This window comes from Streptomyces sp. NPDC085900, assembly GCF_044540925.1.
Lineage (GTDB): Bacteria > Actinomycetota > Actinomycetes > Streptomycetales > Streptomycetaceae > Streptomyces > Streptomyces gilvifuscus.
The window spans coordinates 168,147-225,817 of record NZ_JBITSP010000012.1; the positions used below are offsets into that span (position 1 = coordinate 168,147).

Genomic DNA, 57,671 nt, shown 5'->3' on the forward strand with positions numbered 1-57,671 from the left:
GCGCACGGACGCGTCCGGTTGGTCCAGGAGCTCCTCCAGCAGGCCGGGCGGCAGGGTGCAGTCGTCGCGTGCGGCCGCGAGCACCGCGTGGGCCAGGCGGGAGGCGTCGGCCTCGCGGCGCAGCAGCAGGCCGCGGGCGCCTGCGGCGAGGGCGTGCAGGACGTCCCCGGAGGCGAGGAGGCCCGCCACCAGGACGACGGCGGGGCGGTGCGTCTGGGTGCGGGTGGCGCGCACCATGTCGAGCTCGGCCGGACCGAGCCGGTCCACGGTGAGGACGGCGACCCGCGCGTCGGCGGGCTCGCACACGGTCAGTTCGGGCCGGACGAGCAGGGTCGCGCGGATGCCTGCCTCCAGCACCGGGTCGAGTGCGACCACACTGACAGGTACGGGTGCTCCCATCTGCTGCTCCTTGGAAGGTCGTGCGCCCGGCCCTGAGGCTGCGCGGGCAATCTGGCGTGGGGACGTGCCCACACCGTGCCGTGCGTCCGGGGGCCCGGACATCGGTAGCCGGACCCCACATTTGCGCACCGGCCCTCCCCCGCACCCCGGGGGACGCGGGGCGGGCGGTCAGAACCCGGCCGCTCAGCCGGCCCCGCAGCGCGTGGCGCGGGCGCACCGGGCCCCGGTACGGGGAGCCATGGGGGACTCACCCCCCACTCGGCACCCGCCCACCCCGGTCGGGCCGCCCGCACCCCCTGCCCACCCGTACCGCGCCCCCGCCGGAGCACGTCTGCCACCTGCGGTTTCCCCAGCGCGGCCCCCATACCCCCACCGGTGGGGAGCGGGTGGGGAGAATATGGGGGACGGTTACCCATGCGGGGGCCGCAGGGGGTCTGCGACCTTCTTCTCGTGACCGACACCGCCAGCCTCCCGACTCCCCGGAGCGCCGAACTGCCCGCCACCTGGTGGGCCCCGGCGCTGACCCTCACGGAGCGGCTCGCCGCGCCCGGGCTTCCCGGAGCGGCCGCCGCGACCGCCGCCCACGGGCAGCTGCCCTGGGCCGTCGGGGACGCGGAGGGCTTCGCCCTGCGGCTGGACCGCCTGGGCGTGGACGGCGCCGCGGCGGCAGCGCTGGCCGCGGAGCCCGCCGACCACCTGGCCCGGCGGACCGCCAAGCCCGACTGGGCGTCCTTCGCGGAGGAGGTGCTGGCCGCAGCACCCGACGATCTCGCCGAGGTCGAGGGCGGCGGCGAGGGTCCGGACGCTTTCGCTCCCGTCGTCGGGCCGCTGGTCGCCACGGCCACCGCCCGGCTCGCCGACCTGACGGGCGGCGTCCCGGATGCCGAAGCCATCGTGTGGCGGGACGGATTCACCCAGCGCCTGACGCGCCAGCTGGTCCGGCAGGCCGCCCGCACCCTGGTCCAGGAACTGCACGCCGCACGGCGCGCCGGGCGGCTGGCGGGAACCGGTCCGCGCGAGCGGTTCGTCTCCTTCACGGCGGCCGCCGGCACCCGCCGCGGACTGGCGGACCTGTTCGCCGCCTACCCGGTGCTGGCCCGGATGCTCACCCGGACCGCGATGGACGCGACGCAGGCCGCCGCCGAGCTGGTCACCCGCTTCCAGACCGACCGCTCGGCCCTGGCCGCCACACTCCTGGACGGCCGTGCCCCGGGCAGCCTCGTCCGCGTCGATCTCGGCCAGGGCGACGCCCACCAGGGAAACCGGTCCGTGGCGATCCTGCACTTCGCCGACGGCAGCCGGCTCGTCCACAAACCCCGCCCGCTGGACCAGCACGCCCTCCTCGACGACCTGGTCGCCTGGCTCAACGCCAAGGTGCCCGGACTGCGGCTGCGCACCCCGCGCACGCTGCGCCGCGACACCTACGGCTGGCTGGAGTTCATCGAGCACCGCTGGTGCACCTCGGTCACCGAGACCGACGCCTTCTACCGCCGCCAAGGCGCTCTGCTGGCCCTGCTCTACGCGGTGGACGGCGCCGACATGCACTACGAGAACGTCATCGCCCACGGCGACCAGCCGGTCCTGGTGGACGCCGAGACGCTGCTCCACACCGGTCTCGGGCAGGCCCTGACGGCGGGGGCCGACCCGGCCGCGGACGCCCTGGCCGCCTCGGTCCACCGCACCTGTCTGCTCCCCCACCTCCTCATCGGTGAGCACGGCGCCCTGGACATCTCCGCACTCGGCCGGGACACCGACGGCACCTTCCCCAGCGAGGGCCTGCGCTGGGAGGACAGCGGACTGGACACCATGCGGGCGGTACGCGGTCCGCAGCCCAGCCCCGCCGCCCAGAACCACCCGCTGCCGCACGGCACCTCCCTGGCGGGCGCCGACCACACGGCAGCCCTGCTGGGAGGGTTCCGCACCGCCTACGCGGCGATCGCGGCACACCGCGGCGAACTGCTCGACGCCGACGGCCCCCTGGACCGCTGGGCGCGGCGCCCGGCCCGGCTGATCGCCCGCGCGACCCGGCTGTACGCCACGCTGCTGGAGGAGTCGACCCACCCCGCGCTGCTGGGCAACGCGCTGGCCCGGGAAGGGGTGTTCGCGGTGCTGTGGACGGAGTCCGCGCACGACACCGCGCGCATGCGCCTCGCCGAGCACGAGACCGCGGCCCTGTGGCGCGGCGACATCCCCTTCTTCACCCACTGCCCCACCGACACCGCGGTCCACGGCGACGACGGCACCCGCCTGACGGACGTGCTGCCGGTGGCCGCCGCGACGGCGGTGCGCGACAAGCTCGGCCGGATGGACGAGGTCGACTGCCACGACCAGGAATGGATCATCTCGGCCACCCTCGCGGTGCGCGGCGCGCGTTCGCCGCTGGACCGACCGCGCTCGGAACTGGCCCCGGCCCCCGTGCCGCCGGTGGCGCCGGAGCCGTCCCGTCTGCTGGCCGCCGCGTGCGGGATCGCCGACGAGATCACCGCCCGCGCGGTGCGGGACGGCTCGCGTGCCAACTGGATCGGCCTGGAACGGGTGTCGGGAGACCACTGGGCGGTCCTGCCGATGGGGGCGGGCCTGGCGCAGGGCTACTGCGGGGTCGCGCTGTTCCTCGCCCACACCGAGGCGCTCACCGGCTCCGGGCGCTACGGCGCGGCAGCCCATGAGGCGATCCGTGCGCTCCCCTCCCTGCTCAAGGCGCTCGCCGAGGACCCGGAACTGAGCAAGGCTGCCGGACCCGGCGCCTACGACGGGCTCGGCGGGATCGTGTACGCCCTCGTCCGCCTGGCGCGGCTCCTCGACACGGACCTGCTCGCCTGCCTGCCCGACGCGCTGACCGCACTCGGCCACGCCGCCGCGGCGTGTCCCGACCCCGGGCTGGCCCAGGGCCGAGCCGGCGCACTGGCCGCCGCGCTCGCCACGTACGAGGCGACCGCTGACGCGGGAGCACTGCGGCTGGCCGACCGGATCGCGGACCTGCTGCTGACGGCACCGGCGCACGGCCTCCTTCCTGCCACCGCCGGTCTCGCCGACGGTACCGCGGGAATCGGGTGGGCGCTGCGGCGCTGGGCCCAGCACCGGCCCGAGCGTGCCGCCGGCGTGGAAGCGGCAGCCGGCGCCCTGCTCGACGCCACCCCGCACACCGGCGGCGAAGCCGACCTCTCCTGGTCGAACGGACTGGCCGGAAGGGCAGCCGCCGGACTCCGCGACGCCACCACCCGCCTCGCGGACGCCCCCACCGGCACCGATCTCAGCCTCACCCAGGGCGCCCTCGGCCGGCTGGAGGCCCTGTCCGTCCTCGCCGACCAGGGCGACACCACGGCCCGCTCGGCCCTGCGACGGCACAGCGGGCATGTCCTCGCCCTGGTCGAGGCCCACGGCCACCGCTGCGCCACCCCCGACCACGTTCCCTCACCGGCCCTGATGACCGGCCTGGCCGGCATCGGCTACGGACTGCTCCGCCTGGCCGACTCCGCCACCGTCCCCTCGGTGCTGCTCCTGCACCACCCCGACAACTGACCCATCCGCACCCGCGCTCGTCAGCACAACGGCTCCTGCCACCTCCCACCCCGTGCGCCCCGCACGGGACACCAGAAGGGACCACCGTCATGGACAAGCACCTCATCGCCGCCGACGCCGCCGAGTTCACCGCCACCGACTCCGCCGAGACCGCGCACGCCGAGCAGGACGCCGCGGGCGGCATCACCCTCTCCGGCCGGAACCGCGCCTGCGCCCGCGCCCGCGTGCTGGCCGGCATGGTCCTCACCAGCGGCATCGTCATCACGCTGAGCACCCTGGACACCTCGGTCTCCGCCCCCAACTGACCGGCGTCCAGCTGCCGTTCCGCGTGATGGCGCGGGCCCGCCACGGCGGGCCCGCGCCGCCGCGTCCGCCCCGCACCGGCGCCGCGGGCCTCAGGCTCCGGGCCCTGCCACGAGCACGCACCGAGACGATCGCGCACCGGCTGCTGTCTGCCCCTGTCCCATTCCGCCGATTATCATCAGCGTTCATGCGTTCCCATACGCCTTCCCTGGTCGGGCGGGACCCTCAACTCACCCAGCTCGAACGCGCCATGGCCGACGCGAGGCAGGGCATGGGCAGCGTCGTCTTCCTGGTCGGCGAGGCCGGAGTCGGCAAGTCGCGCCTCGCGGCGGAGGCCGTGGGCGGGGCCCTCGGCTCCGGGATGCGCGTGCTCCGCGGCCGCAGCAGCACCACCGGCCCCGCGGTGCCGTTCCGCCCCCTCACCGAGGCGCTGATGTCGCTGTTCCGCGGCGGCGCCCCCCTGGACGACCTCGCGCTCGGACCGTACCGCCCGGTCCTGGGCCGTCTCATCCCCGACTGGGACACCGGGGAACGCGACAGCAGCTCCATGGTCATCCTCGGTGAAGCCGTGCTGCGCCTGCTCATCGCCGCCGGTCGCGGCACGGGGCAGTTGCTGCTCCTGGAGGATCTGCACGACGCCGACCCCGAGACCCTCGGCGTGCTGGAGTACCTGGTCGACAACCTCGCGTACACGCCCGTGCTGCTGGTGGCCACGGTGCGCACCGACATCAGCGACGCCCTCGACCTCGCCCAGTCCGCGCGGCGCCGCGGCGCCGCCACCGTGATCGAACTGGCGCCGCTGTCCCAGCCGCAGGTGCAGCAGGTGATCGCCGCCCAGCTCGGCGCGGACAGCCCCGCCGACGTGCCGCCCGAAGTGCTCAGCCGGCTCTGGGAGGACAGCTCGGGCAGCCCCTATCTCGTCGAGGAACTCCTCCAGTCGATGATCAGCTCGGGCACCCTGGTGCAGGGTCCCGGGGGCTGGCGCGCCGTCGGCGACCTGCGCCGTGACGTTTCCTCAACACTGGCCCGCGGCATCCTGCGCCGCATCGACCGGCTCGGCACCCAGGGCCTGACCCTGCTGTCCGCCGCCGCGGTCCTGGGCCGCCGCTTCCCCCTCTCCGTCCTGCAGCACATGACCGGCGTCGACGACCGCACGCTGCTCGGCCACCTCCACGCCGGCGTCGCCGCCCGGCTGGTCGTACCCGACGAACCCGCCCCCGACTGGTACTCCTTCCGCCACTCCCCCACCCTCGAAGCCCTGTTCACCCAGCTGACACCGGGCCGGCGAGCGGAGCTGGCACGGCGCGGCGCGCAGGCCGTGGAGGAACTCCACCCGGCCCTGGAAGGCGACTGGTGCGCCCTGGCCGCCGGACTGCGCTGCGAGGCCGGCGACCGGGTCGAGGCCGGGCTGCTGTACGCCGACGCGGGCGGGCGCGCGCTGACTGCGGGCGCGCTGAACTCCGCGGTGACCCTGCTCAGCCGTGCCGAGTCCCTCCTCGCCGACGCCGACGATCCACAGGCCCGGGCCTCGGTCCTGGAGAACCTGCTGCCCGCCCTCGCCGAAGCCGGCGACTTCGCGCGCGCCTTCGACCTCGTGGACGACCTGCACGCCCTCGGCGGAGCCGGCCTCAGCGCCCAGCGTCTGGCAACGCTGCACGCACGGCTGGCGAAGGTGGCCCACACGGCGGGCCGGTGGAGCGACGGCAACCGGCAGATCGCCCGTGCCCGCGAAGTCCTGGCCGCCGCCCCCGACGAAGCCGCCGCGGCGGCCGTGGACGTCACGGCGGCCTACCTCGCCCTGGACACCCCCGGACCGGACCGCACCCAGCACGCCGAGAAACTGGCGCGCTCCGCCGCCGACGCCGCCGAGCGCCACCAACTGCCCGTCGTCGCCTGCCAGGCCTGGGAACTTCTCGCCACCGTGGCCCGCGAACGCGACCCGCAGGAGTCGGCGGTCATGCTCGCCCAGGCCCAGTCCGCCGCCGAACGCCACCGGCTGCCGGTGCAGCGCATGTACGCGGCCACCCGCATGGGCGGCAACGCCTGGCTCGCCGAGGGCGACACCGCGGGACTGCTGGCGGCCCGTCAGGAGGCGCTGCGGCTGGGCTCGGTGAACATCGTGCACACCGTCGACGGCATCCTCGTCCTCGACGCCGTGCTGCGCGGCGAGGACAGCGCCGCACGCTCGGCCGCCGGGGAGTGCCTGGCCGTCGTGCGCCGCCTGCGCCTGGCCCCGGCCGTGCGCTACGTGCTGATGGCGCAGGCCACGCTGGAGGCCCATCGCGGGGACCGGCCGGCGATGGAGGCGGCCCTGGCGGCGTTCACCGAGTGGGACGGCGCCGGTTCCCAGGAGGAACCGCTCTGCCTGGGGCTGGCGCGGGCCTTCTGCGCCCTGCTGGAGGAGAACCGGGGCCTGGCGCGTACGGAGTTGGCGGCGGTCGAGGCGCTGGAGGCGGACAACCCCTCCACCTACCACCTGAGCGGCACCCACGGCCTGCTGCTCCTGCTGGACGTGCTGGACGGTCACGCCGACCGGGCCCGGCACGCGGAGATCAAGGCGACCGCCATGGCCCGCATGCGCTGGAACCGGCAGTTCGTCGACCTCGCCGAGGCCGTCCTGCTGGGCCGGGAGGGCGCCGGTGCGGACGCGGCGGGCGCTGTGGACCGGGCCCTGGCCGTGGCCGAGCCGTATCCGCTGGCCCAGCATCTGGGACTGCGGCTGATCGCGGACGCCGCGCACCAGGACGACTGGGGGGATCCGGTGGGCTGGCTGCGGCGCGCCGAACACCACTTCCACGAACGCGACATCGCCGCCGTCACCGGCGCCTGCCGGGCGGGGCTGCGCCGCCTGGGCGCCCCGGTGCACCAGCACCGCAGCGGCACCAGCGGCATTCCGGAGGAGTTGCGCACCCAGGGGGTGACCGTCCGGGAGTTCGACGTGTTCCGGCTGCTCGCGGAGCGCCTGAGCAACAAGGACATAGCCGACCGGCTGTTCATCTCGCCCCGGACCGCGGAGAAGCACATCGCCAGTCTCATCACCAAGACGGGAGCGGCCAACCGCGCGGATCTGTGCGCGCGATCGGCCGCTCTGCGCTCCGGCTGAACGGTGCGGTAGGGGGTCAGCGCATCTCCCGCACCGCCCGCGAACCGAGCACCGCGAGCCCGGTGCCGGCCAGCACCACGGCCACGACACCGAACAGGGCCAGGTGGCTCGTCCGGGCCAGCGCGCCGCACAGGATCAGCGACAGCGGGGCGGCGGCGTAGCCGAGGACCATGTCGACGGAGACCACCCGGGTCAAGACGTCCTGCGGGATGTTGCGCTGGATCCAGCTCAGCCCGAACACGCCCTGGTAGCCGATTGCGAACCCCATGGCCAGGACGGTCGCGATCACGACCGGGGTGCTCTGCGCCAGGCCGAGTACGGCCATTCCCGCGCCCAGCCAGCCGGCGAGGGCGGCCACCAGCAGGCCGACGCGGGGCCGTCCGCCCACGGCGCCGCCGACGAGGGTGCCGAGCACCGCTCCCCCGGCCAGGGCGCCGTTGAGGACGCCGAGGGTGGCCGAGCCACCGCGCAGCACCTGGTCGGCGAGGGTGGCGAAGCCGACCGTGAAGGGGCCCGCGTAACAGAAGTTGACCGCCGTGTCGAGGGCGACGATGGTGCGCAGACGCGGGTCGCGCAGGGTGAAGGTGACGCCCTCCCGGATCCGCGCCCCGAGGGACGGCCCGGCCGCGGCAGGGCCGCTCTTGGAGGAGGCGGACCGCGGGCGGGTGCGGATGCGGGCCACGCACAGACCGCACAGGGCGAAGCAGACCGCGTCGACGACGAAGGCGACCGGCGCCTGCGTCAGCGCGATCACGACACCGCCGACGGCGGGGCCCACGATCGCCGCCGTGCGCGCGCCGGCGCCCAGCAGGGCGTTGGCCGGGGCGAGCAGGTCCTCCTCGACCACCGACGGCAGGATGGAGACACGGGCGGGCTGGAAGAACGCGTCGACGGCACCGAAGGCGGCCGCCGCCGCGCACAGGATCCACACCGTCAGGTGCCCGGTGAGTCCGGCGGCGCCGACCGCGCCCATCAGCACGGCGCGGGTCCAGCTGGAGGCCACCATCAGGGTGCGGGTGGACCAGGTGTCCCCGAGGGTGCCGCCCACCAGGGTGAGCAGGGCGCGGGGCACGGCCTGGAAGGCCAGGACGTAGCCGAGGGTGAGGGTGGACCCGGTCAGGCTCAGGGTGATCCAGGAGAAGGCGACGACGCTGAAACCGTCGCCGAGCAAGGAGAGCGCCTGCCCCGTCCACAGCAGGCGGAAGGAACGGTGCCGGGCGGGCGCCCACAGCAGCGGGCGGTCCGCGGCGAGGGTGGTGGCCATGGGGGTGCCTCCTTCGAGGGGACGTGTGCGGTCCGGTCAGTAGTGGACGGGCAGGGCGGTGAGGCTGCGGTTGAGCAAGGACGGCTGCCAGGTGAGTCGATGGGGGTCGGCCAGTGTCAGGCCGGGCCGCTCGCACACCAGCGTGCGCACCGCGCAGACGGCGACCAGGCGCGCGAGCGCGGCACCGATGCAGAAGTGGGCGCCGAAACCGAACCCGAGGTGGGTCGCTCCGCTGCGGGTGACGTCGAAGCGGCCCGGGTCGGAAAAGCGGGCGGGGTCGCGGTTGGCGGCGGCGGTCACCAGGAAGATCCGGTCGCCGGCGCGCAGGGTCCGCCCGCCGAGTTCGAGGTCCTGGGCGGCGGTGCGGATCGACATCTTCGACGGCCCGTCCAGGCGCAGCGTCTCCTCCACCGCGCCCTGCGCCAGCTCCGGTTCGGCACGCACCGCGGCCAACTGATCGGGGCGGGTGTGCAGGGCCAGGATCGTGTTGGCGATGAGGTTGCTGGTGGTCTCCCCGCCGGCGAACGCCATCTGGGTCAGCATCCCGACGAACTCCTCCTCGCTGACCGAGTCGCCCACCCGGCCCTCCGCCAGCACCTGGCTGATCAGGTCGTCGCCGGGCTCCGCGCGCCGCCGGGCGACCAGGGCACCGAGGTAGTCCTCCAGGCTGACCAGGGCCTGCAGCGAGGCGCGGTACTCGCTCTCCTCCTGGGCGGTGCCGAGCACCAGGTCGGCCACGCGGGTGTTCCAGTACCAGAAGGAGGGTCCGTCGGTGGGCGGGATGCCGAGCCAGCGGGCGAAGACCAGGGCCGGCAGCGGCTTGGCGAGGTCGGCCATGAGGTCGCCGGTGCCGCCGGGGGCGGCCTTGCGGACGAGCACGGCCCGGGTCACCTTCTCGGTGAAGGCGCTGTAGCGGGCGACGGCTCGGGCGGCGAACGCCTCCTGGAAGACCTGCCGCAGCCGCCGGTGCTGGGGCGGGTCGTTGAAGACCATCCAGCGCGACAGGATGCCGAAGGCGCGCTCGGCGTCCTCACGGGCTCCCTGCGGAACGGCGTCCATCAGGGGCCGGACCCGGTCCGCCGAGACGGCGCGGTCCCGCAGGCAGCGCATGACCTCGTCGTAGCCGGTGACGAGCCAGGCGTGGTGCAGCGGGCTCCACTGCACCGGGGCGCTCTCGCGCAGGGCGTCGAGGTGTGGGTAGGGGTCGGCGACCAGGTCGGGGGCGAGCAGGTAGCGCTCGGTGGGGGCCGGGGCGTGCGTGGTCATCGGGACTCTCCCCTCTCCAGGGCGGCGAGCAGGTCCGCGATGCCGCTGACCTGGGGCTCGGCCATCATCGACAGGTGGTCGCCGTCGCTGATGTGCAGCGTCAGCCCGCCCTGCGCGGTCGCACGCCAGCGCTCGACGTAGGTGTCGTAGTCGACGTCGAGTCCGGGCATCGTGACGCCGCGGGGCAGGCCGGCGGCCTCGCTGCCGACCACCAGGTGGATGTGGCCGGGGTAGGGCCGTACCGCGTAGTCGGCCAGCGCGGCGAGCAGCGAGTGCCAGACCTCGATGGGGGCGTTCTCGACGAGGGCCGCCTCTGCGGGGCTCATTCCGGCGCCCAGGAGGGTCGCGGTGAGCTCGGCGGTGGCCTGGTCGCGCTGCGGGGAGGCGGGCAGTTCGCACAGCCGGTCGCGCAGGCGCAGGGCTTCGCGCAGGTCCCGGGTGACGCCTTCGAGGCGGGCGCGGGCGGCCGGGTTGGGCAGGTAGGGCTCGATGAGGACGAGCGGGGCGACCGGGTGCCCGGCCTGGTGGAGCTGGGTGGCCATCTCCAGGGCGATGTTGGCGCCCATCGACCAGCCGAGCAGGGCGTGCGGGCCCGCGACGCCGCGGTCGGTGATCTCGGCGGCGTAGTTGGCGGCGATGCCGGTCACGGTGCTGGGGTCGACGCCGCCGAGCAGGCCGCGGGCCTGGAAGGCGTGGACGGGCCGGCCGGGCGGCAGGGCGCGGGCCAGGGGCACGAACCAGGCGGCGCTGCCGCCGGTGGGGTGCACGCACCACAGGGGTTCTCCCTCACCCTCGCGCAACCGCACCTCGGAGGTGACGGTCTCGGGCAGTCCGGCGCCCACCGCGCGGGTGGCGTGGGCGGCGAGGCGGGCGAGGGTGGGGTGTTCGATCAGGTCGCCCACCGTCACCGGCAGCCCGCGTCCGGCGGCCAGCAGCGAGACCCGAACGGTGGACAGGGAGCTGCCGCCGATGCGGAAGAAGTCGTCGTGGACGCCGATGCGGGACAGGCCCAGCACCTCGCGCCAGATCTCGGCGAGGATCCGCTCGGCCGGGGTGGCGGGGGCGACGTACTCGGTGTCGTCCTGGTCGAGTTCGGCCGGCGGCAGCGGCAGCGCCCGCTTGTCGATCTTTCCGCTGCGGTTGACGGGCATCTCGTCGAGGACGACGAACCGGGAGGGCAGCATGTAGGCCGGGAGGCTGGTGCGCAGGGCGCCGCGCAGTTCCTCCGGGGTGTGCGGGCCGGTGCCGGCGGTGACGAGGTAGGCGACCAGGGCGGGTTCGCCGCCGGGCAGGTCGGTGCGGTGCAGGACGACGGCCTGGCGGATGCCGGGTACCTGACGCAGGGCGTGCTCGATCTCACCGAGTTCGATACGGAAGCCGCGCAGTTTCACCTGGGCGTCACGGCGGCCGAGCCACTCCACGGTGCCGTCGGGCCGGTAGGCGCCGAGGTCGCCGGTGCGGCACAGCCGTTCACCGGGCTCGCCGTAGGGGTCGGGGATGTAGGTGGCGGCGGTCAGGGCGGGCCGGCCGAGGTAGCCGCGGCCGACGGCCAGTCCGCCGAGGTGGATCTCGCCGGGGACGCCGACCGGGACGGGCTGGAGGTCGTCGTCGAGGACGTGGATGCGGGTGTTGCGGATCGGGGTGCCGACGGGCGGGCGGCCCTGGCCGGGCGCGAGGTCGGCGGCGACGGACCACACCGAGGTCTCGGTGAGGCCGTAGACGTTCTGGAAGCGGCGGCCCGGCGACCAGCGGTCGGCGAGTTCGGCGGGGCAGGCCTCGCCAGCCACCTGGAGCACCCGCAGGTCGGGGAAGGTGTCCTCGCCCAGGACGGCCAGCGCGCTGGGCGGCAGCATGCCGCCGGTGATCCGGGCCTCGCGCAGGGTGCGGGCCAGGTCGGGTCCGGGACGCAGGTCCTCCTTGGACGCGGTGACCAGGCAGCCGCCGTTGGCGAGGGACCAGGTCAGTTCCAGGATGGAGGCGTCGAAGCCGAACGACGCGAACTGCAGGATCCGGTCGGCCGGGGTGGGGTTCACCAGGTCGCGCTGGCCTTCGAGCATGTTGGACAGGCCGCGGTGGGCGATGGCGACTCCCTTGGGGACGCCGGTGGAGCCGGAGGTGTAGATCAGGTAGGCGAGGGTGTCGGCGTCGGGTGCGCGGCCGGGCACCGGTCCCACCGGCTCGGCGGGCACGTCCAGGTGGAGGGTCGGGCCGTCGAAGGGGACCGCGCCGTCCAGTGCCCGGTGCGTCAGCAGTACCCGCATGCCGCTGTCCTCGGCCATGAACGCCAGCCGCTCGGTGGGGTGCTGGGGGTCCAGCGGCACGAAGGCGCCGCCGGAGCGCAGCACGCCGAGGGCGGCGCGCACCCAGTCCGGTCCCCGGTCGACACAGATGCCGACCACGCTCTCCGGGCCGACGCCGAGCAGCCGCAGCCGGCGGGCCACCTGCTCGGCCTGCTCGTGGAGGTCGGCGTAGGTCAGCGGCTGCCCGCGGTGTTCGACGGCGACCGCGTGCGGGGTGCGGGCGGCCTGCTCGGCGACGTGCTCGTGGAACAGCAGCGGGGAGGAGGGCAGGTCCGGGCCCGCGGCCCAGCCCAGGACGCTCTGGCGTCCCGCTCCGATGGCGGCGGGCGGGCTCACCCGGCCGTGCGGGTCGGCGGTCATCGCCTCCAACTGGGCCACGAACACATCGGCGACCTGTTCGGCGGTGGCGGGGGCGACGTACGCCGGGTCGGCGTCCAGGGTGAAGGCGTTGACGCTCGCGTTCACCAGCAGCGGGAACATGGTGCGGGCGATCTCCAGGGAGTCGTCCCATGAGTCGTGCGCCAGCCGGTGGAAGTTGACGTAGTTGAAGACGGTGTCGGTCAGGTTCGGTTCGGTGGGGCGCAATCGGGCGATGCGGACCAGCGGCACCCGGCGGTGCGGAAGCATCTCCTGCTCGGCGCCGAACACGTCCCGCAGGTAGGCCAGCCAGTCGCCGCGCGGGCGGGCCACTCCGAACGGCACGGTGTTGAGGAACAGTCCGCGCATCCGGTCGGCGCCGGGCACCTCGGGGCGGCCGTTGGTGACCAGACCGACGCTGTGTCCCTGGACGCTGTCATCGCGGTCGGCGAACAGACTCATGGTGTGGTGGAAGGCGGCGAGCAGCACGGTGCGGCGGGGCACGCCCGCGTCCTTGGCGAGGCGGCCGATGCGTTCGGCGAGGTGGGCGTAGGAGCGTCGCACCTCGTGCACCGCCGGGCCGTCCGCCGCGGCGGCCTCGGTGCGGCGGCGCAGCGTGACCGGGCGCAGTGCGGCGAGCCGGTCGTGCCAGTAGGCCAGGGACTCCTCGCTGTCGAGCGCGGCCCGCTCCAGGGCGACGTACTCGGCGAAGGCCGGCACGCTCGGCGGGCGGGGTGCGGTGCGCCGGGTGACCGCTTCACGGTGCAGCGCCAGCAGATCGGCGACGAGGGAGGTCAGGCTCCAGCCGTCGAGGACGACGTGGCAGTCGGTCAGGACCAGGCGCAGGTCGTGGTCGGTGACGTGGTGCAGGTGGATGCGGACGAGGGGGGCGGAGTCAAGGTCGAAGCGGCGCGCGAACTCGCCGTCCACGAAGCGGCGCAGCCGCTCCCGCTGCTCCTCGCGGGGCAGGTGGCGCAGGTCGGTGTAGCCGACCGGCAGGTGGGCGGTGCGGTGGACGAGTTGGAGGGGTTCGCGGTAGGTGACGAGGTCGACGGAGGTGCGCAGGATCGGGTGCGCAGCCACGACGGCGTCGACGGCGGCCTGGAACGCGGCGGCGTCGAAGCCCTCGGGAACGGTGATCTTGAGGTCGGTGACGTTGTGGTAGGCGCCGCGCCGGGGGTCGGCGAGCATCTCGTGCAACATGCCGGCCTGCAGCATGGTCAGGGGGTAGGCGTCGGCCAGGCCCTCGGGCAGCCGGGCCGCGTCGGCGGGGTCGATCAGGGAGAAGGGGGCGACCGGTTCGGGGGCGTCGGTGGCGTCGCTGACCAGTTCGGCGAGGTCGGCGAGGGTGCGGGCGCGGAAGACGTCGGCGACGCTGAAGCCGAGTCCGGCGAGTCGGCCGACGCCGACCAGGCGCAGGGCGAGGATGGAGTCGCCGCCCAGGTCGAAGAAGTTGTCGTCACGGCTGACCCGTTCGACGCTCAGGACCTGGCAGAACACCTCCGCCAGAGCGCACTCTGCGGCCCCCCGTGGGGCGGCGTAGGCGGAGGCTCCGACCGAGGTGGGGCGCACGGCGATCAGCGCGGCGCGGTCCACCTTGCCGTTGGCGGTCAGAGGCAGCCGGTCGTGCCGTACGAACAGGGCCGGGACCATGTACTCGGGCAGGGTCAGCCGCAGCCCTTCACGCAGGGCGGCGGCGTCCAGGGGGCGGCCCTCGGGGGTGACGACGTGGGCGACCAGGCGGGCCGCGCCCCCGTCGCGGCGGGCCACGACCGCGGTGTCGGCGACGCCGGGCAGAGCGCGCAGGGCGGTCTCGATCTCGCCGGGCTCGATGCGGTAGCCGCGGATCTTGACCTGGTGGTCGGCGCGTCCGACGTAGGCGAGCTGTCCGTCGGGCAGGACGCGCACGAGGTCGCCGGTGCGGTACATGCGGGCGCCGGGGGCGGCGAAGGGGTCGTCGAGGAAGCGCTCGGCGGTCAGCTCGGGCCGGTTGCGGTAGCCGCGGGCCACTCCCCCGCCGGACACGTACAGTTCACCGACGGTGCCGTGCGGTACGAGGCGTCCCCAGGCGTCCAGGACGTAGCCGTGGGCCCCGGTGAGGGGGCGCCCGACGGGTGAACGGACGGTGCCGTGGACGTCGTCCTCGGTGATGGTGCGGATCGTCACGTGCACGGTGGTCTCGGTGATCCCGTACATGTTCACCAGCGCCGGGCGGGGCCCGGGAGCGGAGAACCAGTCGCGGTAGTCGCGCACGTCGAAGGCGTCGCCGCCGAAGACGACGGTGCGCAGGGCCAGGGTGGAGAAGTCGGCCCCGGCCTCCCGGAGGTGGGCGCGCAGGCCCTTGAAGGCGGCCGGGGTCTGGTTGAGGACGGTGACGCCCTCCTCGCGCAGGATCCGGTGCACGGCGGCCGGGTCACGCACCTCGTCGGCGGTGAGGACGGTGACGCGCCCCCCGGTGGCCAGCGGTGCCCACAGCTCCCACACGGAGAAGTCGAAGGCGGGCGAGTGCATCAAGGTCCACACGTCGCCGGGACCGAAGTCGAAGTGGCGGTCGGCGGCGCCGAGCAGCCAGGCCAGGTTGCCGTGCGTGATCTCGACGCCCTTGGGGCGGCCGGTGGAGCCCGAGGTGTAGATGACGTAGGCGAGGTCCTCGTGTGCGGGGACACGGTCCGGTGTCAGGGCGGTGTCCTGCTCCGGGACGTCGTCCTGGTCCTCGTCGGCCGCGTCCAGTTCCAGGAGCCGGGCCGGGAGGCCCGCGACGGCGTCGCGGGTGGCGGAGTCGGTGACGATCAGTTCGATGCCTGAGTCGGTCACGGTGAACTCGCGGCGTGCCTTGGGGTGGGTGGGGTCCAGCGGAAGGTAGGCGGCTCCGGCACGCCAGACGGCCAGGAGAGCGACGGCCAACTCGGGGGTGCGGTCGAGGCAGACGCCGACGAGGGAGCCGTCGGCGACGCCCGCGGCGCGCAGGCGGCGCGCCAGCGCGGTTGCCGCCAGGTCGAGTTGCGCGTAGGTCAGGCTGCGTCCCGAGCCGGTGACGGCGACCGCCTGCGGCGTCCGGGCGATGTGGTCGCGGACCCGGTCGGCGGCGGTGCGCGGCGCGGAGGCGGGCGTCCCGGTGGTGCGGGCGGGGCCGTCCGGGCCGAGCAGGTGGGCGCGTTCGGCGCCGCTGAGCGGGTCGACGGTGCTCAGCGGGGCGTCGGGGCTGGTACGGAAGGCCTCCAGGAAGGCCACGGTGTGCCGGGCGAGCGCGGCGACGGACTCCTCGGCGAAGAGGTCGGGCCGGTAGACGAAGGCGAGTTCGGTACGGCCGCCGCCGTCGCGCAGGTCGAGAGTGAGGTCGAACTTGGCGGTGGTGAGCCCGATCCGGTAGGGCGTGCCGTTGGCCTCACCGAGCGTGAGGGTGCCCGGACCGGTCTCGGTGTGCGTGTACAGCACCTGCACCAGCGGGTTGCGGGCCAGGTCGCGCTCGGGGCTGAGGGCTTCGACGACTTTCTCGAAGGGCAGCGACTGGTGCGAGAACGCCTCCAGGACCCGGTTCCGGGTACGTCGCAGCAGCGCGGTCGGGGTCGGGTCGTCGGAGAGGTCACCGCGCAGCACCAGGGTGTTGACGAAGAACCCGACGAGCTGTTCGGTCTCGGCGCGCTCGCGGTTGGCGACGACGGTACCGACGGCGATGTCCTGCTGCCCGCTGTGGAAGGCGAGCGCCGCCTGGAAGGCGGCGAGCACGGTCATGTACGGCGTCGTCCCGGCCTTGCGGCCGAGGGTGGCGAGGGCGTCGGTGAGGGCGGGCGGGAGGGTGACGGCATGGACGGCGCCCTGGCTGGAGGGGGTGTCGGGTCGGGGGTGGTCGGTGGGCAGATCCAGCGGGGCGAGGCCGGCGAGCCGGTCGGTCCAGTAGGCGAGGGCGCTGCTGTCGTCGGCGGCGCGCTGCCAGATCGCGTAGTCGGCGTAGTCCAGGGGCAGTTCGGGCAGGTCGGCACGGTGCCCCTGGCACCTGGCCCGGTACAGCTCGGCCAGGTCGCGCACGAGGACGTCCAGGGACCACCCGTCGGAGACGATGTGGTGCATGGCCAGGACCACGACGTGGTCGTCATCGGACGCGCGCACGAGGGTGGCCCGGAAGGCGGGTTCGCGGGCGAGGTCGAAGGGGCGCAGGGCGGCGGCGTGGACGGCGGCGTCCAGTCGGCTGGTGGCGTCGACCTGGCCGGTGGGGTTCGGACGGCGGGCGGTGTCCTCGCCCGTCGGGGCGGCGTCGACGACGTCGAGGACGGCGTCACCGGCCGGCAGGACCCGCTGGTACGGGACGCCCTCGTGCTCGGGGAAGACGACACGCAGCTGTTCGTGGCGTGCGAAGAGGTCGGCGACGGCGGCACGCAGGGCCGGCACGTCCAAGGAGCCGCTGAGCCGCCAGGCGGCGGGCAGCAGATAGGTCGGGGCTCCGGGGTCGAGCCGGTCCAGGAAGTACAGACGCTGCTGGGCGGCGGACAGCGGCGTCCGCTCGGGGCGGGGCCGGACGCGGACGGGGCCGTCGTCGCGGGCGGCCGACCGGCCGCGCAGCCGCTGTTCCAGCAGTCGCCGGGCGGCCGGGGAGAGGCCGCCGCTCGCGGGCAGGGGGCCGGGGCGCACGTCGGACGTGGTCATGAGGCACTCCGAATCTCAAGGTCTGTGGCGGGGCGAGCGGCAGGGCGCGGGCCGCCGGGAGGGGGATCGCGGACACGAGGGGTGCCCGCCGGGAACGGTCCGCGGGGGGGCGCAGCCCGGGGGGCGGAGAGCAGCCGACGGCCCTCGCCGACTGCCGACTCGGCGCTCCGTCGGCACCCGGCGGCCGGCCGCCGGTCCGCGTCGGTCAGAGGTCCGCGGTCAGGGACAGATCGATCTCGTCGTCGCTCATCTGGGAGATCAACTCCAGCAGCCGGCGTTCCACCTCGGCGGCGAGCCGCTCCACCGTGGGGTGTTCGAACAGGTCCCGGACCTGGAAGGGGCAGTCGAAGGCGATCCGGAGCCGGGAGGCGATCGACACCGCGCGCAGGGAGTGGCCGCCCAGCGCGAAGAAGTCGTCGTGGACGCCGACCCGGGGCAGGTCGAGGACCTCGCACCAGATCTGGGCGACGACCGTCTCGGCCGGGGTGCGCGGCGGCACCAGGGTGTGCGCCTCCCGCACCTCGGGGTCGGGCAGCGCCGCGGTGTCCAGCTTGCCCTGGACGGTCAGGGGCAGGGCGTCGAGCAGGACGAACGCCGACGGGACGAGGTAGTGGGGCAGCTGGGCCCGGCAGTGGGTGGCCAGCGACTCCTCGGACAGGCCGTCGCCCGCGACATAGCCGACCAGCGCGGGCTCGCCGTGCAGCGTGCGGACGAGGACGGCGGCGCCGCGCACCCCCGGATGGGCGCGCAGGACCGCTTCGGCCTCGCCGGGTTCGACGCGGAAACCGCGGATCTTGACCTGGTCGTCGTTGCGGCCGAGGAACTCCAGTGCGCCGGAGGGCAGTCGGCGTACGACGTCGCCGGTGCGGTAGAGGCGGGCGCCGGGTTCGCCGTACGGGTCGGGCACGAACCGCTCGGCCGTCAGGGCCGGCCGGCGCAAGTAGCCCCGCGCCAGCTCGGGTCCTCCGACGAGGAGTTCGCCCGGGACACCGTGCGGGGCCAGCTCACCGCGTGGGTCGACGACGTAGGTGCGGCGGGTGCCCAGCGCCCGTCCGATGGGCACTCTGCTCTCCGGCCGGGCCCGCAGGGTGTGTGCGGTGGCGGAGACGACCGCCTCGGTGGGGCCGTAGGTGTTGACGACCGCGACGTCCGGCAGGTGGGCGAACCAGCGCTCCAGCGGGTCGGCGGGCAGCGCCTCTCCCCCGGTCACCAGCAGCCGCAGGCTGCCCAGCCGAGGGGCCAGCGCGTCCAGGTGGGCCACGCACTCCGCCCAGTAGGACGGAGTCAGTTCCATGACGGTGATCCCGGCCGCGGCGACGTGGTCGGCCAGTTCCTCCGGGGCCCAGATCTCGTCGGGCCGCACGTGCACGCTCGCTCCGACGCTGAGCGCGGGCAGGATCTGTTCCAGGGAGGCGTCGAAGGAGGTGGAGGCGAAGGTGAGCACCCGGTCCCGGTCTGTCAGCGCGAACAGCTCGCGGGCGGCGGCGACATGGGCGTCCAGGGCGTGGTGTTCGACGCCGACGGCCTTGGGCCGGCCGGTGGAGCCCGAGGTGAAGATGACATAGGCCAGGTCGTCGGGCCGGGGCATGTGGCGCGGGCCGTCGGCCCGCAGCGGCGCGGCGTCGGCGCGGACGGACGGCACGCCGAGGACGTCGACGGTGTCCTGAGTGAACGCGTCGCACACCACGAGCCGTACGCCCGCCTCCTGGAGCATGTGCCGCAGGCGCTGGGGCGGGAGGTGCGGGTCGAGCGGGACGTACACGCCGCCCGCCCGCCAGACGGCGAGCATGGCCGCGACCGCCGCGACACCCCGGCGCACGCACACCCCGACCGCGTCGGAGGGGGCCGTTCCCGCATTGGTGAGCGCGGCCGCGATCGCCCCGCTGCGGGCGTCGAGCTCGGCGTAGGTGAGGACGGTGTCCTCACAGACGACGGCGGTCGCCTCCGGCCGCCCGGCCGGCGTGAACGCCGGTGCCGGGGAGGCGCTGCCGCCCGCGGCCGCCAGCAACTCGCGGCGGTCGTGCGGCGAGAGCAGGGGCGCTTCGTCGACGCGGATCTCCGGGGAGTCGAGCAGGGTGTGCAGGAGGCGGCCGACGTGCTCGGCGAAGCGGGTGGCGGTGGCCGGGTCGAAGAGGTCCGACGCGTACTCGACGTTGAGGGCGAACCCGGCGTCCCTGATCACGAAGGTGGCGGTCAGGTCGAACTTGGCCGAACTCCACGGCAGGGCCAGGTCGGTGGCCTCCAGGCCGGGCAGTGCCGGATGGCCGGCCGAGGCGTCCTGGACGTCCACCATGACCTGGAAGAGCGGATTGCGGGACAGGTCGCGTTCGGGGCGCAGCCGTTCCACGACCTTCTCGAAGGGGACTTCCTGGTGTTCGAAGGCTCCCAGGACCACGTCGCGGACCCGGTCGACGAGCTCGGCGAGCGTCGGCCGCCCGGACAGGTCCGTGCGCAGCACGACCGTGTTCACGAAGAAGCCGACCAGCGGCTCCAGTTCGAGCCGGTCGCGACCGGCGACGGGCGTGCCGACCGAGATGTCGCTCTGCCCGGTCCAGCGGGCCAGCACCGCCTGTGCGGCGGCGAGCAGCACCATGAAGCGGCTGGCCCCGTGCTCCCGGGCCAGGGCGTCTACGCGGTCGACGAGGTCACGGGGCAGTTCGACCTCGACGGCGCCGCCCCGGCCGGTGAACGCGGCCGGGCGGGGCCGGTCGGTGGGCAGGTCCAGCACCGGTGCGCCGTCGAGGACGTCCTCCCAGTAGGCCAGTTGGGGTTCCATGGCTCCGCTGTCGGCCCGGTCGCGCTGCCAGACGGCGAAGTCGCCGTACTGCACGGGCAGCGGCGGCAACGCGGCACGCCGGCCCCGCAGGCGGGCGTGGTAGTGCTGGGCGAGTTCGTCCAGCAGGACGCCTTTGGACCAGCCGTCGGTGACCGCGTGGTGCAGGCTGATCAGGACGACGTGGTCGTCATCGGCCAGTTCCCACACCCCCGAGCGCAGCAGGGGCGGCCGGGCGAGGTCGAAACGGCGGGTGGCGAAGGCCGCGGCGCGCGGGCGCAGCCGCGTCACGCGGTCCGGTCCGTCGGCGGTCTCGGGCACCCGCTCCCAGTGCAGTGGCACCCCGACCGGGGCGCACACCTGCTGCACCGGCTGTCCCTCGTGCTCCACCAGTGCGGTGCGCAGCACCTCGTGGCGGGTAACCAGGTCGTCCAGGGCGTGTTGCCAGGCGGTGCGGTCCAGGCCGCCTCGGATGCGCCAGCAGTACCAGAGCAGGTAGGACTCGCCCGTGTCGGAGGTGCGGTCCAGGAACCACAGACGTTCCTGTGCGAAGGACAGCGGCAGGGGCCCGTCTCGGTCGACGGGCATCACCTCGGCGGCTCCCGAGACGCGGGCGCCGGCCACCGCGGGGGCGAAGCCGCGGACGGTGGGGTGCTCGAACACGGTGCGCAGCTCGACCTCGCGTCCCAGACGCTGGGCGATCCGGGACACGGCCATGGTGGCGAGCAGGGAGTGACCGCCCAGGTCGAAGAAGCTGTCGTCCAGACCGACCCGGTCCAGGCCCAGGACGTCGGCCCACACCTCGGCGACGGTCCGCTCCGTCTCGTCGCGGGGTGCGGCGTACGCGGGACCGGCCGCGTCGCGGGTGTGGGCACCCTCGGGCAGGGCGGACCGGTCGAGCTTGCCGGAGACACCGACCGGCAGGGCGTCCAGGACGACGAAGTCCGACGGTACGGCGTGCTGCGGCAGGTGGCGCGCGCACCAGGCACGCAGCTCGGCCCGGTCGGGAGTGGCGTCGGCGCCCGCGGCGGGCACCACGTAGCCGATGAGACTGCGGCCGGTGGCGCGGTCGGGACGGGCGGCGGCCTGCGCGACCAGCGGGCAGGCCCGCAACACCGTCTCCACTTCGCCGAGTTCGATGCGGAAGCCCCGGATCTTGACCTGGTCGTCGTGGCGCCCGAGGAACTCCAGCTCCCCGCCGGGTGTCCAGCGCACGATGTCGCCGGTGCGGTAGAGGCGTCCGCCGGGCGGCCCGAACGGATCGGGTACGAAGCGGTCGGCGGTCAGCGCGGGCTGTCCGAGGTAGCCGCGCGCCACCTCCGTCCCGCCGATGAGGAGTTCGCCCCCGACGCCGACCGGAACGGGTTCGCCGTCGGCGTCGACGACGTACAGCCGGCGCTCCCCCAGCGGCCGGCCGATGGGCACGGTGTGGGCGGGCGGGTCATCGGCGTCGTAGGTGGTGGCGGTGACAGTGGTCTCGGTGGGGCCGTAGGCGTTGCAGACACGGACATGAGGGACGGCGGCGTGCCACGCGGCGAGTGTGTCGGGCGGGACGGCCTCGCCGCCCAGGACCAGCAGACGCAGGCTGCCGAGGGCGGCGGCAAGCCGGCGGTCGAGGGAGAGGGTCAGTTCGGCCCAGTAGGTGGGTGGCACGTTGACGACGGTCAGGGCGTGCCGCTGGACGATCTCGGGGACCTGGGTCGGCAGCCACGGCTCGTCGGGCCGCATGACGACGCCGGCGCCCGTGGTCAGGGCGGGCAGGACCTGGTCGAGGGAGGCGTCGAAGGAGAACGAGGCGAAGGCCAGGACACGGTCGGCGGCGGTGATGCCGAACCGTGCCCGGGCGGCGGCCACATGGGAGGCCAGGGCGGCGTGCTCGACACCGACGGCCTTGGGCCGTCCGGTGGATCCGGAGGTGAAGATGACATGGGCCAGCTCCCGCGGGTGCGGGCGGTGGCGGGGCCCGTCCGCACACGCGGCGACGGTGCTGGTGTCGACGCGGACCGGCGCGAGAGCGGCGGCGTCAGGCGCGGTGGCAGGGTCGGTGACGACACAGGCGAGGTGCGCCGCCTGGGCCATGTACCGCAGCCGCTCGGCGGGCAGTTCGGGGTCGAGGGGCACATAGGCGCCGCCCGCCCGCCAGATGCCCTCGATGGCCGCGACCGACCACAGGCCCCGGCGCAGCAGGACGCCCACCGCGTCACCGGGCTTCACACCCGCGGCCCGCAGCGCGACCGCCAGACCGCCGGTCATCTCCTCCAGTTCGGCATACGTGACGCTCGCGTCACCGCAGCGCAGCGCGACAGAGGTGGGATCGCCGGAGAACACCAAGGCGGGCGCCGGACCGGTGGGGCGGTCGGGGGCACCGTGCCATGCGGGGCGGGGCCGGGCGAGCGCGCCCGGACGTGCGGGAAGGGACCGGACCAGCTCCCGCACCGGCGTGTCGGGAGCGGCGAGCACGGCCCGGACCAGAGCGACGTACGCCTGGGCGAAGGCGCGCATCGTGGCGGCGTCGAACAGGGCGGTGGCGTACTGGAGCAGCGCGGCGATGCTGCCGTCCGCACGCAGGGTGAGGTCGAGGAAGACGTCCAACGGGGTCTGCAGCAGCGGCGGTTCGACCAGCGTGACCTCCAGACCGGGCATGTCCACCGGCTGGACGGGCGCGTTGAGGAGGGTGAAGGACGCCTGCGCGAGCGGGTGCCGGGACAGGTCGCGGGAGCCGCCGAGGGCGCCGACGACGAGGTCGAACGGTGCCTCGGCGTGGGCGAGATCGACCGGGACACGGCTGCGCACCCGCTCCAGCAAGCCCGTGAAACCCGGCGCGCCCCCGAGGTCGGTGCGCAGGACGACCGTGTTGACCAGCGGGCCGATGAGTGCGGCGGCGCCGGGCCGGGAACGCTCGGCCAAGGTGCTGCACACGGCGACGTCGTCGCGGCCCGCCCAATGCCCGAGCAGCACCTGGTAGGCGGCCAGCAGGACCATGTACCGGGTGGCGCGCCGGGAGCGGGCGAAGGAGTCCACGGCGGCGACCAGGTCGGCGGGCAGATCGAAGCGGACGACGTCACCCGCGCCGTCCCAGGTCCGGGGCCGCGGCCGGTCCGTCGGCAGCTCCAGCGCGGTCAGTCCGGAAAGGCGCTCACGCCAGTGGGCGAGCATGCGCTCCAGCCGGGGGCCCCGCAGCCGCTCCCGCTGGGTGCGGGCCAGGTCGCTGTAGGAGACGGCGGGGGCTGTGACGATCTCCCCGCGGTAGCTGGCGGCGAGTTCTTCCAGCAGGACGCCCCAGGACCAGCCGTCCACGGCGATGTGGTGTACCTCGACCAGCAGCAGGTGCTCGTCAGCCGCGACGCGTGCGAGAACGGCACGGACCGGGTGCTGGGCGGCCAGGTCGAGGGGCCGCCCGAGGCAGCGGCGGTACAGCTCGTCCGGGCCGCTGACCTCGGTGCGTTCCAGGGCGACACCGGCCGGAGCGTCCACCAGCTGAACGGGTTCACCGTCGACGGCGGTGAACCGTGAGCGCAGCACCTCGTGCCGGTCCACGATCGCGGACAGCGACCGGTGCAGCCTGTCCACGTCCAGAAGACCGCGCAGCCTGAGGACCAGCGGGAGCATCGACCCACTGGAGGAGCCGGCGAGCTGGTCCATGAACCACAGTCGGCGCTGGGCCAGGGATGGGGTGCGGGTGTCGACGCCGTCCAGAGCCCTCTCGGGGGCCGGTCCTGCTGTCACTGTGAGCCTCCAAGCCGTGTTTTGCAGCAGAGTGCCGTCCACGGCCGGGGGGCCCATAGGGAAGAAGACGCAGCACCGCACGCAGAGCGCGCTGCCGAACCGGCGGCCGTCGGCCGTGCCACCTCCTGCGCGATGCCCGCACCGAACACGCGGGCGGGGCGTCCTGTCGTCCCTGCCCCGCCGGCTGGTTCCGGGCGCGGGCTACGGCCGCCCCCGTTATGGTCTTCGCGGTCCTGCAAGAGGTCGACGACGCCTCAGGCAATAGGGCGCTATCTGCGTCAAGACCTCGGAACACCCCGGCGCCGCCAGCGCCGCCGACCGCCCACTCCGGGCCCCTGCGTCTACCTCGGATGTCCGGTTGATCATGTGATGCCGTAGAGGGCGAGGACGCGGTGGCGTTCGGTGTGGGGTCGGCGTCCGGCGGCGGTGTTGACGTACCCGGCGAGCTTGAGGGCGCCGTGGATCAGGTCGCGGACGGCGGCGAGCACGGAGGGCGTGTTGCGGGTCCTGACCTGGGACTTGTCCTCGCCGAAGGCGACATCACGCACCCAGTGGACGGTGTTCTCCACGGTCCGGTGCCCGTGAGCCCAGGCGGCGATCCCGGCCGCGTCGGCCTGTTCGGCGGGCAGGTCGGTGATGGCGTAGCCGGTCTCGCCGAGGTGTCGACCTGGACGGCCGCGGAGCCGCGCCGCTCACTCCCCGGCTGTCCGAGAGCGGTAGACGTGCCGGAGGCCGAGCAGTTCGGCGACGGCCTCCAGCCAACGGGCGGCCTGCTCGTCGCCGTCGACCCCGTCGGCGGTGGTGGCCGCGGACTCCAGCCACGTACGCACCATGGACGCCGCATCGTCGCCCGGCACCGGCTCGCGCAGCTCGGCCGCGTACCGGACACCTCCGCTGCGTACCACCTTGGCGAGGAAGGCCACCGCCCGCGGCTGGATGCCGAGCCGGTCCAGCAGGACGGCGGCGCCCACCGCGCCGTCGCCGAACAGGGCGGTGCGGTGCGGTCCGGCGAAGGAGAGGCCGTAACGCAGCATCGCCGGGATGTCCGACTGCGCCAGCTCGTCGTCGGTCCGGCCAGGGGGCGGGGTCTGCGACGCGGAGGTCATGACTTCCTCACGGTGACGGTGAAGGTGTGGATGGTGGCTCGGTACTTCTTCTGGGGGGTGGGGCTGCCGCTGGGGACGGGGGACGCAGTGACGGGACCGCCGGCATCGCCGCCGCCTGCGCAGGCGCCGGGCGGGCACTGGATGAGCCGGATCTTCGTCGTGCCCGGACCGACGGCCTTGAAGCCGAAGGAGTCCGCTCCGCTCCCGCTGCCGACGGCGTCGTCGTCGGCCTCGATCTCCTCCTGCTTGCCCGTCTTGCGGACGACGTCAGGGTCGGGCTCCGGCGATGTCAGATACCACCACTCCCCCATCGCGGTGTCGACCGGAACGGACAGCCTGAACTCCTGCCCCGCATCCACCTGTATGTGCTTCTCACCCAGCTCGTAGGTGTCCGGCCCGGTGCTGCCGCAGCCCGCGAGCAGGGTCATCAGCAGGGCGGGAAGGGCGAGTCGGCGCAGGGCGCTGGTCATGACGCTCACTTATCGGTCGGCGGGCAGGTGGACGGCGTACGCGTCGGGCATGCGGGAGTCGGAGGCCTTGTCCATGTGGCCGTTGACGAAGTCGTCCTCGCTCACCCAGGTCGTCCGGCCCCACGGGTTGTAGATCTCCAGCATGTCGCCCTCCTGGCCGATCACCATCATCTGGTGACCGACCCGGCTGCCGTCCTTCTCGTGCCCCTCCACTTCGAAGGGGACGGGTTTTCCCTCGGCGACGGACTTCTCGATGTCCGGCAGTACGTCACGGCGCTCGTCCGCACCGCGAACCTGCTCGTACTCGTACTTGCTGCCGGTGTGCGGGCTGATCTCGTCGTTGGCGATCTCGTTCTGCCCGTCGCTGTCCATTCCATCCGGAACATCGGACCACCAGTGCAGGTAGTCGCCGTCGCCTTCCTCGTGCAGGCGCAGCTGTTCGTCGTGGAGACGGTGACGGAAGGCGTCGGGGTCGTTCTCCTGTCCGGACGGTCCGCCGGTCAACTCCAGTGCGTAGAGGGGATCGACCATGGCGCGGGCGGTCACGGTACTCGACGGCACACAGGTGTTGCCCTCCTGGGACCACTTCTCGTTGCCGAACCACTGGTAGTCGGTGTTGCGGTTCGACCCGTCCGGATTGAGTCCCTCGTCCACCTTGCTGTCGCCGGCCGTGACGATCGGGCTGAGGTGCTGCTGAAGCCAGTACGGGTCCTTGCCGTGGATCTTGTCGCGGAACTGGCCGACCTCGTCCACGTCGTAGCCCGCGGCCAGCGCCTTGACCAGATACGCCCGCTCCTGCGGTGTCTTGGCATCCGCGAGCATCTGCTCGAAGCGGGCCTGGTCCCGCGCGTTCATCTTCTCCATGAAACGGCCGGAACGTTCGAGATCGCCCGCGGTGAGGAGTTCGTTCTCCTCCTGCGGGCCCCCGAACACGCCGACGTCGGCGAGGACGAGGCGGTCGGCGGCGGAGATGTTGTCGGTGTGCATGTGCCCGGCACGAGCCTCGGCCGCGTACTTGTTCAGCTCCCGCGCCGCCGTCCGCGCCGCGTCGTCCGCCTCCTGCGCGGCGGCGTAAAGGAAGTTGGCCCCCGTTCCCGCGATGTCCTGGGCCCGCTTGCGGTCGGCTTCCTCGTCGTCCGTTTCCACCATGTCGTCGAAGAAGCCGTCACCGCCGCCGAGCATGGTGCGGGCCTTGCGAAGCTGCTCGCGGCCGTCGTCGTCCTTGGACTGGGCGGAGGTGAGCGCGTCAGAGAGGTCGTAGAGGGCCTTGGACGCCTTACGGAACGCCTCGGCCATCTGCTCGGCGGAACGGCCGGCCGCCGCCACCACCTCGGCCGCCTTGGCGCCGGTGCTGCCCACCCACACCGATGGCAGCCCTGACGAGGCGACCTTCTCGACCCGGTGCTGTACGTCCGCGGCGTTGTCGGCCTGGCTCTTGTAGCGCTGGGCGATGGCGTCCAGGGTGCTCGGGGAGCCGACCGGCGCGGAGACACCGAGGAGGTTGCCGATGGCCTCCAGGACCTCGTTCTTGCTGTCGGCCGTCGCGAGGTCTCCCGTGTAACGGTCGATCTTTTCCTTGCGGTCGGTGGTGGACTGGCCTGCGTCAGCCATGTGGTGAGAGCCCCGCTGTCCTTGCTCGTCCCTGCCCAGGAGTCAGGTGTCAGGTGGAAGCACACACGTCGGCCGGATGCGCGAAGTCGCCGGCATGTCGATCTGTGTTGCGTGTGCCGTTGTGTCGATCTGTACGGCGTGTGCCGGTCAATCAGTCGAAGTCGGCAAGGCTCGGCGGACGCGCGCCCGGGGTAGGGCCCTTGGTCGTCCCCGGATGGGCCGCGGCGGGTGCGGGCATGGTCGTCAGGCCGTCGTTCGCGCCCGCGGAGTGCAGCGCGACGATGGTGTCGTGGTCGGCGCCCTGGTAGTTCCGCTGGGAGATGCCGACCTTGTCCGCGAGTTCGTGCAGCGCGGCTTCCAGCGTCTTCGCCTCGGCCTGCCAGGCGGCGGCGAAGTTATCGTACGCGGGGCCGGAGTCGGAGCCGCCGAGAGCGTCCGGTGTGTAGCACATGTCGTCTTCCACAGCCTTGCGTATGGCGCCGACGTCGTTGCCTGCCTGGTCGAGCTTTCCGGCCTCGCTGTCCATGCCGCTCGTGTCGATCCTGTAGCCGCCCGAGCCTGCACCGGACATGCTCTCCGCCCCCTGACTGAACGGCCGAACACCCCCGTGCGTCCAGGCCTTCTGACCAGAGATGGTAACTGATCTCATGTCCTGAGCACGCGGCCCGCGTGCCACTGTCCGGGCTGGACGGACACGGCATCGGTTTCACACCAACGCGCTTATCGGCGCCGCCGCTAACTGGCCCTAACAAAGCCTTTGGACGTGGCGGTGGGTGATCAGGCAGACGGCGAGGCCGAGGAAGGCTTCGTGGATGTCGTCGCGTCGTTCCCAGCGGATCCGCAGGCGGCGGAAGCCGTGCAGCCAGGAGATCGTCCGCTCGACGACCCAGCGGCAGGTGCCCAGGCCGGTGCCGTGCGCTTGTACTCGTTCGGCGATCGCTGGCCGGTGGCCGCGTTGCCGTACGAGTCGGCGGCACTTGTCGTGGTCGTAGCCGCGGTCGGCGAAGAGCATGTCGGGCCGTCTGCGCGGCCGGCCGACGACTCCGACCACTGCCGGGATCTTGTCCAAGAGCGGCAGGAGTTGGGTGACGTCGCCCACGGTTGCCGCCGGTCAGCGACACCGCGAGCGGGATGCCCTGGCCGTCGGTGATGATGTGGTGCTTGCTGCCCGGGCGTGCGCGGTCGACCGGGCTGGGTCCGCTTTTGGGCCCCGGCGTGCGGCCCGGACGTGGGAGGAGTCGATCACCGCCCGGGACCAGTCGAGCTGGTTCTTCGAGCGCAGCCTATTCAGCGGTAGCTGGTGGAGCTGGTCCCAGACGCCCGCTTCGTTCCAGGCCGCCAGCCGGCGCCAGCACGTCATCCCCGAGCCGAAGCCCAGCTCCTGCGGCAGGTACTCCCACTGGATGCCGGTGTGCAGGACGGACAGGATCCCGCACAAGGCCTGCCGATCGGGCACCCGAGGCCGCCCCTCGACCCGCTTGGGCGGTGGTGCGGGCAGCAACGGCTCGATCAGCGACCACGGTTCGTCCGACACGATCCACGGCCTCGACTGACGCTTCCCCATGCCCTCATCAACGAGCTATCAAGCTGACAGTCACATGATCAAACCGCTTTTGTCAGTGGCAGTAAGCACGCACCGGCCGCGCGCGGCCGAGAGGATCAGGACGCGCGGCGGAAGACGGTGACCGGACCGATGACACGGGGTGCCTGCTTCTCACGGAGGCGGTCGACGGCCGCTTCGGCGACCAGGCTGGCTTCGAGTGCGTCGCCCAGGCCAATCTGCGTGGCGGCTTCAGCCGCGGCGTGGTCGGCGGATGACCGGTTCGCGGCCTGGACCAGGCGCAGGAGACGGCCCCGGGCGTGGCGGGGGACCTGCGGTCTGGCCGGTCGCAGCCCGTCCTCGATGCGGTCTACGACGTACACCAGCACCCCCAGGACGGCCAGCAGCAGTACGGCAACGGCGATCATCACGTCAGATCCCTCCGGCCGACGACGCATGACCGGCCATCCCACCGTGGTTCGGCAGCGGCCGTTGCGTGTGGAGGTCCGGTCCCCCCGGCATCGGCCCGTCATTGAAGGACGGGGGCATGGAACGCGGCGATCGAAGCACACAAGAAAGCATGGAATGCGCGATCTATCAGGAACAGACGGGTACGTGCGAGGAGATCGACTGCCGGCAGGAAGACGGGGGATGCCAGGCCACCCTGGACCGTCTGGCTCAGCTGCAGAAGGACGAGTTCGCCTGGATTCGGCTGGACGCACCCCGCCAGGACGAACTGGAACGATTGGGCCCGTATCTCAATCTCCATCCGCTGGCGATCGAGGACGCGGTCCAGGCTCATCAGCGGCCCAAGCAGGAACGCTTCGGCGACGTGCTGGCGGTCGCGGTCAAGACCTTGTGGTTCATCCAGCAGACCGCCGATGTGGAGACCGGCGAGGTGATGATCTTCCTCGGCCCGTCGTTCGCGCTCACCGTACGCCACGGCGCCGCCGATCCCGCGGCGGAAGCCGCCAGCCGGCTTGCCCAGCAGCCCGAGATGACACGGTTGGGACCGGTCAGTGTGCTGCACGCCGTGACCGATGTGATCGTCGACGCCTACGCGGACGCTGCCGCCCAGGTCCGCACGGACCTGACACAGCTGGAGCGATGCGTCTTCTCCCCCGCCCGCGACGACGTGACCGAACAGATCTACTCACTCAAACGCGAAGTAGTGGAGTTCCGTGACGCAGTCGGACCCCTGGTGCCGGTCCTGCACCCCTTCACCACCGCGCGGGAAGACTGGCCGCGCAAGATCCTGCCCTACTTCCGAGACGTCGCCGACCACCTCACCCGCACCGACACCGAGGTCCGCGCCCTCGACGACCTGCTCACCTCCGTCCTCGACGCCCACCTGGCCAAGGTCGGCACCTGGCAGAACGACGACATGCGCCGCATCAGTGCCTGGGCCGCCATCCTCGCCATCCCCACCCTCGTCGCCGGGATCTACGGCATGAACTTCGCCCACATGCCCGAACTGGACTGGCGCTACGGCTACCCCTGCGCCCTGGCCATCATGGCGACCGGTGCGGGCCTGCTGTATCGGGCCTTCCGCCGCAACGGCTGGCTATGAGAGGCAGGAGGCTGCCGCCACCCGAGCCCGGGAGACTTTGCAGGGCCCGAAAGGGGCCGGATGCCGGGGCCAACTCGGGGATGACCGCGGCACCCGCCCCTGCTCAGCCCCGAACGCGCGAGGAGGAACACGATCCCGGGCTGAGCATCGGCTGCCCCGGCCCGAGTAGGTGCCAATGCCGGCGCGGGCGATCACCTTCAGCGTGTACTCCTCCAGGAACAGCTGGCCCGTGGTGCGGAAGCCGATGGAGCGAGGGCCCTGCTCATCGCGCAGCTCGCGGGTGCGGGACACCGCGACGTCAATGCAGTGCAGGGAGGCTCATTCGGTCGGTGCCGCGTCGCTGCCGGACGCCACGAGTGCCCAGTGGGACGGCGGCCAACCACATGCCCAGGGCAACGGAGGTGGAGCTGCCCTCAGGAGCAGGGCCCTAGTTGTATTGACCTGAAGCGTTGTTCACGCGGCTGATCGGTGGGTGGCCACCGAGTGCGGTGTGGCAGCGGTGGTGGTTGCAGGTGTGCAAGAAGTCTGACAGGGCTTCGGTGCGTTCACCGTTACTGGTGTAGGGCCGCAGGTAGGCCCACTCGTCGAGCAGGGTGCGGTTGAAGCGTTCGACCTTGCCATTGGTCTGCGGCCGGTAGATACGCCTCAGCTTGCCGGCCGCGCCGAGTTCGGCCAGGGCCTGCCGCCAGGCGAGGCTCTTGCGGTAGGGCCAGGCGTTGTCCGTCAGGACCCGTTCGATGTGGTCGATGCCGCAGGTGGCGAAGAAGGCTGCGGCCCGGCGGAGGAAGGCTGCGCAGGTGGCGGCCTTCTCGTCACTATGGATCTCGCTGTAGGCGAGTCGGGTGTGGTCGTCGATGGCGGAGTGGACGTAGTCGAAGCCCACGCTGCTGCGCCGGGCCCGGCCGGCCTGTCGGCCCAGGACTTTGTGGCCGCCGCCGTCGGGGATCCGGCCGAGTTTCTTGACGTCGACGTGGACCAGTTCGCCGGGCCGTTCGTAGCGGCGGATCACCTGGCCGGTGGGCCGGTCCAGGAAGGCCAGACGGTTCAGGCCGTGTCGGGTGAGGATGCGGTGCACGGTGGAGGGCGGCAGGCCCAGGATCGGTCCGATACGTGCCGGGCCCAGCTTGCGGTCCTGCCGCAGTCTGCAGACCTGCGCCTCGGTGGCGGCTGCGGTTCGGTGCGGTGTCCTGCGGGGCCGGCTGGAACGGTCGATGAGTCCGCTCTCGCCCTCTGAACGCCAGCGCCGGATCCACTTGTGGGCTGTGGGACGGGAGATGCCCATCTCTGCGGCGACATGCGCGACGGGACGGCCGGAGCGGACACGCTCGACCAGCAGTCGCCTGCCGTGAACGGTCAGCCGGGCATTACGGTGGGACACGAAGGCCTCCGTGCGGTGAAGATTCGACACCTCCACCACACACGGAGGCCTTCGCCACGATCAAGACCGGCCCGCGTCAACAACGCTCGTGACCAATACACCTAGTCCGCCTTTGACCGGTTCGACGCCGCCCGCGTTCGACTGAACGGAGGCCTCGCCGCCTCGTCGGCATCCAGTAGGGCGCGGGCCTGGTGCTCGGGCGTGGGGCAACGGGGCTCGACACGGCGGCATCGGCGGGTCCCGGTCAGCCGCATCGGGGCGGGAGCCCTGCCTCGCGGCCAGACACACGGCCAGCACGCGGGTCTCGCAGGCCGGTCGCGCCCTGGACCATGCACGCTTCAACGAGCTACAGACGCGCAGCGCACGCAGGTTTTCGCCGCCGGGCGAACTTCGAGGCGCCCCGTCGGGATCGGCTCACCACACTGCTCGCAGCGCCCGTAGTCGCCTCTCTCCAATCGCTCCCGGGCGTGATCCAGATCGTTCAGATGCTCGCGCGCCCGGGACAGCAGGGCAGCGACGTGCGCCCGCTCGAAGGCCGTGCTCGCCCCCTCCGGGTCGTGCTCGTCGTCAATGGCCACCAGGGCGTTCGCCTCGACGATCCCTTCGAACTCACGAGTCAGGGCGGATATCTGCTGCAGTGTGCCGACGCGGTCGGCCTCCAGCGCCGCACGTATCGACTCGGTCGGAGGTACGGGAAAGGCAGCATTGCTGGATGCATCGCTCACAGGGGAGGAACCTTTTTGCCTCGGATTCGATTCCCGGGTACCTCAGCCGTGACGGTGGCACCCACGCTCGTAGCGGTACTCCTACCGATCGTCGTCCATGACGGCGCGAGCCCGGCCTGACGAGGGCAGACGGGGCGCGAACTCGGCTCATGCGCTGCAGCACGGCGTGTGAAGCGGTTGTCGTGCGTGAGATCCGGTCCCCGGCTCCGCGAAGCACCGAGCCCCCGAACGATCGCGCGCCCTGGTGGTGACGGAGGCCGGTCTCGCCTTCTCGCAGGACACCCGTCAGCTCGGGCACGTAAGCCCCTGGACTGCATTGATGAAGGGGCCATGCTGCTGGCGTTCCTGGAAAGTCGACCGGGCGACCACGGCGCCCAAGCGTCTGGCAGCGAAGCTGACCGCCTACGCCCGCCTCCACGACTACGTCCCCACGCCCGTCAGCAGGCCGCAGCCGCAGGTCACCGATCCGCCGCCGGAGGAGTCGCGGCGGCGCCGCAATGCGCGCTTCCCGCGGCTGCGGTTCGACCCGGATGGCACAGCGACGGACGTACCGCCCGTCGCCGTAGAGCAGTCGAGTGCAGCTCACCGCTCATAGGAAGGGGATCGGGACATGGCAGGGCAGAGGGTCAGACGTGTCAGGGTTACGGCGGTCGCGGCGACGGCGATGGCGGCGCTGACGGCCTCCCAGGCCCCGGGGGCGATCGAGGCGCGGGCCACCGAACCGGCGCGGGAGAGCGCAGAGCACGGGCCGAGCGTGTCCGGTGACACTCCGTACCGCACGGATCTTCCGCCGCTCACACGCAGGCACGAGGGCACGGGCACGGGTGCGGCATCGGTGGAGACGGGCGGCGCGGTGCCCGCCACCGTCTTCGCCGCCTACCGGCACGCCGAGGCCGAGCTAGGCCGTACCGCTCCCGGCTGCGGGCTGCGCTGGCAGTTGCTGGCCGCGATCGGTCAGGTGGAGTCGGGGCAGGCGGGCGGTGGGCGGGTGACCTCCGACGGTACGACGGTGCCGCCGATCCTGGGTCCGCGGCTGGACGGCGGTGCCTTCGCCGTCGTACGGGACACGGACGGTGGTGCGTACGACGGGGACGCGGTGTACGACCGGGCGGTGGGGCCGATGCAGTTCATCCCGTCGACGTGGGCGCGGTGGGGTGCGGACGGGAACGGCGACGGGCGGTCCGACCCCGACAACGTCTTCGACGCGGCGCTCGCTGCGGGGCGGTATCTGTGCGCGGCCGGGCGGGACCTGTCCGAGGCCGCCGGGCTGGACCGGGCGATCCTCGGCTACAACCACTCGGCGGCGTATCTGCGGACGGTGCGGGCCTGGTACGCGTACTTCCTGGAGGGGCATCGGGTGGTGCCGGACGGTTCCACGAGTACGGCGGATCCGGCGGTACGGACCTCGACGAGCCCTGAGCCCTCGCGGCCGAAGCCGAAACCGAAACCGTCCCCTCGCCCGAGCACCACCCCTTCCCCGGCCCCGACGCCGTCCGTCTCCGCCTCGCCGGCCCCCTCCAACTCCCGCCCGGCGAGCGGGACTACGGCGGAACCGGTCGCCCCCGTACCCACCCCGAGTATCGACCTCCCCGTCGGTGACGTGCTCCCGAGCACCGGCCTCTGACCAGTAACGGCGCGGATTCGATGGCCTCCTCCCCCTCCACAACCGCGGCTACCCGGCGGTAATGTCGCAACCCGCCGGACCGGGACACCGGCGAGTGAGCGCGAAGGGGCCCTCATGGCGACGGAGATGCCTGCGGAGATGGATGCCGCCGACGAGCGTTGGCGGCGCATGTGGAGCCACCGCGAGCAGTTGCTCAAGGTGGCTCGGCGCAGGTCGATGAGCCAGGAGGACGCCGAGGACGCCGTGCACGACGCGATGCTGCGTGCGGCGGAGCGGCCGGATCTCGACGAGGAGCGGCTCGGTGCGTGGCTGACGACGGTGACCATGCGGCTGTGCGTCGACCGGTACCGGCAGGTCAACCGCGAGGCCGAGGTCCGCGTCAGCCCCAGGTTGGTCGCGCCGGGTCCGGTGCCGGTGGAGGAGGCGGTGTGCGACCGGGCGGAGGCGAAGTGGCTTGCGGTGCGCAGTGGTGAGCTGCCCGCCCGGCAGGCGGAGGCGCTGTGGCTGAAGTCGGAGGACTTGGACGTCGGCCAGGTCGCCGTGAAGATGGGACTGAGCTACCGCACCGTTGAGTCTCTGCTCGCCCGGGCTCGCCGAACCCTGCGCAACTCCCTGGCCGCGACCCTCGGCTTTGTGCTGTTCCTGCTCGGCCGCGGGCGCCTCAAGGCCGGCGGCAAGGCGCAGGCTGTGGCGGTCGCGTCGACGGCGGCGACGCTTGCGGTGGCGGGGTTCGTGCTGCCGTACGCACTGGACGGGGGCGGCGGCACCACGACGGGCCCACATTCGTCGGTGACTCCCGGCGCGGGGGCCGTGCGGACCGACAGCACCGGCACGGGCCGGGCCCGGCAGTCACCGGCCCCGTCGGCCACGTCGGCCACGTCGACCACTCCCCCGTCGACCGAGTCCCCCGGCGACGGAACGCGGGTGGTGCCGTTGTCGGTCCCGCCTCTGCCGCAGGTTTCGGCGCCGACGGTCCCGAAGGTGCCGGGGATACCCAGCGTGCCCAGGGTGTCCGGACTTCCGACGGTGACGCATCTCCCCGACCTGCCCACCACGCCGGCCGAGTCCGCTGTCCCCACCCCCGCGGTGCCGTCCGTCCCACTGCCGACCTCCGCCCTGAGCGCGCTCCCGTCGGTCCCGTAACCCCACCCAGAACAGGGTGCGGGCCCGCTCGAATCCGCCCCGCGAGCCCCCCTCAACCCCGCCTGCATCAACACACAAGGCCACCCGAACCGCCCTGCGGGCCCGCTCGAAGGGTCCCGCGGGCCGTGCCCGAACCGACCCCCAGAGCCCCTGAGACCCCACCCAGACTCCGCCCCGCAGACCCACCCGAAAAAAATCCCCCTTCCGAGCGACGGACCGCCCGTCCCTCCCCGTAGAGCAGATGTCGGAGCAGCTCCACGGGCCGAGAGGTGGACCGGATGGGTGTCGAGATCTGTGTGGAAGGGCTGACCAAGTCCTTCGGTCACCAGGTCATCTGGCAGGACGTGTCGCTGACGCTGCCCGCCGGGGAGGTGTCCGTCATGCTCGGCCCCTCCGGCACGGGCAAGTCCGTGTTCCTCAAGACGCTCGTCGGGCTGCTGAAGCCGGACCGCGGCAGCGTGCGCATCGCGGGGCGGGACATCACGAAGCTTCGCGAGCACGAGTTGTACGAGGTACGGAAGCTGTTCGGCGTGCTGTTCCAGGACGGCGCACTGTTCGGCTCGATGAATCTCTACGACAACATCGCGTTCCCGCTGCGCGAGCACACCCGCAAGTCCGAGAGCCAGATTCGCCGCATCGTGCTGGAGAAGATGGACATGGTCGGGTTGATCGGGTCGGAGCCGAAACTCCCCGGCGAGATATCCGGCGGGATGCGGAAACGGGCCGGGCTCGCACGCGCCCTCGTCCTCGACCCCGAGATCATCCTCTTCGACGAGCCCGACTCCGGCCTCGATCCCGTCCGAGTCGCCTATCTCAACCAGCTCATCATCGACCTCAACGCGCAGATCGACGCGACCTTCCTGATCGTCACCCACGACATCGCCTCTGCCCGCCAGGTCCCCGACAACATCGGACTGTTGTTCCGGCGCGAGCTGGTCATGTTCGGGCCGCGGGAAGAGCTGCTGACCAGTGACGAGCCGGTCGTGCGGCAGTTCCTGAACGGGCGGATGCAGGGCCCGATCGGCATGGCGGAGGAGAAGGACGCCGTGCAGGTCGAGCAGGAGCTGGCCCAAATGGGCAAGGGCACACAGACTCCCGGCAGCCAGGCTCTGACTCCCCGCCTGCTGCCGGGCCCAGGCATCCTCCGACCGCCCCGCTGGGACGCGATCGCCGAGCGAGAAGCGGAGTTGCGGCGGCGGAAGGCGGTGGCGGACGTATGAGACTGTCACCGACCGGTGCGCTGCGGCAGTCGGGGAACCTGTTCGCGATGGCGCTGGACGTCGTCCGAACGATGCCCCGACGGCCCTTCCAGGCAGGGGAGTTCATCCAGCAGGCCTGGTTCATCGCGAGCGTCACCATCCTGCCGACCGCCCTCGTCTCCATCCCCTTCGGGGCGGTCATCGCGCTGCAGATCGGCAGTCTGACGCGACAGCTCGGCGCCCAGTCCTTCTCCGGCGCCGCCTCGGTCCTCGCCGTACTGCGCGAGGCCTCGCCGATCGTCACCGCGCTGCTGATCGCGGGCGCGGGCGGCACGGCGATCTGCGCGGACCTCGGGGCACGGAAGATCCGCGAGGAGATCGACGCGATGCAGGTCCTCGGCATCGACCCCGTCCACCGGCTGGTCGTGCCGCGGGTGCTCGCGTCCATGGTGGTCGCCGTACTGCTCAACGGTCTGGTGTCCGTCGTCGGCGTCGCCGGCGGCTACTTCTTCAACGTCGTTCTGCAGAACGGCACTCCGGGCGCCTACCTCGCCTCCTTCACCACCCTCGCCCAGCTCTCCGACCTATGGGCGGCCGAGATCAAGGCACTCGTCTTCGGGGCGATCGCGGCGATCGTCGCCTCGTACAAGGGGCTTACCGCGAAGGGCGGCCCGAAAGGTGTGGGCGACGCCGTGAACCAGTCCGTGGTGATCACCTTCATGTTGCTGTTCGTGACGAACTTCGTGATCACCGCGGTGTACTTCCAAGTCGTCCCGCAGAGGGGCTGAGGCATGGCGCTGTTCGACACTCTCGAGGCCCTGGGGCACCAACTGTCCTTCTACGGCCGCTCATTGGCCTGGACGGGCCGCACCCTGCGACGCTACAAGAAGGAGATCCTGCGGCTGCTCGCCGAGGTGAGCTTCGGCCGCGGCGCGCTCGCGGTCGTGGGCGGCACGGTCGGCGTCATCGCGTTCCTGTCGTTCTTCACCGGAACGGAGGTGGGCCTGCAGGGATACGCCGCGCTGAACCAGCTGGGCACCTCCAACTTCGTGGCGTTCCTGTCGGCTTACTTCAACACTCGGGAGATCGCACCCCTGGTGGCCGGACTCGCGCTCTCCGCGACCGTCGGCGCGGGCTTCACCGCCCAGCTCGGCGCGATGCGGATCAGCGAGGAGACCGACGCCCTGGAGGTCATGGGCGTGCCCTCACTGCCGTTCCTGGTGACCACGCGGATGATCGCCGGCTTCGTCGCCGTGATCCCGCTGTACGTGATCGGCCTGCTGTCCTCGTACCTCGCCGCCCGCACCATCACCACCGGCTACTACGGCCAGTCGGCGGGCACCTACGACCATTACTTCTCCCAGTACCTGCCACCGGTCGACGTCCTGTGGTCCTTCGGCAAGGTGCTCGTCTTCGCCGTCCTGATCATCCTCGTGCACTGCTTCTACGGCTACTACGCCAGCGGTGGCCCGGCGGGCGTCGGCGTCGCGGTGGGCCGCGCGGTGCGGACCTCGATCGTGGCGATCAACGTCCTCGACTTCTTCCTGTCGCTCGCGATCTGGGGCGCCAACACGACCGTACGGATCGCGGGGTGAGCCGTATGAGAGTACTGAGACTGCGGCTGTACGGCGTGGTGTTCCTCGCCGTCCTCGCACTGTTGCTGTCGCTGTCCGTCGCCGTGTACCGGCAGGCGTTCACCCCGGTCGTGCGGATCAAGCTGGAGGCCGACAGCCTCGGCAACCAGCTCGACCCGCGCGCCGACGTCAAGCTGCGCGGCCTGCTGGTCGGCGAGGTGCGCTCGGTGCACGCCGACGGGGCGAAGGCGACGCTCGACATCGCACTCAAGCCCCAGTACGTCGCCGACATCCCCTCCGACGTGCACGCACGCCTGCTGCCGAAGACGCTGTTCGGCGAGAAGTACGTCGACCTGGTCGCGCCCGCGCACACCTCGGCCCGGTCCATCCGCGCCGGCGACGTCATCACCCAGGACCGCACCCGCGTCGGCATCGAGGTGCAGCAGCTGATGAACGACCTGCTGCCGCTGCTGCGGACCGTGCAGCCCGGCAAGCTCAACGCCACGCTCTCCGCCTTCGCCACCGCGCTCGAGGGCCGCGGCGACCGGATCGGCGACAACCTCACCCGCGTGGAGGCCTATCTGCACCGCCTCAATCCTCATCTTCCGTCCCTCACCGAGGACTTCGCCCGTCTGGCCGACGTCGCGGAGGTGTACGGCGATGCGGCCCCCGACTTGATGGAGATCCTGCGCAACACCGTCACCACCAGCCGCACACTGGTCGAGGAGCGGGACCGGCTCGGGAGCGCGCTCACCACGACGGCGACGGCCGCGGACACCGCGGACGGCTTCCTCGACGCGAACGGCGACCGGCTGATCACCCTCGGCCGGGTCTCCCGCCCCACCCTGGAGCTCTTCGCCCGCTACTCCCCCGAGTACCCGTGCCTCCTGGCCGGCCTGGTCCACGAGGAACAGGCCTCCGATGAGGCCTTCCGGGGCGGCAGGATGCACATCACGCTCGAAGTCGTACGGCAGCAGGGCGCGTACCGGCCCGGGGAGGAGCCGCAATACGGCGAGCACTCGGGGCCGAACTGCCGTGATCTGCCCAGCCCGCAGGTGCCGTCCCCCGGCACGCACCTCAACGACGGCTCGAAGCAGAGGAGTTCGTCCCTGCCCGGCGTCTCCGCCACCCGGGCCGAGCAGCGAGCCGTCGGATCGCTGGTGTCGCCGGTGATGGGCGTGCCGGCCGACGAGGTGCCGCCGGTCGCGACGCTGCTGTTCGGGCCGATGGCGCGCGGGACGGCGGTGAGTGTGGCATGAGGACCACCCCGGCCCGCCAGACCACGGCTGCCCTCGTCAAGTTCGGCGTCTTCGCGCTGGTCACGATCGCGGCGACGGCCCTGCTGGCCGCCACCATCGTCAACATCTCCTTCACTCCCGAGCGCACCTACCGTGCCGTCTTCAGCGATGTCACCGGCCTCGAGAAGGGCGACGACATCCGGGTCGCCGGGGTGCGGGTCGGCGAGGTCGAGGGCATCCGGATCAAGAACCGGACGCTGGCGGAGATCACCTTCACCGTCGGCGCGGACCGGCCGCTGCTCACCAGCACCCATGCGGTCATCCGCTACCGCAACCTGGTCGGACAGCGGTACGTCGCCCTGACCGAGGGCGCGGGCGACGGCACCCGGCTGAGGCCCGGGGCCACCATCCCGCTGCAGCGCACGCAGCCCGCGCTGGACCTCAACGCCCTGCTGAACGGCTTCAAACCGCTGTTCGCCGCGCTCAGCCCGCAGGACGTCAATCAGCTCGCCACCGAGATCATCAAGACGCTGCAGGGCGAGGGCGGCACCGTCAACAGCCTTTTGGTGCACACGGCTTCGCTCACCACGACGCTCGCCGACCGCGACAAGCTGATCGGCTCGGTGATCGACAACCTCAACACCGTGCTGGGGACGCTGGACAAGCGCGGCACCCGCTTCTCCGGGCTGCTCAAGCAGCTGCGGCGGGTGATCTCCGGGCTGTCCGCCGACCGCAAGCCGATCGGCGAGTCGCTGGTGAACATCGGCGATCTGACGGACGCCACCTCGGGGCTGCTGACGGACGCGCGGCCGCCGCTGAAGGACGACATCGCCCGGCTGAGCGATCTCACAGGGACGCTGAACGACAACGAGAAGACCGTGGAGGGCGTGCTGAAGCGGCTGCCGAACAAGCTCAACGCACTGACGGGGACCGCGTCGTACGGCTCGTGGTTCAACTTCTATCTCTGCGACTTCGACGGCCGGATCGTGCTGCCGAAGACGAAGCAGGTGCTGAGCCCCGACATGCACGTGGCGAAGGCGAGGTGCGGATCGTGACGCGCAAGCAGCGCCCGGAGCCCCTGATGAAGGTCCGCATCGACCCGCCGAAGCTGCCCAGACCACGGCTTCCCCGGCGAGCACCACGCCCCGGCAAGCCGCGGCCGAAGCCTCAGCCGATGATGAAGGTCCGCATCGATCCGCCCAGGCTCCCGCGCATACGGCTCCGGCGCCCCCGCCTGATCCCCTTCCGCGAGCGCAACCCGGTCGTCATCGGTGCCGTGGGCCTCACCGTCCTCGCGCTGCTGACGGTGGCCGCGTTCAACGCCGACAGCCTCCCCTTCATCGGTGACGGAAAGACGTACAGCGCGGCCTTCTCGGAGGCCGGCGGTCTCAAGCCCGGCGACGAGGTCCGGATCGCCGGGGTGAAGGTCGGCAAGGTCGAGGACGTCGACCTGGACGGCGACCACGTCAAGGTGACCTTCAAGGTCGAGGGCGACCCGGCTTTCGGCATGGAGACCGGTGCGTCGATCCGGGTCAAGACGATCCTCGGCGCGAAGTACCTGGCCCTGCAGCCGAAGGGGCCAGGCCAATTGAGCCCCGGCAGCGAGATACCTCTGCGGCGCACGGTGGCGGCGTACGACGTCGTTCAGGCCTTCAGCGACCTCACCACCACCTCGGAGAAGGTAGACACCGAGCAGCTGGCGAAGGCCCTGGACACCATCTCCACCACCTTCCAGGACTCGCCCGCCGAGGTACGCGCGTCCATCAAGGGCCTGTCGCGGATCTCCCGCACGGTGGCCTCGCGCGACAAGGCCCTCGGTGAACTCCTCGACCACGCCAACGGCACCACCGGTGTACTCGCCGACCGCTCCAAGGACTTCACCGCCCTCGTCAAGGACGGCAACAGCCTGTTCAAGGAGATCAGCAAGCGCCGTTCGGCGATCCACAAGCTGCTGAAGACCTCGGCCACGCTCGGCATCGAGCTCTCCGGCCTGGTCGACGACAACGACAAGGAGATCGGGCCCGCCCTCAGGGGCCTGAACCGTGTGGTGCAGATGCTCGAACGCAACCAGTCCAGCCTGGACCGCAGCGTGAAACTGCTCGCGCCGTACGTCCGAGTCTTCACCAACACCCTCGGAAACGGCCGCTGGTTCGACTCCTACGTCCAGAATCTCGTCGCCGCTCCGGTGGTCCCGAAGACGGGAGGCGGGCAGTGAGGAGGAACCTGGTTCTGGTCACCGTAGTGGCGCTGATCGCTGCGCTCACCTACGCGCTGTGGCCGCGCCCCGGGAAGATCCACGTCACCGCGTACTTCCCGCGCACCGTCGGCATCTACCCCGGCTCGGACGTCCGTGTCCTCGGCGTCCGCATCGGCGAGGTCCGGAAGATCACTCCCGAGGGCGACCGGGTGCGCGTCGAGTTCGAGTACGACGAAGGGCGCAAGGTCCCCGCCGGCGCGAAGGCCGCGATCATCAACTCCTCGGTGGTCAGCGACCGTTACGTGCAACTGCTGCCGGTGTACCGGAAGGGCCCGGTCCTGCGGAACGGCGCCGTCATCCCCGAAAAGCACACCGCCGTACCCGTGGAACTGGACCGCGTCTTCGACAGCCTGCACACCACGGCGGACGCCCTCGGTCCCAAGGGCGCCAACAAGGACGGCTCCCTGTCGCGGCTGCTCGGCGTCAGCGCCGACAACCTCGACGGACAGGGCGAGAACCTCAACCAGACGGTCCAGGACCTCTCGCAGGCGGTGACCACACTGTCCGACGGCCGCACGGACCTGTTCGGCACGGTACGGAACCTGCAGGTGTTCACGGCGGCGCTGGCGGCCGACGACAACAGCGTGCGGTCGTTCAACACCAGCCTCGCCAAGGTCGCCGAGCAGCTCTCGGGCGAGCGCAAGGACCTCGCGGCGGCGCTCACGAACCTCGCCACGGCGCTGGGTGACGTGTCCGCCTTCGTGAAGAACAACAAGAAGTCGCTGACCTCGGACGTGAAAGGCCTCAGCAAGGTGACCAAGGTGCTCGTCACCCAACGGGCCGCGCTGGACGAGTTGTTGACGGTCGCGCCCGTCGGTCTGTCCAACCTGAACAACGCCTACAACCCGTCCTCCGGCACCCTCGACACCCGCAACAACGCCCAGCAGGCCCAGGATCCGGCCTCGCTCCTGTGCTCGCTGCTCAGGACGACGGGCGACGAAGGCGGCAAGAACCCCGACTGCAAGGAGCTGACGAAACTCTTCGACTCGCTGCCCGAACTTCCCACGCAGGGCACCGCGGTGACGGGCACGACCGACAGGACGCTCGGCGGGATCCTGGGGGCGAGCGCATGAGCATACGACGCACGGCGGGAACGCTCGCCTGGGCGGCGGTCGGCTCGCTGCTGCTGTCCGGCTGCGAGGTCAACGGCTGGTACGACGTCCCGCTGCCCGGCGGTGCCGCCGACGACGGACACGCGTACCACGTCACCGTCGAGTTCCGTGACGTCCTGGACCTGGTGCCGCAGTCGGCGGTGAAGGTCGACGACGTGACCGTGGGCGCGGTCGAGAGAGTGCAGCTGGACGGCTGGCACGCGCGGGTACGGCTAAGGGTCGCCGACTCGGTGAAGCTGCCCGCCAACGCGGTCGCGGAACTGCGGCAGACCAGCCTGCTCGGCGAGAAGTACGTGGCGCTCGCCGCCCCGACCGGCACGGCCCCCATGGGCCGGCTGCGCGACGGCGACCGCATCCCGCTGTCCCGCAGCGGCCGCAACCCGGAGGTCGAGGAGGTGCTGTCCGCGTTGTCCGCGCTGCTCAACGGCGGTGGGGTGGCCCAGCTCAAGACGATCACCGTGGAGTTGAACAAGGCCCTGGACGGCCGGGAGAACCGGGTCCGGTCGCTGCTGAAGGAGCTGAACACGTTCGTCGGCGGACTGGACGAACAGAAGGCGGACATCGTCCGCGCGATCAAGGCCGTCGACCGACTCGCGGGGCGGCTCGGCAAGGAGAAGGAGACCATTGCCAAGGCCGTCGACACGATGCCGCCCGCGCTGAAGGTCCTGGCCGGCGAGCGGCGCAAGCTGACGAAGATGCTCACCGCCCTGTCGAAGCTCGGCAAGACCGGCACCAAGGTGGTCGAGGCCTCGCACAACGACACGATCGCGAACCTCAGGCACCTCCAGCCGATCCTGCAGCAGCTGAACAAGGCGGGCAGCGACCTCCCCAACTCCCTCGAGCTGCTGACCACCTACCCCTTCCCGCGCAACGCCACGGAGGCGGTCAAGGGCGACTACGTCAACCTCCACCTCACCGCGGACCTCGACCTCGCGGACCTGTACGGGAACGTGGCGGGCGGCCACTCCGGTGGGGACAAGGGTGGTTCGCAGCCGCCGAGCACGCCCGACGTGCCGGATCTCCCGGACGTCCCGGACGTCCCTCACCTGCCGAGCGTCCCCACACCGACCGCGCTGCCGAGCACGCCGGGCCTGCCGACCCCCTCGGCCTCCTCGGGCGGCGGCGACGTGCTGTGCCCGCCCGTGTGCACAAGCGCCTACTCCACCGGCGCCCGCGCACCCGAGGGGATCGACCTCGCGCTCGCCGAGCTGATGCTGAAGGGGGTCCAGCCGTGATCACCCGTACCGTCAAGGCACAGTTGCTCGCCTTCACGACCGTCACCGCTGTCGGGGTGTCGTACGTCGGCGCCGAGTACACCGGCCTGATGGACAGCCTCCTGGACCGCGGCTACACCGTGCGGGCCGACTTCGCCGACTCCGGGGGCATCTTCCCGGGCGCCGAGGTCACCTACCGCGGGGTGCCGGTGGGCCGCGTCGGCTCGCTGGGACTGACCGGCGACGACGGTGTGTCGGTCGCCCTCGACATCAAGGACGGGGCGCCGCGCATCCCGGCGGACACCCTCGCCGTGGTCGCCAACCGCTCGGCGGTGGGTGAGCAGTACGTCGACCTGCAGCCGCGCACTTCGCACGGCCCGTACCTCCTCGACGGCAGCGCGATCCCGCGGGGCAGCACCCGGGTGCCGCTGCCCACCACCGACCTCGTCCTCAGCCTGGACCGGCTGGTGAACTCCGTCGGCAAGGACGATCTCCGGGTCACCGTCGACGAGTTGGGCAAGGCCTTCAACGGCACCGGCCCCGACCTGAGCCGGCTGGTGGACTCCGGCAACGCGCTCGTCGCGTCGGCGTCCGACTCGCTGCCCCAGACGATCTCGCTGATCGAGGACTCCCGAAAGGTCCTCAAGACGCAGGCCGACCAGGGCTCGTCGATCAAGTCGTTCGCGCACGACCTGGCGCTGCTCACCCACCAGTTGAAGTCGAGCGACGGGGACCTGCGCAAGCTGATCGGCAATGCCGCGCCGGCCGCGCAGGAGGTCAACTCCCTGCTGAAGTCGACCGGTCCGCAGCTTTCGGTCCTGCTGGCCAACCTGATCAGCGGCGGCCAGGTCACACTGGCCCACCTCCCCGGCGTCGAACAGTCGCTCGTCACCTTCCCAGCGCTGGTCTCGGGCAGCTACACGGTCGTCCCGGGCGACGGAACCTTCCACTTCGGCCTGGTGGTGAACGCCGACGACCCGCCGCCGTGCACCCAGGGATACGGCACGGCCCGGCGGGACCCCTCGGACACCGGCACGCGCGCGGCGAACACCGACGCGCACTGCACCGCCCCGCGCGGCAGCAAGACCTCGGTACGGGGCGCGCAGAACGCCCCCGGCGCACGCCCAACTTCTGGCAGCGCGAACCAGACGGCGTACGTCACGCCGTACGACCCGGAGACCGGCACCGCGACCGGCCCGGACGGAAGGCCCCTCGAGATCGGCTCGACGGGCGGACAGCAGACGGTGTTCGGAAAGGAGTCGTGGACATGGCTGCTCGTCGGTCCTATGGCCTGACCGTGAGGGAACTCGGCGGGAACGGGAAGGCCCTCACGGTGGGACTCGTCGTGGCGACCCTCCTGACCACGGCAGCCGCTCTCTGGCTGAGCCTGCGCGTCTACGACCAGCACGAGAAGGACTTGCGGCGCCAGGACATCCTGTCTGCCGCCCGTCAGTCCGCGCTGAACTTCACCTCGCTCGACTACCGGCACTACGACCGGGACAGCGCCAACGTCCTCGAGGGCGCCACCGGCGACTTCAAGAAGCAGTTCAGCGCGCAGACCCAGGACCTCACCAAGCTCGTCGCCGAGAACAGGTCGGTCTCCGAGGGGCAGGTCCTCGACGCCGGCATCGTCCGCTCCGACGCGCACTCGGCCCGCGTCCTGGTGGTCGCCGACAGCAAGGTCACCAACACTGCCGTGCCCAAGGGGGAGGCGCGCACCTATCGGCTGCAGCTCGACCTGGTCTACCGGGACGGGCGCTGGCTGACCTCCGACGTCGAGTTCGTGGGCTGACCCGCACCACCGGTCGCACCACCAGTGAGGAGTATGACGATGGCGAACCCGACAGCCCGCAGCCGCGCGATGAACGCGGCCGCCCGTGCGGCGGCCAAGCGCACCCGGCGGATCGAGGACCCGAGACAGCCCGAGGAACCCCTCACCGGGCGCACCCTGACGATCGACCCGCCCGCCGCGGACGGCTGGGAGGACCCGCCGGAGCCGTCACCCGAGGATCTGACGGACGAGGCGCCGGCCCGCCCCTCCCGGCGGTGGCTGCTCACCGTGGTGCTCGGCGCCCTCCTGGTCATGGGCCTGGTCGCGGTCTCGGCGCTCGGCTGGAGGTACGGGCAGGAGCGGCGGGCCGAGAGCGCCCGGGCGCAGGCTCTGACGGCCGCGCGCAAGGCGGCGCCGGTCGTGCTGTCGTACGACTACCGGCATCTGGACCGCGACTTCACCCGGGGGCGTGATCGGCTGACCGGGCACTTCCGGGACGAGTACGGGAAGACGACGGCGAGTGTGGTCGGGCCGACGGCGAAGAAGTACCACGGGGTGGTGAAGGCGTCGGTCACCGCGGCCTCCGTCGTCTCGGCGGCAGCGGACAGGGTCACCGTGCTGCTCTTCGTCAACCAGGTCACGCAGAGCACCCAGGTCTCGGGCTCGCGCCTGGACCTGAACCGGGTGCGGATGACGATGAGCCGTACCTCCGACGGCTGGAAAGTGATCGCCGTGGACGCGCTCTGATCAGCCTCTTCGGCCGCCCCCGCGCCCTCCGCGCGGGGGCATTCATGCGTGCGCTTCCCTCACCGCAGGCAGTCTTCCATCTTCCATCGATGGTGGCGGCTACCTCGTGTCACCGTGGTGGCGACGTCGCTGCACGGCACCCGGCGGCCGAAGAACGTCATCTTTGCGTCGTTCACCAAGCCCGACATCCGCTTCCGTACAGCGCGCACGCAGCGGCCCCTGCGGCGGCGTCGACGTGCGGTCCCGATAGCCGCCGTCAGTGCTGAGGGTGGGGTTGAGAGCGGAAGGAAGACGGCCGTCCGGCCGCCGAGGCAGCGACGTGGCCGACCTCCATGCGCACCCTGATGGCGTGGAACACTTCCACCACACCGAGCACAATGGCCACGACGCCCACGGTCAGGGTGAGAGCGGCGATCGAAGCGAACGGCGCGACGATGAGGGCCATACCGGCCAGCATGCCGATGATTCCGGAGAACAGCATCCAACCGCGCGCCGGCATCGCTTCGGCGGACGCTGCGGTCGCCGTCACCATGATCCCCCGCAGCAGCCAGCCGAACCCGATCCACAGGGCCAGCAGCAGAATCGACTCCAGGCTGCCCCTGAAGCAGATCAGTCCGAGCAGGAGACAGAGCGCACCACCGAGGAAATGCAGGGCTCGAAGGTACCCGGGGATGTGAGTGCCGAAGGCGGCTGCCAGCTGAAAGACACCGATCAGCAGCAGGTAGACGCCGAAGAGCACACCGACGACGCGGAGTGTCTCTCCGGGCCAGACAAGGAACACCACGCCCAGGGCGATGGCCGCCAAGCCCATGGTGAGCAGGATTTGCCAGCCGAGGTTGGCAAGCAGACCCAATCGTTCGCTGACGGCGTCCGTCGGCCCGCCAGCCGGCGGGGGCGCGGTGCCTGAGGTTTCTGGGGTGGATGTCATAGTTTTACCTCCTCGCGCATGACGTATTTGGGGCCACGGCAATGCCATCGTCACTCTGTCCGGCCGGGCGTCGCCCGGGGCCGTTCGGCCCTGACTCACCGGAACAGAGCCTTTGATGCCGTCTGATGAGAAGCTGTCCCTGCTTTCCCATGGTGCACCGACGAGCCGCCACGGGTGCAGTCGCCAGCCATGCGGATGTGTACATGGTCGGCGCGACCGACAGGTGAGCGCACACCGTCCTCAAGGAATCCTCGGTCATCGTGAAAGGCCGCACTGCTCGCCAGAATGCCGACTGGTCTTCCAAGAAACGCTCCATGGGGCATGCGCCTGGCCTGCCGTTTTCTATCGGCTGGACGCGCCGTACCCAACAAGGTGGCGCTGTCCCTCATCGGCGCTGCAGTCGGCACCCTCGGCGCCATCAACCACCAGACCAATCGCGGCCGGCCGAGGGCGGCCATCCCCTCGCGCCCCCGTCGAACCGGCTCCAGGTCGGGTCATCCCCACGGTGGCCCGTTGAAGGCCAGCTGCATCTCGCCTCGCACCAGCTCCGTCAGCTGCTGCGAGGCGCGCTGCACCAGCTCCCTCGCCGACTCATCTGCACCGTGCATACTGCTGCGGCCGCCCGTCGGTGCGATCGTCGCCGCAACGGTCCGGCCGCCGCCATCGCCTTCCCCCGCACGCACCGTGCCGTCGTCAACGTCACCCTGGGCATGCGCACCGCGGAACAGGTCAGGCGCAACGTCGAACTGCACGCCCGGCGCGTTCCCGACGGGCTCTGGGACGAACTGCGGGCGCAGGGCCTCATCAGGGGCGATGTACCCACCGCGAATGAGGAGCGGCACCCCCGCCGTTCCTGACCGGCGCGGCGGCACTCGTCGGCCCGGCCAACCCAAGCGCGCCGGCAGCTGACATGCGTACTGTTCGCGCAGCATCTCGAAGGCGCTCGGTGCGGAGAGATCGGGCATGCCCTCGTTATCGCCTCCCGGACGGCGCCATGGCACCACGACGGGCACATCGAACGCGGTTCCCCTCCAGACACCAACGCCAGCGAGCTGACGGGGACCCATGGATGATCGAGGTTATCGCCCTACGCTAGGACATCTGGGCCATATGCAGGCCGGGGGCCAGGTCCGGGTACCAGGGCACGAAGCAGGCATAGACGATCAGGCCGAGGCCGATCAAGACACTGAGTGCCTTGCCGTGGCGCCAGGTCTTCTCCAGGAACACGGCGGCGGCGACCCCGGCCATCCAGGCGAGGTTCATCACGCCGACCGCGACCAACACGATCATCAGGCCCCAGCAGCAGCCGACGCAATAGCCACCGTGGTAGAGGCCGACCCGCAGGTCACGCCAGCGGCCGGAGTAGCCGCCGAAGTGAACCAGGAAGCCGAGCGGGGAGCGGCAGTGGCGCAGACAGCGGTCCTTCAGCGGAGTCACCTGGTACAGACCGGCGGCGGCCAGCACGACGGCGCCGATCCAGGGGGCGACGTGCGGCGCCCGGACCGCGAGTTCGCCGCCCGCCCAGGCCGCGGCGAAAGCCGCGAGGCCGAAGGCCTGCCAGGCAAGCAGATAGCCGGCGACCAGGCTTGCACTGCGAAAGCCGCGCGTCCAGCCGTTCGAGCGGGCGCGCAGCGTACGCAGATACAGGGAGACGACGGGCGCGACCGCCGGAAGCATCATCGCCGCCATCATCAGTGCCCACAGGGCGAGGAACTCCCACAGGTCCCGGCCCATGGTGCCCGGTCCCGCCGACATGCCGGACGAGCTGCGGACAGTCAGCACCCATGCGAGTGCCGCCGCCGCCAGCAGCCCGGCCCAGGCGGCGGGGGCGGTGGCCCGTGGGGCCGATGAGGTCGACACTCAGCCCGACCAGGCGAACGGCGCCGAGAATGCGTTCTTCCCCTCGTTGTCCCAGGTGAGCCCAAAGGCGTTCACCCGCGACCTGGTCGCGGTTCCCGCCGCCAGGGTGTCCGCCGGAAAGCCTATTCCGCTGACCCTCACGCCCTTTCCGGTCGAATCCAAGGGCGAGACGAAGTCCTCGACGGCGATGTCGATGCCGTCTCCGATCTTCACCCGGTGGCTCCGGCCGTCATCGGTGTATTCGATCCGGGCGCTTTCCATTCCGAGCATCTCGCCGATCAGCGGGGCCAGGCCCTCCATCGGTCCGCCACGCTGACCGGAGAACACCGCTCCCAGCGCTTCAGCCTGTTCGGGCGAAGCAGCGGCGTCCACGAACAAGCCCGTCCGCCAACCGCCCTCGCTCATCAGCTGCGGGGCATCGCCCACCACGGCGATCGTCAGTCCGCTCACATCGACGTCGTCAACCTGACCGGATCCGACGTGGAATGCCAGCACCACATGACAGCGGTCATGGTCCGCCGGGGCGGAAAGGCCGGAGGTGGAGCAGGGGCAGACCATATCGCAATTGCAGTTCTCGAAATACGTCCCTTCAATTTTCCATGCCATCGGAAGCTCCTTCCAGAAGGCACACCTCTCTCAACATTCTCCGATCGTTCTCCGATCCTCGCCACCCCCAGCTGAGGGTTCTGGCGATCAAGGCAACAACGCCGGGGTGGTGCCGCTGTCACAGATGGAATCCCTGCGTATTGCCGAGTGGGAGCAGATGATCGACGTCAACCTGCGCGGTGTGCTCTACGGGATCGCCGCAGTGCTGCCTCCGATGAGGCGACAGGCGGGCGGGCACATCGTCAACGTGTAGTCGGTGTCGGGGCACCGGGTGGATCCGACCGCCGCCGTGTACAGCGTCACCAAGTTCGCCGTGACGGCGCTGTCCGAGGGGCTGCGGCCCCAGAGCAGGGACATCCGTGTCACCGTCGTCAGCCCCGGTTTCACACAGAGCGAGCTGACGGACCGCGGTGGCACGGCGGAAGCCCAGGGCGCCGCCCGCGCAGCGGCCGAGCGACTGGCGATCCCCGCCCCTGCCATCGCTGAGGCCATCGCCTTCGCCATCCACCAGCCGGCGAACGTCGACGTCAACGAACTGATCGTGCGCCCCACGGCACGGGGCTGACGACCGCGACCGAGGCCTTACCAGCCCCCGGCCGCCGGAGTTCAGCGGCGGGGAAGAACGGTGCCCCCTTCGAAGCAGATCCCGGCCCGACCCATGCCTTGCCGGTGCCTCAACTCGTCTGTTGTGGTGCGAAGTTGAGCGGATTCGTATTCCGAACCCGGGCTACCCGTCATCGACGTCCCGGCGCCGACGACGCGACCGCGATGGCCTTCCAGGACACCATCGCCCGGACATGGGCGACGGCGACGGCGACGGCGACGGCGACGGCGACGGCGACGGCGACGGCCGAGCGTACGACGCGGGACCCGGACAGCCCTGCGTACGGATACGCCTGTACACCGATCTCCGGCAGGTGCTCTCCCGGCGGGGTGAGGCGGAGCTGTCCGAGACGCAGTGAGGCTGGCTCCGGCACCACGGGGGAGGTGGCGGAGCCAGCCTGTCTCCACGGTGCCACACCCGCCTGCGACGTGCTCGCGCTCCGGGCGAAGTCCCATCCGTCAGGCCTATCTCGGCGACCTCCGACCGTTACCGATCTTGAGCTTGAGGTGATGCCGGGGGATGCTGAGCGCCCGGAGCCAGGGCGGCTCGGTGCTCGGGCGGGATGGGTGGGGACATGGCGGGCGCAGACCTTCGTGGTGCCGCGAAGGAGTCGGCGCGGTGGGACTGGGAGCTGATGCCCCTGGAAGGTGTCGGGCCGCTGTGTTTCGGCATGTGCATCACCGAGGTCACCGCAGCGCTTCCGGGCATGATCGAGCTGCGCCGGTTCCAGGCCAGCCCATATTCGGAGACCGTGGGCGTGGAGTTCGGCATTGGACCTGCCGAACCGGCCGTCTACGCCTACTTCATCGATGGCCAGTTGTTCTGCGTTGCCGTTGACGCGGCCCGGGGCCCGCAGGTGACGCTCTGGGGACGAGAGTTGACCGCCTGCCCGCCCGCCGACTTCGAAGACTTCCTCCTGCACGCTCACCGATGTGAGGTGGTGCAGGTGTCTTACGGTCCGCGGGCGAACCCCGGCGTCAACGAGCTTGGTCTGGTGGTGCGGGTGCAGGAGGTCGCTGGCGGCCTGGTGACCCGGCCCGTCATGGTGGGCCGTGCCTGGGCCGCTCGGTGCACCGATGACTGGGAAGGCTGCATACCGGAGTGTGAGTGGGTGGGCCGTATGTGGCCACTTCCTGGTGAATCCACAGTCTGGCCCCCGCCTGGCCACACCACACAATGGGGCGACTGGCTACCCCCCTTCTAGGGCTGTGACCGCGTAGGTTCGCCGGGTTGGTGGTCGTGGCGGTTGGAGGTGCGGTGACGCCCGTTCCGATCACTGGAGGCGCGGTGGCTGAGCCCGTCCGTGTGCGCAGACTGACCGACCAAGAGAGACGATGATGCTGCTCGCCTCGGCCGGCGGGAACCGGGTTCCGGTGATCGCCCAGCTGCTCCAAGCCGACGAGGACACTGTCCGAGATGTGATCCACCGGTTCAACGAGATCGGCTTGGCCTACCTGAACCCTCAATGGGCGGGAGGCCGTCCCCGCCGACTCAGCCCTGACGACCAGGACTTGTTCGGGGCGACGGCCACCATGCGCCCGGCCAAACTGGACCAGCCCTTCACCCGCTGGTCACTGCGCAAGCCGGCCGCCTACCTGCGGAAGGTCCACGGACGGGTGATCCGCATCGGCCGCGAAGCATTACGCTGCCTGCTCGCTCGACGCGGCATCACTTTCCAGCGCACCAAGACGTGGAAGGAGTCCCCCGACCCCGAACGCGAGGCGAAGCTGGGCCGCATCGAAGAGGTGCAGGACCGCTTCCCGGACCGGGTCTTCGCCTTCGACGAAGTCGACCCGCTCGGGATCCGGCCCGCTGCAGGCTCGGGCTGGGCCAAGCAGCAACGCCCGGACCGGTTGCCGGCCACCCACCACCGCACACCCGGAGTGCGCTACCTCCACGGCTGCTACTCGATCGGCGACGACCGCCTGTGGGGCGTCAACCACCGCAGGAAAGGCGCCGCGAACACCCTGGCCGCGCTGAAGTCGATCCGCGCCGCCCGGCCCGACGGCGCACCCATCTACGTGATCATGGATAACTTGTCCGCCCACAAGGGCGCAGACATACGCCGCTGGGCGCAGAAGAGCAAGGTCAAGTTGTGCTTCACGTCGGCCTACGTCTCGTGGGCCAACCCGATCGAGGCGCACTTCGGACCGCTGCGGCAGTTCACCATTGCCAACTCCCACCACGCCAACCACACGGTGCAGCCCCGGGCCCTGCACGCCTACCTGCGCTGGCGTAACGCCAAGGCCCGCCACCCCGACGTGTTGGCCGCCCAGCACCGGGAGCGCGCACGGATCCGCAGCGAGAAGGCATCCGCTGGGGCGGCAGACCCGCGCTCGCGGCGTGAGATCCGGTCAGAGCACTCCCGCGACGTCTTCGGACGCCCAGGTACGGGACATCGAGAGCGCAGGTTGCCTGGCCCACACGCAATGTGAAAGGTCCTCTCGGACGTCCAGGCCATCACCCAGTCGTGCTCACCCTGAGTGACCCGCTGCCGGGGGTACTCCCGGTGCGTCATGTGATCACCCGTGTCCGGTCTCCTGGACCACGTCACTTCGTGCCCGGCAGCGCGGACACCTGAGCCCGGCCGGCCGCAACCATTTCCGCACCTCGCGGGTCACACCTGTCAAGCACGGCGGGCCGGGACCCTCCCGGTGCGCGGGGAGGGTTTCGGTCGGATGGCAAGACGATCACGGGTACGGGCGGTCGCGACGGCGGCGGGCGCGGTGGCGCTGGTGGCGTGGGTGTTCGGCACGGGTCCGGCCCGTGCCGACACGGCGGACGCCGCACGAGAGATGACGGTCCGGTTCACCGAGCACGAGGTCTTCATCGGAACGGAGCCGGCCGCTGTGAACGTGGTCTACCGGTGGAAGGTGGCCGGCGGGGGCACGGCACACCACGTCCACCTGACCGTCGACCTGTCCAAAGTGGCCGACTTCGCCGAGCCGGCACCGTCGCAGCACTGCAACGGCAACCTCTGCACGCTGGACCTGGCGTCCGCCACCTCGGACTTCCACCCCATCACGCTGGTGCCGAAGCCCGGTGCGGCCATCGGCAGCAGCGGCACCGTGACCGTCTCCGGCACGGCGTCGGACGCCACCGTCACCGGCGACCACCTCACCCTGACCAACGGCAAGACGCAGCTGAAGGTGAGCGCGTCCGCCGACCAGCTGGACCAGGTGCCGGGCGACACGCTGACCTATCCGCTCCACGTGTGGAACAACGGTCAACTCCCCGCGGCCAAGGGGGTGCAGCTGCGGATCGACACCACCGCCGGACTGCACCTCCAGGGCTCCTGGGCCAACTGCCGCGACGTGTCCGCGAGCGGCCGCGGGGGGCACATCGTGCGCTCGACCCTGTGCGACTTGCCCACCCCGGTGGAGCCCGGCCGGCAGTACGCGTTGTCGTCGCCGCTGCACGTCAAGGTCGGCGACGAGGCCTGGCGCGACAAGATCTTCTACGAATTCACCCCGCTGACCAGCGCCGCCCCGGCCAACGGCCCCGGGACCCCGCTGAGCCTGGTCCCGAGTGGCGCGATGCCGTCCGACGGGAACACCACCCCGTATTTCACCACCTACGTCAACAGCGTCAACCACGCCGACTTCGCCGTCACCGGGGACACCGTCACCGGGCGGCGCGGCGGTCACGCCACGCTGCACGCCACGGTGATCGACCGGGGGCCGGCGGTGGTGCAGTTCGTCCAAGACGACTACGCCTCCCTCCCGGTCCTCGTCAAGCTGCCGCCGGGCACGAAGGCCACGAAGATCCCGGACAACTGCCAGCCGCCGCCCACGGACGACGGGTCGGACCCCGGCCCCCGGATGGGCCGGTCCTCCTACCAGTGCGACTTCGGCGAACCCGCCCCGGGGGACAGACACGTCCTGTCGTTCACCGTCGCCATCGGCCCCCGTACTCCGGCTGTCTCCACGGGCCAGGTCCGCACGCTGGAGATCATGCCGGGGCTCGACCCCGACGCCTCCAACGACAGCGCGGCGCTGACCCTGCGGCTGGCGCAGGGCGGCTCCGCGGGCAGCGGCACGGCCGGCGGCTCCGGCTCCGTTTCGGGCGGCCCTTCCGCAGGATCCGGACCGCTGGCCGACACCGGATTCGGCGGCGGCCGGATCGCCTGGGCGGCCGGCGCGCTGCTGCTGGCTGGTGGTATGGCCCTGGCGCTCTCCCGCCGGTCCCGCGGTGGGAACTGACACGTCGTCCGGGTGTCTGAACCAGTGCAGGGTGCATGGCCCGTCTTCTACGGAGAGCCGACGGTGGTTTGTACCACCGCCGCCTGGCCTGCGGCTACGAAGCCTTCCCGGCCCGCTCTGCCGCCATGATCTACCGTGCGATGATCGCCCTGATGGCCCGCCGACTCACCAGAGAATCCACCCCGATCCGGCGAGGGCTCCAATGCCTCATCAAAACCGCACCTCGGGACGAAACATCGGAAGAAAACGCTCTGTGAGGACCCGCCGCCCGCTTCGAACCCCGCGAAACGTGAGTCTTCCGTCATGGCCGACGGGCAACTTCACCTGGGAGCATGATTGTCCATCGGGTGGACGGGGGGAAGCGGGATGACCACTGCGCACAGACGGGTTCGTGCGGCCATGATCGTTGCGGCGGGGCTGGCGGCCGCCGGCTGTTCCGGCGGGGGCGGTGACCACGCCGCTTCCAGCCCCTCCGCGACGACGACCGCGGCGGCCCCGGCCACCACCCCTTCGACGGCCTCGCCCACCCGTACGGTAAAACCGTCGGACATCTACCCCACGAACGCGGCCGGCTGCCATCCGAACGCGAAGTGGAGTACGGCGAAGGCGGTGGACTGGGTCGACTGGGGGCAGGTCGGCACGCCCGCCCTGGGCCCGGGAGAGGTCCGGTTCCCCAAGTCCATGTCCGGCTTCGACGGGCCCCTGTGCGACCGGGTGACCGTCCAGGTCCAGTACTGGCGCGTCAACTACCGGCCGTCCAGCGCCACTTCGGCCGCCGACCCGCTTTCGAGGGAGGTGAACTACGACTACGCCCTGCAGCCCCTCAAGCGCACCGAACTGCACATCGACGGCCGCAAGGTCCACGACGTGAAGCCGCCGAAGGGCTTCGCCTCGGCCAAGGCCAGCCCCTGCGACGGCTTCCTGGAGGCGATCTACGTCGGCGCACCGCTCAAGAACCGCGAACTGCCGACCAAGATCAGCACGGGCAACACGATCGTCGGAGACGACGTCACGTTCCCGACCAAGCGCGTGGTCGATTACCACGTGTTCGCGCCGTCCGCGCCCCAGCTCTGCGACGGCAACGGCATCCCCACGGCATCCGCCGCACCGTCCGGCTACCCGTCGTCCGGCTTCGGGCTGTCCACGCCGTCCTACCCCGCCATCGACCTCACCCCGAAGAGCTGAGCGGCCGGGGGCTACGCCAGCAGGCGCGGCGGCGCGAAGCCGTCGTGGCCCTTGCTGCCCACCGTCTGCAGCGCCGTGCCGGTCAACCTCGCGTGGCTGCCGATCAGTTCGATCCCTGCCCGGCTGCCCACCACGTCCGGCGAGGTGCTGCGGTTGTCGGCGACCTGGCGCTGCCGTACGCACAACGCGTCGAACGCGAAGACGCGGTCGGGGAAGCGCGCCAGGACGTACTCGAAGCGGTCGAGCTTGGCGTTGCGGTCCGGGTGACCCCTTCCAGGTGTTGATGGGCTGGAACGTGACGACGCGGCGGGCGAGCAGGCACGGTGACGCCTCGGGGCCGATCCAACCGCGGGAACCGTCAACCCGGTGAACGTATCTGGTCAGGGCACTAGTAGGACTCCGTTAGGTCTTCCTGTCGGGCCTGTTCAGGAGCATGTTGAGCGTGTGGACGCACATGAAGTGAAGCGTGTACGGGCGAAGTTGGCGTTCTTCGTGGCAGACGTATTTGCCTCGGTGCCGCGGAAGGACCAGCGCGCCAAGAGCGACTGCTATCTGCGGGGACTGATGCTGGACGGCCGCCGCAAGTCCATCCAGGCCATGGCCTTGCGGCTGCCGGACGGCAACGAACAGAACTTGCAGCAGTTCGTGAACCAGTCCACGTGGAATCCGGTGCCGGTGCAGCGGCGCATCTGCGAACGGATGCTGCCTCTCATCGACCCGGCAGCGTGGGTGATCGACGACGTGTCGGTTCCCAAGGACGGGATGATGTCGGTCGCCGTGGCCCCGCAGTACTGCGGGGCTCTGGGCAAGCGCGCCAACTGCCAGGTCGCGGTCAGCGTCCACGCCGCCACCGATACGGCCTCCTGCCCGCTGCAATGGCGCCTGTATCTGCCCAAAGAGTGGGCATCGGACACCGACCGCCGGGCGAAAACCCGCGTCCCACCGGAGGCCACGCACCGCGAGAAGTGGCGCTTGGCCCTCGACATGCTCGACACTCTCGCCGACTGGAGCATGACGCCGCCGGTCATAGTGGCCGATGCTGCCTACGGAACCAACGCCCGTCTGCGGGCCGCACTGGCCGAGCGTGGCCTTGCCTACATGCTGGCCGTCCGCGCCGATGTCGTCGCACACCCCTTCGACGCTGAGCCCGTCGCTCCGGCCCGCAACGGGCCCGTCGGCTGCTGGCCCCAGCCCCGCTACCGGGATCTCGCGCCCTCGGTGGCAGCCCTGGCCGCTGGCCTCGGTGCCACGGCGCTCACCTCTGTCACCTGGCGGCACGGCTCGCGCGGCGAGTTACGCTCCCGCTTCGCCGCCCTGCGCGTCCGCCCGGCCGGCAAGGCCGTCGAGCGTCCGATCAAGGCCGCTGCCTCGGCCGAACAGGGCTGGTGGGACGGGGTCCTGCCCGACTGCTGGCTGCTGATCGAGTGGCCCGCCGATGCCGAGGCACCGACCGATTACCGGCTGTCCAACCTGCCGGCCGACACCCCGATCGCTGACCTGGTCCGTCTGGCCAAGGTTCGCTGGCGCATCGAGCACGACTATCGCGAACTCAAGCACGGTTTGGGCCTGGACCACTTCGAGGGCCGCTCCTGGGCAGGCTGGCACCACCACGTCACCCTCGTGACCGCCGCCCATGCCTTCCTCACCGAACAGCGCCTGGCCCCAAAAGTGCTCGCACCGGGCTCACTCTCTACCAGGTCCTCGACACCCTCCAGAATGTCCTGAGGTGCTGGGCCGGCATCTGCACCACCTGCCATCAGCCCCTGCCCAGCAGGACACACACGACGCCAAGATCAAGACAGACCTAACGGAGTCCTACTAGGTAGCGAGACACAAGGAGGGCACTGTGCGCGTCTTCGCCCAGCCCGTCGCCTCTGTCGACTTCCGGCACGGAGGACTGCTGATCACTGGCCATCCTTTGGAGGAACGAGGCGTCCACAGGCGCGCCCTCATACGCGACGAGGGCATGTTGGCGGTCCATGACCTGGAGAGCCTCTTCAACGGAGTTACGGCGCCGCAGATCAGCTTTCGCTCGCCCTGGCCGGGTTGGCGGCGCGGCGTGGACTCAGTGAGTCCTGATCTGAGCTTCGCGGTGTTCAGCGGCCAGCGCGCGATCTGTGCCGTGGAGCCGGATGGAGGTGTCCGCTGGGAGTACGGACATGAGTGCTGGGGATATCGGGAGCACGATCACACGGTCGCCGACCACGTCTGTGCCGGTCTGGAATCCGGATCGGTCCGGGTCTCGGATGACGGGACTCTCGTCTGGGGGCATGTCCGTGGCTTCGAGTACGAGGAGTGGGTGGTACTCGATGCCATCACCGGCAGGGTTGTGGCCAAGACTCCTCTGGACAGCGCC

The 57,671-nt window shown here is 71.5% G+C and carries 38 protein-coding genes and 7 pseudogenes (2 of these 45 cut by a window edge); 26 read left to right on the forward strand and 19 right to left on the reverse strand.

Annotation, left to right across the window (positions count from 1 at the left end; all coding sequences use genetic code 11):
- Window positions 1–399, reverse strand: the 5' portion of a protein-coding gene (locus ACIGDI_RS34165) for a LuxR C-terminal-related transcriptional regulator (RefSeq protein ID WP_399904962.1). 213 nt of this gene lie to the left of the window's left edge; only the first 399 of its 612 coding nucleotides appear in the window; it begins with the start codon at window positions 397–399; the stop codon falls past the left edge of the window.
- A gap of 450 nt (window positions 400–849) precedes the next feature.
- Here ACIGDI_RS34165 and ACIGDI_RS34170 point away from each other — a divergent pair, with 450 nt between their 5' ends.
- From ACIGDI_RS34170 to ACIGDI_RS34180, 3 genes are all read left to right on the forward strand, one after another.
- Complete coding sequence (locus tag ACIGDI_RS34170) at window positions 850–3,918, forward strand: type 2 lanthipeptide synthetase LanM family protein (RefSeq protein WP_399904965.1); 3,069 nt, start codon at window positions 850–852, stop codon at window positions 3,916–3,918.
- Window positions 3,919–4,007: 89 nt separating this feature from the next.
- A complete protein-coding gene (locus ACIGDI_RS34175; RefSeq protein ID WP_399904968.1) occupies window positions 4,008–4,223 on the forward strand; it encodes a hypothetical protein in 216 nt (71 codons plus the stop codon).
- Between the two features lie 185 nt (window positions 4,224–4,408).
- On the forward strand, window positions 4,409–7,324 hold the full coding sequence (locus tag ACIGDI_RS34180; protein WP_399904971.1) for an AAA family ATPase: 2,916 nt from the start codon (window positions 4,409–4,411) through the stop codon (window positions 7,322–7,324).
- Window positions 7,325–7,340: 16 nt separating this feature from the next.
- On the opposite strand, the gene ACIGDI_RS34185 is transcribed toward ACIGDI_RS34180, so the two are convergent.
- The 11 genes and pseudogenes from ACIGDI_RS34185 to ACIGDI_RS34235 form a co-directional block, all read right to left on the reverse strand.
- Complete coding sequence (locus ACIGDI_RS34185) at window positions 7,341–8,588, reverse strand: MFS transporter (protein ID WP_399904974.1); 1,248 nt, start codon at window positions 8,586–8,588, stop codon at window positions 7,341–7,343.
- 36 nt (window positions 8,589–8,624) lie between these two features.
- Entirely contained in the window at window positions 8,625–9,854 is a 1,230-nt protein-coding gene (locus ACIGDI_RS34190) for a cytochrome P450 (RefSeq protein ID WP_399904976.1), read from the reverse strand.
- Window positions 9,851–17,152, reverse strand: a complete 7,302-nt coding sequence (locus ACIGDI_RS34195) for an amino acid adenylation domain-containing protein (protein ID WP_399904979.1) — start codon at window positions 17,150–17,152, stop codon at window positions 9,851–9,853. Before ACIGDI_RS34195 ends, ACIGDI_RS34190 begins: the two co-directional genes overlap by 4 nt.
- A gap of 205 nt (window positions 17,153–17,357) precedes the next feature.
- Window positions 17,358–23,651 (reverse strand): amino acid adenylation domain-containing protein, encoded by a 6,294-nt coding sequence (locus ACIGDI_RS34200; protein ID WP_399904982.1) that lies wholly within the window; start codon window positions 23,649–23,651, stop codon window positions 17,358–17,360.
- Window positions 23,652–24,013: 362 nt separating this feature from the next.
- Window positions 24,014–24,304 (reverse strand): annotated as a pseudogene (locus ACIGDI_RS34205) (ISAs1 family transposase); the annotation flags it as partial.
- A gap of 39 nt (window positions 24,305–24,343) precedes the next feature.
- Complete coding sequence (locus ACIGDI_RS34210; RefSeq protein WP_142146650.1) at window positions 24,344–24,757, reverse strand: hypothetical protein; 414 nt, start codon at window positions 24,755–24,757, stop codon at window positions 24,344–24,346.
- Complete coding sequence (locus tag ACIGDI_RS34215) at window positions 24,754–25,227, reverse strand: protease inhibitor I42 family protein (protein WP_399904985.1); 474 nt, start codon at window positions 25,225–25,227, stop codon at window positions 24,754–24,756. The genes ACIGDI_RS34210 and ACIGDI_RS34215 overlap by 4 nt, the downstream gene beginning before the upstream one ends.
- 9 nt (window positions 25,228–25,236) lie before the next feature.
- Window positions 25,237–26,838, reverse strand: a complete 1,602-nt coding sequence (locus tag ACIGDI_RS34220; protein ID WP_399904988.1) for a peptidoglycan-binding protein — start codon at window positions 26,836–26,838, stop codon at window positions 25,237–25,239.
- A gap of 151 nt (window positions 26,839–26,989) precedes the next feature.
- Window positions 26,990–27,409 (reverse strand): WXG100 family type VII secretion target, encoded by a 420-nt coding sequence (locus ACIGDI_RS34225; protein ID WP_399904991.1) that lies wholly within the window; start codon window positions 27,407–27,409, stop codon window positions 26,990–26,992.
- A 174-nt stretch (window positions 27,410–27,583) separates the two neighbouring features.
- Window positions 27,584–28,402 (reverse strand): annotated as a pseudogene (locus ACIGDI_RS34230) (IS5 family transposase).
- Window positions 28,403–28,497: 95 nt separating this feature from the next.
- Window positions 28,498–28,809, reverse strand: a complete 312-nt coding sequence (locus ACIGDI_RS34235) for a hypothetical protein (RefSeq protein WP_399904994.1) — start codon at window positions 28,807–28,809, stop codon at window positions 28,498–28,500.
- Between the two features lie 149 nt (window positions 28,810–28,958).
- Here ACIGDI_RS34235 and ACIGDI_RS34240 point away from each other — a divergent pair, with 149 nt between their 5' ends.
- Window positions 28,959–29,948, forward strand: coding sequence for a magnesium and cobalt transport protein CorA (locus tag ACIGDI_RS34240; protein WP_399904996.1), 990 nt, complete (start codon window positions 28,959–28,961; stop codon window positions 29,946–29,948).
- Between the two features lie 427 nt (window positions 29,949–30,375).
- Here ACIGDI_RS34240 and ACIGDI_RS34245 read toward each other — a convergent pair whose 3' ends face one another.
- Window positions 30,376–31,326, reverse strand: a complete 951-nt coding sequence (locus ACIGDI_RS34245) for an IS481 family transposase (RefSeq protein ID WP_399904999.1) — start codon at window positions 31,324–31,326, stop codon at window positions 30,376–30,378.
- A 338-nt stretch (window positions 31,327–31,664) separates the two neighbouring features.
- Window positions 31,665–32,051 (reverse strand): TraR/DksA family transcriptional regulator, encoded by a 387-nt coding sequence (locus ACIGDI_RS34250; protein WP_399905002.1) that lies wholly within the window; start codon window positions 32,049–32,051, stop codon window positions 31,665–31,667.
- Between the two features lie 610 nt (window positions 32,052–32,661).
- Between ACIGDI_RS34250 and ACIGDI_RS34255 the strand changes: the two genes are divergently transcribed.
- The 13 genes from ACIGDI_RS34255 (at window position 32,662) to ACIGDI_RS34315 (ending at window position 45,930) form a co-directional block, all read left to right on the forward strand.
- Window positions 32,662–33,675 carry a lytic murein transglycosylase gene (locus ACIGDI_RS34255; protein ID WP_399905005.1) on the forward strand — a complete coding sequence of 338 codons (1,014 nt, stop codon included), beginning with the start codon at window positions 32,662–32,664 and terminating at the stop codon, window positions 33,673–33,675.
- A gap of 114 nt (window positions 33,676–33,789) precedes the next feature.
- Window positions 33,790–34,818, forward strand: a complete 1,029-nt coding sequence (locus ACIGDI_RS34260) for a sigma-70 family RNA polymerase sigma factor (RefSeq protein ID WP_399905008.1) — start codon at window positions 33,790–33,792, stop codon at window positions 34,816–34,818.
- 278 nt (window positions 34,819–35,096) lie between these two features.
- Window positions 35,097–36,038: an ABC transporter ATP-binding protein gene (locus tag ACIGDI_RS34265; protein ID WP_399905011.1), complete on the forward strand. Its 942-nt coding sequence runs from the start codon at window positions 35,097–35,099 to the stop codon at window positions 36,036–36,038.
- Window positions 36,035–36,805 carry an MlaE family ABC transporter permease gene (locus ACIGDI_RS34270; RefSeq protein WP_399905014.1) on the forward strand — a complete coding sequence of 257 codons (771 nt, stop codon included), beginning with the start codon at window positions 36,035–36,037 and terminating at the stop codon, window positions 36,803–36,805. Before ACIGDI_RS34265 ends, ACIGDI_RS34270 begins: the two co-directional genes overlap by 4 nt.
- Before the next feature lie 3 nt (window positions 36,806–36,808).
- A complete protein-coding gene (locus ACIGDI_RS34275) occupies window positions 36,809–37,612 on the forward strand; it encodes an ABC transporter permease (RefSeq protein ID WP_200702839.1) in 804 nt (267 codons plus the stop codon).
- A gap of 5 nt (window positions 37,613–37,617) precedes the next feature.
- Window positions 37,618–38,850, forward strand: coding sequence for an MCE family protein (locus ACIGDI_RS34280; RefSeq protein WP_399905018.1), 1,233 nt, complete (start codon window positions 37,618–37,620; stop codon window positions 38,848–38,850).
- On the forward strand, window positions 38,847–39,884 hold the full coding sequence (locus ACIGDI_RS34285; RefSeq protein ID WP_399905020.1) for an MCE family protein: 1,038 nt from the start codon (window positions 38,847–38,849) through the stop codon (window positions 39,882–39,884). The genes ACIGDI_RS34280 and ACIGDI_RS34285 overlap by 4 nt, the downstream gene beginning before the upstream one ends.
- Window positions 39,885–40,063: 179 nt before the next feature.
- A complete protein-coding gene (locus tag ACIGDI_RS34290; protein ID WP_399905310.1) occupies window positions 40,064–41,044 on the forward strand; it encodes an MCE family protein in 981 nt (326 codons plus the stop codon).
- An 8-nt stretch (window positions 41,045–41,052) separates the two neighbouring features.
- Entirely contained in the window at window positions 41,053–42,159 is a 1,107-nt protein-coding gene (locus ACIGDI_RS34295; protein ID WP_399905313.1) for an MCE family protein, read from the forward strand.
- The gene (locus ACIGDI_RS34300; protein ID WP_399905023.1) at window positions 42,156–43,433 is read left to right on the forward strand and encodes an MCE family protein; all 1,278 of its coding nucleotides are present in this window, start codon (window positions 42,156–42,158) and stop codon (window positions 43,431–43,433) included. Before ACIGDI_RS34295 ends, ACIGDI_RS34300 begins: the two co-directional genes overlap by 4 nt.
- Window positions 43,430–44,707: an MCE family protein gene (locus ACIGDI_RS34305; protein WP_399905026.1), complete on the forward strand. Its 1,278-nt coding sequence runs from the start codon at window positions 43,430–43,432 to the stop codon at window positions 44,705–44,707. Before ACIGDI_RS34300 ends, ACIGDI_RS34305 begins: the two co-directional genes overlap by 4 nt.
- Window positions 44,680–45,204, forward strand: coding sequence for a hypothetical protein (locus ACIGDI_RS34310; protein ID WP_399905028.1), 525 nt, complete (start codon window positions 44,680–44,682; stop codon window positions 45,202–45,204). Before ACIGDI_RS34305 ends, ACIGDI_RS34310 begins: the two co-directional genes overlap by 28 nt.
- A gap of 39 nt (window positions 45,205–45,243) precedes the next feature.
- The gene (locus ACIGDI_RS34315) at window positions 45,244–45,930 is read left to right on the forward strand and encodes a hypothetical protein (RefSeq protein WP_399905031.1); all 687 of its coding nucleotides are present in this window, start codon (window positions 45,244–45,246) and stop codon (window positions 45,928–45,930) included.
- A 256-nt stretch (window positions 45,931–46,186) separates the two neighbouring features.
- On the opposite strand, the gene ACIGDI_RS34320 is transcribed toward ACIGDI_RS34315, so the two are convergent.
- Window positions 46,187–46,858, reverse strand: a complete 672-nt coding sequence (locus ACIGDI_RS34320) for an HdeD family acid-resistance protein (RefSeq protein ID WP_399905034.1) — start codon at window positions 46,856–46,858, stop codon at window positions 46,187–46,189.
- A gap of 650 nt (window positions 46,859–47,508) precedes the next feature.
- Here ACIGDI_RS34320 and ACIGDI_RS34325 point away from each other — a divergent pair.
- Window positions 47,509–47,715, forward strand: a pseudogene (locus tag ACIGDI_RS34325) (aldo/keto reductase); the annotation flags it as partial.
- Between the two features lie 235 nt (window positions 47,716–47,950).
- On the opposite strand, the gene ACIGDI_RS34330 reads toward ACIGDI_RS34325, so the two are convergent.
- The gene (locus tag ACIGDI_RS34330; protein WP_399905037.1) at window positions 47,951–48,718 is read right to left on the reverse strand and encodes a DUF2182 domain-containing protein; all 768 of its coding nucleotides are present in this window, start codon (window positions 48,716–48,718) and stop codon (window positions 47,951–47,953) included.
- Window positions 48,719–49,324: a DUF1326 domain-containing protein gene (locus ACIGDI_RS34335; protein ID WP_399905040.1), complete on the reverse strand. Its 606-nt coding sequence runs from the start codon at window positions 49,322–49,324 to the stop codon at window positions 48,719–48,721.
- Between the two features lie 94 nt (window positions 49,325–49,418).
- On the opposite strand from ACIGDI_RS34335, the pseudogene ACIGDI_RS34340 reads away from it, so the two are divergent.
- From ACIGDI_RS34340 to ACIGDI_RS34365, 6 genes and pseudogenes are all read left to right on the forward strand, one after another.
- Window positions 49,419–49,889, forward strand: a pseudogene (locus ACIGDI_RS34340) (SDR family oxidoreductase); the annotation flags it as partial.
- Window positions 49,890–50,121: 232 nt separating this feature from the next.
- Window positions 50,122–50,286, forward strand: a complete 165-nt coding sequence (locus ACIGDI_RS34345) for a hypothetical protein (protein WP_399905043.1) — start codon at window positions 50,122–50,124, stop codon at window positions 50,284–50,286.
- Window positions 50,287–50,502: 216 nt separating this feature from the next.
- Complete coding sequence (locus ACIGDI_RS34350) at window positions 50,503–51,132, forward strand: hypothetical protein (protein WP_399905045.1); 630 nt, start codon at window positions 50,503–50,505, stop codon at window positions 51,130–51,132.
- Window positions 51,133–51,215: 83 nt separating this feature from the next.
- Window positions 51,216–52,275 (forward strand): annotated as a pseudogene (locus ACIGDI_RS34355) (IS630 family transposase).
- A gap of 331 nt (window positions 52,276–52,606) precedes the next feature.
- Complete coding sequence (locus tag ACIGDI_RS34360) at window positions 52,607–54,130, forward strand: hypothetical protein (protein ID WP_399905048.1); 1,524 nt, start codon at window positions 52,607–52,609, stop codon at window positions 54,128–54,130.
- A gap of 399 nt (window positions 54,131–54,529) precedes the next feature.
- Entirely contained in the window at window positions 54,530–55,315 is a 786-nt protein-coding gene (locus ACIGDI_RS34365; protein WP_399905050.1) for a hypothetical protein, read from the forward strand.
- A gap of 11 nt (window positions 55,316–55,326) precedes the next feature.
- Here ACIGDI_RS34365 and ACIGDI_RS34370 read toward each other — a convergent pair.
- Window positions 55,327–55,494, reverse strand: a pseudogene (locus tag ACIGDI_RS34370) (methyltransferase); the annotation flags it as partial.
- A gap of 9 nt (window positions 55,495–55,503) precedes the next feature.
- Window positions 55,504–55,699, reverse strand: a pseudogene (locus ACIGDI_RS34375) (IS630 family transposase); the annotation flags it as partial.
- A 60-nt stretch (window positions 55,700–55,759) separates the two neighbouring features.
- Between ACIGDI_RS34375 and ACIGDI_RS34380 the strand changes: the two are divergent.
- Both ACIGDI_RS34380 and ACIGDI_RS34385 read left to right on the forward strand, forming a co-directional pair.
- A complete protein-coding gene (locus tag ACIGDI_RS34380; RefSeq protein ID WP_399905053.1) occupies window positions 55,760–57,040 on the forward strand; it encodes an IS701 family transposase in 1,281 nt (426 codons plus the stop codon).
- A 121-nt stretch (window positions 57,041–57,161) separates the two neighbouring features.
- A protein-coding gene (locus tag ACIGDI_RS34385; protein WP_399905056.1) for a hypothetical protein crosses the window boundary here: on the forward strand, window positions 57,162–57,671 show its start. It continues 624 nt past the right edge of the window; the window shows 510 of its 1,134 coding nt (coding positions 1–510); it begins with the start codon at window positions 57,162–57,164; the stop codon falls past the right edge of the window.

Excerpts from the sequence above, each read along its gene's own strand:
- ACIGDI_RS34175 (WP_399904968.1), top strand. The coding sequence starts at position 4,008 with ATGGACAAGCACCTCATCGCCGCCGACGCCGCCGAGTTCACCGCCACC.
- ACIGDI_RS34335 (WP_399905040.1), bottom strand. The coding sequence starts at position 49,324 with ATGGCATGGAAAATTGAAGGGACGTATTTCGAGAACTGCAATTGCGAT.
- ACIGDI_RS34275 (WP_200702839.1), top strand. The coding sequence starts at position 36,809 with ATGGCGCTGTTCGACACTCTCGAGGCCCTGGGGCACCAACTGTCCTTC.
- ACIGDI_RS34210 (WP_142146650.1), bottom strand. The coding sequence starts at position 24,757 with ATGACCTCCGCGTCGCAGACCCCGCCCCCTGGCCGGACCGACGACGAG.
- ACIGDI_RS34240 (WP_399904996.1), top strand. The coding sequence starts at position 28,959 with ATGGAATGCGCGATCTATCAGGAACAGACGGGTACGTGCGAGGAGATC.
- ACIGDI_RS34345 (WP_399905043.1), top strand. The coding sequence starts at position 50,122 with ATGGGCGACGGCGACGGCGACGGCGACGGCGACGGCGACGGCGACGGC.
- ACIGDI_RS34260 (WP_399905008.1), top strand. The coding sequence starts at position 33,790 with ATGGCGACGGAGATGCCTGCGGAGATGGATGCCGCCGACGAGCGTTGG.
- ACIGDI_RS34300 (WP_399905023.1), top strand. The coding sequence starts at position 42,156 with ATGAGCATACGACGCACGGCGGGAACGCTCGCCTGGGCGGCGGTCGGC.
- ACIGDI_RS34315 (WP_399905031.1), top strand. The coding sequence starts at position 45,244 with ATGGCGAACCCGACAGCCCGCAGCCGCGCGATGAACGCGGCCGCCCGT.
- ACIGDI_RS34190 (WP_399904976.1), bottom strand. The coding sequence starts at position 9,854 with ATGACCACGCACGCCCCGGCCCCCACCGAGCGCTACCTGCTCGCCCCC.
- ACIGDI_RS34310 (WP_399905028.1), top strand. The coding sequence starts at position 44,680 with ATGGCTGCTCGTCGGTCCTATGGCCTGACCGTGAGGGAACTCGGCGGG.
- ACIGDI_RS34265 (WP_399905011.1), top strand. The coding sequence starts at position 35,097 with ATGGGTGTCGAGATCTGTGTGGAAGGGCTGACCAAGTCCTTCGGTCAC.
- ACIGDI_RS34180 (WP_399904971.1), top strand. The coding sequence starts at position 4,409 with ATGCGTTCCCATACGCCTTCCCTGGTCGGGCGGGACCCTCAACTCACC.
- ACIGDI_RS34360 (WP_399905048.1), top strand. The coding sequence starts at position 52,607 with ATGGCAAGACGATCACGGGTACGGGCGGTCGCGACGGCGGCGGGCGCG.
- ACIGDI_RS34320 (WP_399905034.1), bottom strand. The coding sequence starts at position 46,858 with ATGACATCCACCCCAGAAACCTCAGGCACCGCGCCCCCGCCGGCTGGC.
- ACIGDI_RS34350 (WP_399905045.1), top strand. The coding sequence starts at position 50,503 with ATGGCGGGCGCAGACCTTCGTGGTGCCGCGAAGGAGTCGGCGCGGTGG.
- ACIGDI_RS34185 (WP_399904974.1), bottom strand. The coding sequence starts at position 8,588 with ATGGCCACCACCCTCGCCGCGGACCGCCCGCTGCTGTGGGCGCCCGCC.
- ACIGDI_RS34195 (WP_399904979.1), bottom strand. The coding sequence starts at position 17,152 with ATGACCACGTCCGACGTGCGCCCCGGCCCCCTGCCCGCGAGCGGCGGC.
- ACIGDI_RS34280 (WP_399905018.1), top strand. The coding sequence starts at position 37,618 with ATGAGAGTACTGAGACTGCGGCTGTACGGCGTGGTGTTCCTCGCCGTC.
- ACIGDI_RS34255 (WP_399905005.1), top strand. The coding sequence starts at position 32,662 with ATGGCAGGGCAGAGGGTCAGACGTGTCAGGGTTACGGCGGTCGCGGCG.
- ACIGDI_RS34220 (WP_399904988.1), bottom strand. The coding sequence starts at position 26,838 with ATGGCTGACGCAGGCCAGTCCACCACCGACCGCAAGGAAAAGATCGAC.
- ACIGDI_RS34225 (WP_399904991.1), bottom strand. The coding sequence starts at position 27,409 with ATGTCCGGTGCAGGCTCGGGCGGCTACAGGATCGACACGAGCGGCATG.
- ACIGDI_RS34285 (WP_399905020.1), top strand. The coding sequence starts at position 38,847 with ATGAGGACCACCCCGGCCCGCCAGACCACGGCTGCCCTCGTCAAGTTC.
- ACIGDI_RS34365 (WP_399905050.1), top strand. The coding sequence starts at position 54,530 with ATGATCGTTGCGGCGGGGCTGGCGGCCGCCGGCTGTTCCGGCGGGGGC.
- ACIGDI_RS34270 (WP_399905014.1), top strand. The coding sequence starts at position 36,035 with ATGAGACTGTCACCGACCGGTGCGCTGCGGCAGTCGGGGAACCTGTTC.
- ACIGDI_RS34215 (WP_399904985.1), bottom strand. The coding sequence starts at position 25,227 with ATGACCAGCGCCCTGCGCCGACTCGCCCTTCCCGCCCTGCTGATGACC.